Origin of the sequence: Streptomyces sp. NPDC090741 (assembly GCF_044769045.1) — a bacterium.
Lineage (GTDB): Bacteria > Actinomycetota > Actinomycetes > Streptomycetales > Streptomycetaceae > Streptomyces.
On sequence record NZ_JBIVXF010000012.1, the window covers coordinates 1 to 57,671 of the forward strand.

At 72.2% G+C, this 57,671-nt stretch carries 44 protein-coding genes and 1 pseudogene (1 of these 45 running past the window's edge); 26 read left to right on the forward strand and 19 right to left on the reverse strand.

The window, feature by feature from the left end; translation table 11 throughout:
- The first annotated feature begins 204 nt into the window (after positions 1 to 204).
- Complete coding sequence (locus ACIQU4_RS28705) at positions 205 to 1,245, forward strand: WxL protein peptidoglycan domain-containing protein (RefSeq protein ID WP_403736591.1); 1,041 nt, start codon at positions 205 to 207, stop codon at positions 1,243 to 1,245.
- An 85-nt stretch (positions 1,246 to 1,330) separates the two neighbouring features.
- Here the strand turns inward: ACIQU4_RS28705 and ACIQU4_RS28710 are convergent, their stop codons facing one another.
- From ACIQU4_RS28710 to iolC, 4 genes are read right to left on the reverse strand one after another with little or no spacing between them, the layout of a single operon-like run.
- Positions 1,331 to 2,830 (reverse strand): CoA-acylating methylmalonate-semialdehyde dehydrogenase, encoded by a 1,500-nt coding sequence (locus tag ACIQU4_RS28710; RefSeq protein WP_403736594.1) that lies wholly within the window; start codon positions 2,828 to 2,830, stop codon positions 1,331 to 1,333.
- Positions 2,831 to 2,842: 12 nt separating this feature from the next.
- Positions 2,843 to 4,735, reverse strand: a complete 1,893-nt coding sequence (gene iolD / locus ACIQU4_RS28715) for a 3D-(3,5/4)-trihydroxycyclohexane-1,2-dione acylhydrolase (decyclizing) (protein ID WP_403736596.1) — start codon at positions 4,733 to 4,735, stop codon at positions 2,843 to 2,845.
- Complete coding sequence (iolB, locus tag ACIQU4_RS28720) at positions 4,732 to 5,586, reverse strand: 5-deoxy-glucuronate isomerase (RefSeq protein WP_403737108.1); 855 nt, start codon at positions 5,584 to 5,586, stop codon at positions 4,732 to 4,734. The genes iolD and iolB overlap by 4 nt, the downstream gene beginning before the upstream one ends.
- A gap of 20 nt (positions 5,587 to 5,606) precedes the next feature.
- Complete coding sequence (gene iolC, locus ACIQU4_RS28725; RefSeq protein WP_403737111.1) at positions 5,607 to 6,527, reverse strand: 5-dehydro-2-deoxygluconokinase; 921 nt, start codon at positions 6,525 to 6,527, stop codon at positions 5,607 to 5,609.
- 80 nt (positions 6,528 to 6,607) lie between these two features.
- Here iolC and ACIQU4_RS28730 point away from each other — a divergent pair, with 80 nt between their 5' ends.
- The 3 genes from ACIQU4_RS28730 to ACIQU4_RS28740 all read left to right on the forward strand — a co-directional run bounded on the left by ACIQU4_RS28730 (position 6,608) and on the right by ACIQU4_RS28740 (position 9,000).
- A complete protein-coding gene (locus tag ACIQU4_RS28730) occupies positions 6,608 to 7,522 on the forward strand; it encodes a sugar phosphate isomerase/epimerase family protein (RefSeq protein ID WP_403736599.1) in 915 nt (304 codons plus the stop codon).
- A 20-nt stretch (positions 7,523 to 7,542) separates the two neighbouring features.
- Positions 7,543 to 8,553, forward strand: a complete 1,011-nt coding sequence (locus tag ACIQU4_RS28735; RefSeq protein WP_403736602.1) for a Gfo/Idh/MocA family protein — start codon at positions 7,543 to 7,545, stop codon at positions 8,551 to 8,553.
- Positions 8,554 to 8,799: 246 nt separating this feature from the next.
- Entirely contained in the window at positions 8,800 to 9,000 is a 201-nt protein-coding gene (locus ACIQU4_RS28740; RefSeq protein ID WP_403736604.1) for a helix-turn-helix transcriptional regulator, read from the forward strand.
- Positions 9,001 to 9,070: 70 nt separating this feature from the next.
- Here the strand turns inward: ACIQU4_RS28740 and ACIQU4_RS28745 are convergent, their stop codons facing one another.
- Positions 9,071 to 11,356, reverse strand: coding sequence for an MMPL family transporter (locus ACIQU4_RS28745; protein ID WP_403736607.1), 2,286 nt, complete (start codon positions 11,354 to 11,356; stop codon positions 9,071 to 9,073).
- 131 nt (positions 11,357 to 11,487) lie between these two features.
- On the opposite strand from ACIQU4_RS28745, the gene ACIQU4_RS28750 reads away from it, so the two are divergent.
- The 3 genes from ACIQU4_RS28750 to ACIQU4_RS28760 all read left to right on the forward strand — a co-directional run bounded on the left by ACIQU4_RS28750 (position 11,488) and on the right by ACIQU4_RS28760 (position 14,998).
- A complete protein-coding gene (locus tag ACIQU4_RS28750) occupies positions 11,488 to 12,204 on the forward strand; it encodes a TetR family transcriptional regulator (RefSeq protein WP_403736610.1) in 717 nt (238 codons plus the stop codon).
- Between the two features lie 165 nt (positions 12,205 to 12,369).
- Positions 12,370 to 12,606, forward strand: a complete 237-nt coding sequence (locus ACIQU4_RS28755) for a heavy-metal-associated domain-containing protein (RefSeq protein WP_030868575.1) — start codon at positions 12,370 to 12,372, stop codon at positions 12,604 to 12,606.
- A gap of 94 nt (positions 12,607 to 12,700) precedes the next feature.
- Positions 12,701 to 14,998 (forward strand): heavy metal translocating P-type ATPase, encoded by a 2,298-nt coding sequence (locus ACIQU4_RS28760; protein ID WP_403736613.1) that lies wholly within the window; start codon positions 12,701 to 12,703, stop codon positions 14,996 to 14,998.
- 382 nt (positions 14,999 to 15,380) lie between these two features.
- On the opposite strand, the gene ACIQU4_RS28765 is transcribed toward ACIQU4_RS28760, so the two are convergent.
- Entirely contained in the window at positions 15,381 to 16,670 is a 1,290-nt protein-coding gene (locus ACIQU4_RS28765; protein ID WP_030229520.1) for a citrate synthase, read from the reverse strand.
- Between the two features lie 182 nt (positions 16,671 to 16,852).
- Positions 16,853 to 19,096 (reverse strand): ATP-dependent RecD-like DNA helicase, encoded by a 2,244-nt coding sequence (locus ACIQU4_RS28770; RefSeq protein ID WP_403736615.1) that lies wholly within the window; start codon positions 19,094 to 19,096, stop codon positions 16,853 to 16,855.
- Between the two features lie 307 nt (positions 19,097 to 19,403).
- Between ACIQU4_RS28770 and ACIQU4_RS28775 the strand changes: the two genes are divergently transcribed.
- Positions 19,404 to 19,937, forward strand: coding sequence for a DUF937 domain-containing protein (locus ACIQU4_RS28775; protein WP_403736618.1), 534 nt, complete (start codon positions 19,404 to 19,406; stop codon positions 19,935 to 19,937).
- A 52-nt stretch (positions 19,938 to 19,989) separates the two neighbouring features.
- Positions 19,990 to 20,487, forward strand: a pseudogene (locus tag ACIQU4_RS28780) (GNAT family N-acetyltransferase); the annotation flags it as partial.
- Here the strand turns inward: ACIQU4_RS28780 and ACIQU4_RS28785 are convergent.
- The gene (locus ACIQU4_RS28785) at positions 20,438 to 21,418 is read right to left on the reverse strand and encodes an EamA family transporter (protein WP_403736621.1); all 981 of its coding nucleotides are present in this window, start codon (positions 21,416 to 21,418) and stop codon (positions 20,438 to 20,440) included. The pseudogene ACIQU4_RS28780 and the gene ACIQU4_RS28785 sit on opposite strands and share 50 nt — an antisense overlap.
- Positions 21,419 to 21,529: 111 nt before the next feature.
- On the opposite strand from ACIQU4_RS28785, the gene ACIQU4_RS28790 reads away from it, so the two are divergent.
- Both ACIQU4_RS28790 and ACIQU4_RS28795 read left to right on the forward strand, forming a co-directional pair.
- Complete coding sequence (locus ACIQU4_RS28790) at positions 21,530 to 22,486, forward strand: LysR substrate-binding domain-containing protein (protein ID WP_403736623.1); 957 nt, start codon at positions 21,530 to 21,532, stop codon at positions 22,484 to 22,486.
- A 10-nt stretch (positions 22,487 to 22,496) separates the two neighbouring features.
- Positions 22,497 to 24,407, forward strand: coding sequence for a glycoside hydrolase family 3 protein (locus tag ACIQU4_RS28795; RefSeq protein WP_403736626.1), 1,911 nt, complete (start codon positions 22,497 to 22,499; stop codon positions 24,405 to 24,407).
- A 78-nt stretch (positions 24,408 to 24,485) separates the two neighbouring features.
- Here the strand turns inward: ACIQU4_RS28795 and ACIQU4_RS28800 are convergent, their stop codons facing one another.
- The 5 genes from ACIQU4_RS28800 to speB form a co-directional block, all read right to left on the reverse strand.
- Entirely contained in the window at positions 24,486 to 25,919 is a 1,434-nt protein-coding gene (locus ACIQU4_RS28800; RefSeq protein ID WP_403736628.1) for a S28 family serine protease, read from the reverse strand.
- An 84-nt stretch (positions 25,920 to 26,003) separates the two neighbouring features.
- Entirely contained in the window at positions 26,004 to 26,405 is a 402-nt protein-coding gene (locus tag ACIQU4_RS28805) for a hypothetical protein (RefSeq protein ID WP_403736631.1), read from the reverse strand.
- A 119-nt stretch (positions 26,406 to 26,524) separates the two neighbouring features.
- Positions 26,525 to 30,430, reverse strand: a complete 3,906-nt coding sequence (locus ACIQU4_RS28810) for an ABC transporter ATP-binding protein (RefSeq protein WP_403736634.1) — start codon at positions 30,428 to 30,430, stop codon at positions 26,525 to 26,527.
- Between the two features lie 189 nt (positions 30,431 to 30,619).
- Positions 30,620 to 32,305, reverse strand: a complete 1,686-nt coding sequence (locus ACIQU4_RS28815; protein WP_403736637.1) for a thiamine pyrophosphate-binding protein — start codon at positions 32,303 to 32,305, stop codon at positions 30,620 to 30,622.
- A gap of 54 nt (positions 32,306 to 32,359) precedes the next feature.
- Positions 32,360 to 33,340, reverse strand: a complete 981-nt coding sequence (gene speB, locus ACIQU4_RS28820; protein ID WP_403736639.1) for an agmatinase — start codon at positions 33,338 to 33,340, stop codon at positions 32,360 to 32,362.
- Between the two features lie 116 nt (positions 33,341 to 33,456).
- On the opposite strand from speB, the gene ACIQU4_RS28825 reads away from it, so the two are divergent.
- The 4 genes from ACIQU4_RS28825 (at position 33,457) to ACIQU4_RS28840 (ending at position 37,859) form a co-directional block, all read left to right on the forward strand.
- Positions 33,457 to 34,980, forward strand: coding sequence for a PucR family transcriptional regulator (locus tag ACIQU4_RS28825; RefSeq protein WP_403736641.1), 1,524 nt, complete (start codon positions 33,457 to 33,459; stop codon positions 34,978 to 34,980).
- Between the two features lie 318 nt (positions 34,981 to 35,298).
- Positions 35,299 to 35,622: a hypothetical protein gene (locus tag ACIQU4_RS28830; RefSeq protein WP_403736643.1), complete on the forward strand. Its 324-nt coding sequence runs from the start codon at positions 35,299 to 35,301 to the stop codon at positions 35,620 to 35,622.
- A 181-nt stretch (positions 35,623 to 35,803) separates the two neighbouring features.
- Positions 35,804 to 36,961, forward strand: a complete 1,158-nt coding sequence (locus tag ACIQU4_RS28835; RefSeq protein ID WP_403736645.1) for an acyl-CoA dehydrogenase family protein — start codon at positions 35,804 to 35,806, stop codon at positions 36,959 to 36,961.
- 19 nt (positions 36,962 to 36,980) lie between these two features.
- A complete protein-coding gene (locus tag ACIQU4_RS28840) occupies positions 36,981 to 37,859 on the forward strand; it encodes an acyl-CoA thioesterase (protein WP_385577790.1) in 879 nt (292 codons plus the stop codon).
- A gap of 12 nt (positions 37,860 to 37,871) precedes the next feature.
- Here ACIQU4_RS28840 and ACIQU4_RS28845 read toward each other — a convergent pair whose 3' ends face one another.
- Both ACIQU4_RS28845 and ACIQU4_RS28850 read right to left on the reverse strand, forming a co-directional pair.
- A complete protein-coding gene (locus ACIQU4_RS28845; protein WP_403736648.1) occupies positions 37,872 to 38,744 on the reverse strand; it encodes a DUF4253 domain-containing protein in 873 nt (290 codons plus the stop codon).
- A 66-nt stretch (positions 38,745 to 38,810) separates the two neighbouring features.
- Positions 38,811 to 39,272, reverse strand: coding sequence for a MarR family winged helix-turn-helix transcriptional regulator (locus tag ACIQU4_RS28850; RefSeq protein ID WP_403736651.1), 462 nt, complete (start codon positions 39,270 to 39,272; stop codon positions 38,811 to 38,813).
- Between the two features lie 80 nt (positions 39,273 to 39,352).
- Here ACIQU4_RS28850 and ACIQU4_RS28855 point away from each other — a divergent pair, with 80 nt between their 5' ends.
- Positions 39,353 to 40,213, forward strand: coding sequence for an SDR family NAD(P)-dependent oxidoreductase (locus ACIQU4_RS28855; protein ID WP_403736653.1), 861 nt, complete (start codon positions 39,353 to 39,355; stop codon positions 40,211 to 40,213).
- Positions 40,214 to 40,265: 52 nt separating this feature from the next.
- Here ACIQU4_RS28855 and ACIQU4_RS28860 read toward each other — a convergent pair whose 3' ends face one another.
- Both ACIQU4_RS28860 and ACIQU4_RS28865 read right to left on the reverse strand, forming a co-directional pair.
- On the reverse strand, positions 40,266 to 41,072 hold the full coding sequence (locus ACIQU4_RS28860; protein WP_403736656.1) for a phosphatase: 807 nt from the start codon (positions 41,070 to 41,072) through the stop codon (positions 40,266 to 40,268).
- A 67-nt stretch (positions 41,073 to 41,139) separates the two neighbouring features.
- The gene (locus ACIQU4_RS28865; protein WP_403736659.1) at positions 41,140 to 41,718 is read right to left on the reverse strand and encodes a TetR/AcrR family transcriptional regulator; all 579 of its coding nucleotides are present in this window, start codon (positions 41,716 to 41,718) and stop codon (positions 41,140 to 41,142) included.
- A 99-nt stretch (positions 41,719 to 41,817) separates the two neighbouring features.
- Between ACIQU4_RS28865 and ACIQU4_RS28870 the strand changes: the two genes are divergently transcribed.
- From ACIQU4_RS28870 to ACIQU4_RS28885, 4 genes are read left to right on the forward strand one after another with little or no spacing between them, the layout of a single operon-like run.
- Entirely contained in the window at positions 41,818 to 43,434 is a 1,617-nt protein-coding gene (locus tag ACIQU4_RS28870) for a carboxyl transferase domain-containing protein (protein WP_403736662.1), read from the forward strand.
- Positions 43,435 to 43,450: 16 nt separating this feature from the next.
- Positions 43,451 to 45,505, forward strand: a complete 2,055-nt coding sequence (locus ACIQU4_RS28875; protein WP_403736664.1) for an acetyl/propionyl/methylcrotonyl-CoA carboxylase subunit alpha — start codon at positions 43,451 to 43,453, stop codon at positions 45,503 to 45,505.
- An 11-nt stretch (positions 45,506 to 45,516) separates the two neighbouring features.
- Complete coding sequence (locus tag ACIQU4_RS28880) at positions 45,517 to 46,437, forward strand: hydroxymethylglutaryl-CoA lyase (RefSeq protein WP_403737113.1); 921 nt, start codon at positions 45,517 to 45,519, stop codon at positions 46,435 to 46,437.
- Positions 46,438 to 46,445: 8 nt separating this feature from the next.
- Positions 46,446 to 47,606 (forward strand): acyl-CoA dehydrogenase family protein, encoded by a 1,161-nt coding sequence (locus ACIQU4_RS28885; RefSeq protein WP_385577813.1) that lies wholly within the window; start codon positions 46,446 to 46,448, stop codon positions 47,604 to 47,606.
- Between the two features lie 80 nt (positions 47,607 to 47,686).
- On the opposite strand, the gene ACIQU4_RS28890 is transcribed toward ACIQU4_RS28885, so the two are convergent.
- Together ACIQU4_RS28890 and ACIQU4_RS28895 are read right to left on the reverse strand one after the other, a co-directional pair.
- Entirely contained in the window at positions 47,687 to 49,768 is a 2,082-nt protein-coding gene (locus tag ACIQU4_RS28890) for a dynamin family protein (RefSeq protein ID WP_403736666.1), read from the reverse strand.
- Positions 49,768 to 51,528 (reverse strand): GTPase, encoded by a 1,761-nt coding sequence (locus ACIQU4_RS28895; RefSeq protein ID WP_403736669.1) that lies wholly within the window; start codon positions 51,526 to 51,528, stop codon positions 49,768 to 49,770. Before ACIQU4_RS28895 ends, ACIQU4_RS28890 begins: the two co-directional genes overlap by 1 nt.
- 221 nt (positions 51,529 to 51,749) lie before the next feature.
- Between ACIQU4_RS28895 and ACIQU4_RS28900 the strand changes: the two genes are divergently transcribed.
- The 6 genes from ACIQU4_RS28900 to ACIQU4_RS28925 all read left to right on the forward strand — a co-directional run.
- Positions 51,750 to 52,790, forward strand: a complete 1,041-nt coding sequence (locus ACIQU4_RS28900) for an ABC transporter substrate-binding protein (protein ID WP_403736671.1) — start codon at positions 51,750 to 51,752, stop codon at positions 52,788 to 52,790.
- A 70-nt stretch (positions 52,791 to 52,860) separates the two neighbouring features.
- Positions 52,861 to 53,781, forward strand: coding sequence for a siderophore-interacting protein (locus ACIQU4_RS28905; protein WP_403736674.1), 921 nt, complete (start codon positions 52,861 to 52,863; stop codon positions 53,779 to 53,781).
- A 146-nt stretch (positions 53,782 to 53,927) separates the two neighbouring features.
- Positions 53,928 to 55,409: a pyridoxal phosphate-dependent decarboxylase family protein gene (locus ACIQU4_RS28910; RefSeq protein ID WP_403736676.1), complete on the forward strand. Its 1,482-nt coding sequence runs from the start codon at positions 53,928 to 53,930 to the stop codon at positions 55,407 to 55,409.
- Positions 55,393 to 56,694, forward strand: coding sequence for a lysine N(6)-hydroxylase/L-ornithine N(5)-oxygenase family protein (locus ACIQU4_RS28915; protein WP_403736678.1), 1,302 nt, complete (start codon positions 55,393 to 55,395; stop codon positions 56,692 to 56,694). The genes ACIQU4_RS28910 and ACIQU4_RS28915 overlap by 17 nt, the downstream gene beginning before the upstream one ends.
- Positions 56,691 to 57,278 (forward strand): GNAT family N-acetyltransferase, encoded by a 588-nt coding sequence (locus tag ACIQU4_RS28920; RefSeq protein ID WP_403736681.1) that lies wholly within the window; start codon positions 56,691 to 56,693, stop codon positions 57,276 to 57,278. The genes ACIQU4_RS28915 and ACIQU4_RS28920 overlap by 4 nt, the downstream gene beginning before the upstream one ends.
- Positions 57,275 to 57,671, forward strand: partial view of an IucA/IucC family protein gene (locus ACIQU4_RS28925; protein WP_403736684.1) — the 5' portion only. Its footprint extends 1,406 nt past the window's final position; 397 of the gene's 1,803 nt are visible here — the first part of the coding sequence; the start codon lies at positions 57,275 to 57,277; the stop codon falls past the right edge of the window. Before ACIQU4_RS28920 ends, ACIQU4_RS28925 begins: the two co-directional genes overlap by 4 nt.

Here is a 57,671-nt window from a genome sequence, read left to right on the forward strand (position 1 = left end):
TGGGGTGTGGGGGGGGGGGGGCGGGGGTTTAACCCAGCCCCCGGGTTTCTTGTGCGCCCACACCCACCTGCGCCCCCACACCCCCCCCCCCCCCCCCCCCCCGGGCACCCCCCCCCGGGGGGGGGGGCGGCCCCCCGCCCCCCCACCACCCCTTCGCCTTCCCGCCCCCGCCCCCGCCTCCCCGCGCCGACTGGAGAACCGCCCATGCGCCCCCGCCCCCGCATCGCTCCGCACGGCTTGCTCCTCACCCTGTTGCTGCTGGTCGCGGGCCTGCTCCTGCCGCCGGCCACGACGGCGACGGCCGCGGACAACGGCACCTGGGGGGTGTTCCCGACGCCCCCGGCCGGCGCCGCGATGACCGACCGCGCGTACTTCTTCCACCAGGGCGCCGCCGGGACCACGGTCAGCGACAGCGTGACCGTCCTGAACGCCTCCGACCGGGAGCTGACCTTCCAGATCTTCGCCACCGACGCCGTGAACACCCCGGCCGGCGGCGCCTTCGCGCTCCTGCCGGTGGATCAGAAGCCCAGGGACGTGGGCGCGTGGACAGCGCTGGCGCCCGAGGCGGCGACCACGGTGACCGTCCCGCCCAAGGGCCGCAAGGACATCCCGTTCACGGTGAAGGTCCCGCAGGACGCGACGCCCGGCGACCACGTCGGCGGGATCGTCGCCCTCAACACCGCCGTGGAGGGCATCCGGCAGGAGGGCAAGGTCCAGGTCGGGGTGAAGCGGCAGGTCGGCTCGCGGCTGTACTTCCGGGTGCCGGGGCCGGTGACACCGGGACTGAGCGTGGAGGACGTGAAGGTCAGCCGGTCCGCGCCACTGCTGCCGTGGGTCAAGAACGCCCGCGCCACGGTCGCGTACACGCTGGTCAACCGGGGCAACGTGGTCGTCGAGCCCAATGTGGCGGTGTCCGCCGAGGGGCTGTTCGGCCGTACGGTGCTGGACCGGCCGGCCCGCGAGCTGAAGCTGGTGCTGCTGCCCGGCCAGCGGATCGAGCTGACCGAACCCTGGCCCGACGCACCGCAGTCGGACTGGGTGACCGTACGGATCTCGGCCGGGGCGACGGCCTATCCGGACCTCACCTCGGCATCCGAGGCGGAGTTCATCGCCGTGCCGTGGCCCGCCCTCGGCGCGCTGCTGGTGCTGGCGGGCGCCGCCCTCACCTTCCTGGTCCTGCGCCGCCGGCGCCGGTCCCCCGTGGAGCAGGCCGAACCCGCACCGGACTTGGCCGCGACGCATTGACGGGCAAGAACGGAGCTCGCCCCCCGCGTGAGGGGTGCGGGGGGCGAGCCGGTCTGCGGTCCTGCGGTCCTGCGGTCCTACGCGGTCAGTGGTTGCGGGGGAAGCCCAGGTCCACGCCCACCGGGGCCTCGGACGGGTCCGGCCAGCGGGTCGTGACGACCTTGCCGCGGGTGTAGAAGTGGATGCCGTCGTTCCCGTAGATGTGGTGGTCGCCGAAGAGCGAGTCCTTCCAGCCTCCGAAGGAGTGGTAACCCACCGGCACCGGGATCGGCACGTTGACGCCGACCATGCCGGCCTCGATCTCCAGCTGGAAGCGGCGGGCCGCGCCACCGTCCCGGGTGAAGATCGCGGTGCCGTTGCCGAACGGCGAGGCGTTGATGAGCGCCACGCCCTCCTCGTAGGTCTCGGCGCGCAGCACGCACAGCACCGGCCCGAAGATCTCGTCGCGGTACGCGTCGGAGTCGGTCTTGACGTTGTCCAGCAGCGACAGGCCGATCCAGTGGCCGTTCTCGAACCCGCCGACCGTGTAACCCGTACCGTCCAGGACCACGTCCGCGCCCTGGTCGGCCGCGCCCTTCACGTACGAGGCGACCTTGTCGCGGTGGGCGGCCGTGATCAGCGGGCCCATCTCGGAGGCCGGGTCGTTGCCGGGGCCGATCTTGATCTTCTCGGCGCGCTCGCGGATCTTCTCCACCAGCTCGTCGCCGATCGATCCGACGGCCACGACCGCCGAGATCGCCATGCAGCGCTCGCCGGCCGAGCCGTACGCGGCCGAGACCGCCGCGTCGGCGGCCGCGTCCAGGTCGGCGTCCGGCAGCACCAGCATGTGGTTCTTGGCGCCGCCCAGCGCCTGGACCCGCTTGCCGTTCGCCGAAGCCGTGGTGTGGATGTGGCGGGCGATGGGCGTCGAGCCGACGAAGGAGACGGCCGCGATGCCCGGGTGGGCGAGCAGCGCGTCGACGGCGGCCTTGTCACCGTGGACGACGTTGAGCACACCGGCCGGCAGACCGGCCTCGGAGGCCAGCTCGGCCAGCTTGTTGGCGGCCGACGGGTCCTTCTCGCTCGGCTTGAGGATGAAGGTGTTTCCGCAGGCCACGGCCAGCGGGAACATCCACATCGGCACCATGGCCGGGAAGTTGAACGGGGTGATGCCCGCGACCACGCCCAGCGGCTGGCGGATGGAGGCCACGTCCACCCGGTTCGAGACGGAGGTCGACAGCTCGCCCTTGAGCTGCGTGGTGATCCCGCAGGCCAGCTCGACGATCTCCAGGCCGCGCGCCACCTCGCCCAGCGCGTCCGAGTGGACCTTGCCGTGCTCGGCGGTGATCAGCTCGGCGATGGCGTCGCGGTTGGCGTCCAGCAGGGCGCGGTAGGCGAAGAGCACCTTGGTGCGGGCGGCCAGCGAGGACCGGCCCCAGCTCTGGTAGGCCTCCTGGGCGACCCGTACGGCCGCGTCGACCTCGTCGGCGGACGCGAGCGCGACCTGCGTGGTGACCTCGCCGGTCGCCGGGTCGGTGACCGGGCCGTAGTTGCCCGACGCGCCCTCGACGGTCTTGCCACCGATCCAGTGGTTGACGGTCTTCATTGCCTTGCTCCTTCACAGATGGCGACGTCGCTGCGCGGCTTGCCGGTCGTACTCCTCGCGGGCCGCGGTCGCGGACTTGCGTGTCGCGGTCTCGGCCACAGGAACATCCCACCACGCCTGTGCCGGGGGCGGGCCCGACACAGTGTCGGGTGTTCGGGTCTGTGCGTAGACACATGTGGGACGGTCCGCCGCACGCGCCTCTGCGAGGGCTTTCCGCAGGTCACCGATGGTGCGGGTGCGGATCACCGCCATCCCGAGGGAGGCCGCGTTGGCCGCGAGGTCCAGCGGCAGCGGCGCGCCGGTGTACGAACCGTCGTCCGCCCGGAAGCGGTACGCGGTCCCGAAGCCCTCCGCGCCCACGGCCCCGGAGAGGCCGCCGATGGAGGCGTAGCCGTGGTTGTCGAGGATCACCACCTTGATCGGGACGCCCTCCTGTACGGCCGTGACCAGCTCGGTCGGATTCATCAGGTACGTCCCGTCGCCGACCAGCGCCCACACCGGGCGCCCGGGGGCGGCGAGCGCGACCCCGATCGCGGCCGGGATCTCGTAGCCCATGCAGGAGTACCCGTACTCCACGTGGTACTGGTCGGCCGAGCGGGCCCGCCACAGCTTGTGCAGGTCCCCAGGGAGGGAGCCGGCGGCGTTGATCAGGATGTCCTCGGCGCCGACGACCGCGTCGAGCAGCCCGAGCACCTGTGCCTGCGTCGGGGCGGCGTCCTCGTCGGGGGCGGTGTAGGCCCGGTCGACCAGCCTCTCCCAGTCGCGTTTCTTTTCTTTGTACGCCGTCTCGTACCCGGGGTCCACGCGGTACCCGGAAACCGCGGCCCGGAGTTCTTCCAGGCCCGCTCGCGCATCGCACACCACCGGCTGACCGGCGAGTTTGTGGGCGTCGTACGGGTCGAGGTTGAGCCCGAGGAAGCGGACGGCGGGGTTCTGGAACAGGGTCCCCGAGGCGGTGGTGAAGTCCGTCAGCCGGGTCCCGGCGGCGAGGACCAGGTCGGCGCCGCGGGCCAGCCCGTCGGCGGTGGCCGTGCCGGTGTGCCCGATACCGCCGACATCGGCGGGGTGGTCGTACGGGAGCGCCCCCTTGCCCGCCTGCGTGCAGGCGACCGGGATCCCGGTCGCCTCGGCGAACTCCGCCAGCGCGGCCTGGGCCGCGCTGTGCCGGATCCCGCCGCCGGCGACGATCAGCGGGCGCGCGGAGCCCCGTACGGCTTCGGCGGCCCGCGAGAGCTCGTCCCGGTCGGGCCGGGGCCGGCGTACGGCCCACACGCGCTCGGCGAAGAACTCGGGCGGCCACTCGTACGCCTCGGCCTGCACGTCCTGGGGCAGCGCCAGGGTCACCGCGCCGGTCTGCACGGGGTCGGTGAGGACCCGCACCGCCTGGAGGGCGGCCGGGATCAGGGCCTCGGGCCGGGTGATCCGGTCGAAGTGGCGGGAGACGGGCCGGAGCGTGTCGTTGACGGAGACGTCGCCCGCGTAGGGCACCTCCAGCTGCTGGAGGACGGGATCGGCGGGCCGGGTGGCGAAGGTGTCGCCGGGCAGGAGGAGTACGGGAATCCGGTTGATGGTGGCGAGGGCGGCCCCGGTGACGAGGTTGGTGGCGCCGGGCCCGATCGAGGTGGTGACGGCGTGGGCCGAGAGCCGCCCGCACTGGCGGGCGTACCCGACGGCGGCGTGCACCATGGCCTGCTCGTTGCGCCCCTGGAGGAACGGCATTGCGCCCGGCGTCCCGCCCGGCCTCCCGCCCGGCCCGCTCTCCAGGAGGGCCTGCCCGATTCCGGCCACGTTCCCATGCCCGAAGATCCCCCAGGTGGCGGCGATCAGCCGCTGCCTGCGCCCGTCGCGCTCGGTGTACTGGGCGGCCAGGAACCGTACGAGGGCCTGGGCCACGGTGAGCCTCATGGGGTCTCGTCCTCCGCGCGGTAGAAGGGCAGCCGGGGGTCGGCGTCCTGGCTCGACCAGGTGTCCCGGACCCAGGCGTGATCGGGGTGGTCCCGGATCAGCCATTCACGGGGCTGGCCCGGGGGCCCGGCCATGACGTTGAGGTAGTACATGTCGTGCCCGGGGGCGGCGATGGACGGCCCGTGCCAGCCGTCCGGGATGAGCACCGCGTCCCCGGTCCTCACCTCGGTGAGGATGTCGGTCTTCCCGGCGGGGGACGGGGTGACACGCTGGTAGCCGAGGCCGGGGGTGTCGCCGCCGCCTCGGACGGTGTGCGGGGCGATCTCGAAGTAGTAGACCTCTTCGAGGCGGGACTCGTGGCCGGGGTGGAACTCGTCGTGCTTGTGGGGCGGGTACGAGGACCAGTTCCCGCCGGGGGTGAGCACCTCGACGGCGATGAGGCGGTCGCAGTCGAAGACGCCGGCGGCGGCGAAGTTGTTGACCTGGCGCGTGCAGTGGCCGGCGCCGCGGATCTCCACGGGGACGCCCCGGCCGGGCCCGTAACGGGCGGGCAGGATCCGTTCACACCGCGCCCCGACGAGCGCGAACCGCCCTCCGGCGGCGGACCCGATCACGGCCCGCCCGTCCCGGGGCAGGTACGCGAAGTCGCTCACCCCGCTGAACACGCTCTCGCGCCCCCGCAGTTCGAACACCTCCGGCCCCGTCGGCGCTTGGGGGCGGGGAACCGGCTCGGCGCAGCGGACCACGCACGCCCCGGCCAGCGGGAGAACGATCCACTCCCGGTCCCCGCACTCGTGCGGGTACGTCTCCCCCGGCGCAAGCTCCAGCACCCGCAGCGCCGCGAACTCCATCTCGTGCGACCCGGTCACCGTCACGGCTCCAACACCTCCTCCACCTCCTTGGCGTACGGCATCGCCGCCGAGCACGCCAGCCTCGAAGCCACGATCGCCCCCGCCGCGTTGGCGAAGCGCAGCACCCGCTCCAGGTCCCATCCCGCCAGCAGCCCATGGCACAGGGCGCCCCCGAACGCGTCCCCGGCCCCCAGCCCGTTCACCACGTCCACCGGGACGGCCGCGGCCTCCACCACCGTTCCGTCCCGCCGCATCGCCAGTACCCCTTCGGGCCCCCGCTTCACCACCGCCAGCTCCACGCCGGCCGCCAGCAGCGCCCGCGCCGCGGCCCGCGGTTCGGACTCGCCGGTCGCGATCGCGCACTCCTGCACGTTGCCGACCGCCACCGTGGCGAGACCCAGCGCCTGTGCGTACGCCTCGTCCGGCTCGCCCGGCTCCCCCTCCCACAGCATCGGCCTCCAGTCGAGGTCGAAGACCGTGATCCCGGACTTCGAGCGGGCCTCCAGCGCGGCGAGGGTCGCGGACCGGCTCGGCTGTGCGCTCAGGCCCGTCCCCGTCATCCAGAACACCCGCGCGGCCCGTACCGCCGCCAGGTCCAGCTCCTCCGGCTCGATCTCCAGATCGGGGGCCTTCGGCAGCCGGTAGAAGTACAGCGGGAAATCGTCCGGCGGGAAGATCTCGCAGAACGTCAGCGGGGTCGGATACCCCGCCACCTCCCCCGCCCACCGGTCGTCCACCCCGAATCCCCGCAGCTCAGCCCGTAGATAGGCGCCGAACGGGTCCGCTCCGGTCCGGGTGATCACCGCCACCCGGCGGCCCAGCCTGGCCGCCGCGACGGCGACATTGGTGGGCGAGCCGCCCAGGAACTTCCCGAAGGTGTCCGCTTCCGCCAGCGGTACACCCGTTGTCAGCGGGTAGAGATCCACCCCGATCCGCCCCATGGTGATCACGTCGAACGCGACATCGTCCGCGGTCGTCACAGGCAGTCCTCCCACTCGTCTCGCACCCTAAGGTGGCCGTCATGACGTCCTCCCCACCCGCGTTGACCCGTATCCGCATCGGTTCGGCTCCGGACTCCTGGGGTGTCTGGTTCCCCGACGATCCGCTCCAGACCCCGTGGGAGCGGTTCCTCGACGAGGTCGCCGACTCCGGGTACGAGTGGATCGAGCTCGGCCCGTACGGCTACCTCCCCACCGACCCCGCCCGCCTCGCGGAGGAGACCGCCGAACGGGGCCTGCGCGTCAGCGCGGGCACCGTCTTCACCGGACTCCATCACGGGCCCGCCGTCTGGGCGCAGACCTGGGAGCACGTGTCGCGGATCGCGGCGCTCACCCAGGCCATGGGCGCGGGCCACCTCGTCGTCATCCCGTCCTTCTGGCGCGACGACAAGACCGGCAAGGTGCTGGAGGACCGCACCCTCGCCCCCGCGCAATGGCGTGAACTGACCACGCAGACCGAGCGCCTGGGCCGCGAGGTGCGGGACCGGTACGGGCTGCGGATCGTCGTCCACCCGCACGCCGACACGCACATCGACACCCCCGAGAACGTGGCCCGCTTCCTGGACGCCACCGATCCGGACCTGGTCTCCCTGTGCCTGGACACCGGCCACTACGCCTACTGCGGCGGCGACAGCGTCCAGGCCATCGAGACGTTCGCCGAGCGGATCGGCTACCTCCACCTCAAGCAGGTCGACCCGCGGATCCTCGCCGAAGTCCTCGCGGAGCAGCTGCCCTTCGGGCCGGCCGTCGGCCGCGGGGTGATGTGCGAACCTCCGTCGGGGGTGCCCGCGCTGGAGCCCGTCCTCGCGGCCGCCCAGCGGCTCGGCGTGGACCTCTTCGCCATCGTGGAGCAGGACATGTACCCGTGCCCGCCCGACCGGCCGCTGCCGATCGCCCGCCGCACCCGCGCCTACCTGCGCTCCTGCGGCGCCCGCTGACTCCCCGGAGGGAACACGACATGAGCACGCTGGGCATCGCCGTCATCGGGACGGGGAAGATGGGCGCCGACCATGTCCACCGGATCGGGCGGACGGTGGGCGGGGCCCGGGTGGTGGCCGTGGCCGATCCGGACGGGGACCGGGTGAAGGCGGTCGCGGCGGGTCTGGACGGCGCGAGCGCGCACACGGATCCGGCGGCGGCGATAGCGGCTCCCGGAGTCCAGGCCGTACTGATCGCCTCCCCCGGGCCCGCGCACGAGGAGGCGATCCTGCACGCCCTGGGGCGGGAGTTGCCGGTGCTGTGCGAGAAGCCGCTGACCCCGGATCCGGCCGGGGCGGTGCGGGTGATGGAGGCGGAGCGGCGGCTGGGCCGGCGGCTGGTGCAGGTGGGGTTCATGCGACGGTTCGACGCCGAGTACGAGCGGCTGAAGGAGCTGCTGGACGCGGGCGGAATCGGCCGGCCGCTGTTCCTGCACTGCCGGCACCGCAATGCCTCCTCGCCCGCCTTCTTCACCAGCGACATGCTGATCACCGACTCCGTCGTGCACGAGGTCGACGCGGCACGCTGGCTGCTCGGGCAGGAGATCACGGCGGTGTCCGTACTCTCCCCGACGCCCAGCTCGGCGGCCCCCGAAGGGCTGCGTGATCCCCGGCTGGTCCTGCTGGAGACCGCGGGCGGGGCCATCGTCGACGTGGAGATCTTCGTCAACTGCGGCTTCGGCTACGAGGTCCGGTGCGAGGCGGTCGGCGAGTCCGGCAGCGCCCAGATCGGTGAGGGGCAGGGGATGGTCGTCCGGTCCGCGGGCCGCAGCTCCGGCGAGATCGTGCAGGACTTCACCGTGCGCTTCGCCGACGCGTACGACCGCCAGCTGCGGCGCTGGGTGGCCGCGGCCGCGCAGGGCCGGGTGGCCGGGCCCGACGCCTGGGACGGCTACGCGGCGGCCGCCGTCTCCGCTGCGGGGCTCGCCGCCGCGCACAGCGGCGTACGGACCCCGGTGGAGCTGGTGGAGCGCCCCGCCCTCTACCGCTGAACCTTTCTACCGCTGAACCTCTCTCCCACTCCTCCCCGTTGTGTCACATGTGTCACAGGCGTCGCCCTTGTGTCACGCATATCCCCATTACGCGGGTATTTCGTCACAGCCGGTCGACAAGGCCTCCCGCGCCCCCACCCTCTGCCGTTCTCCGGGCACAACCCGAGTGATCGTCACTGTCCACGCGTCGGCTCCCCCGACGGCCTTCCCGGCCGGCCCCGCCCCGTGGACAAGGAGGTGTCGTGGATGAGCGACCGACAGCTGTGGTCGTACAAGGAGATCGCCGCCCATATCCGGGTCCAGCCGGACACGGTGCGCTCGTACCGCAAGCACGGGCTTCTCCCCGCTCCCGACCACGTGGAAGGCGGCAAGTCCTACTGGTACGCCGACACGATCCGCACCTGGGTGGCCCGCCGCCCCGGCAACCGGGGCCGCCGCGAGGACTGACCCCGGCCGGGCCCCGGCGGCCCCGGCCGCGGCCGCCGGGGCCCGGCTCTGATCCCGCCCCGCCAACCCCCTAGCGGCTGCCCGCCGGTACGCGGTCCGGCTCCGGGGCCTCCCCCGGCGCCTCCCCTGCCGCCCGCGGCTCCGCCGCCGGCGCGGACTCCCCCTCGCTCAGCCCGAACCTCTCGTGCAGCCGCCGCAGCGGGCCCGGCGCCCACCAGGTGGCCCTGCCCGTCAGCTTCATGACCGCCGGTACCAGCAGGCTCCGTACGACCAGCGCGTCCATCAGCACGGCCAGCGCGATCCCGAGCCCCAGCATCTTGGTGTTGGTCACCCGGGAGCTGCCGATGGCCACCATCACCACCGCCAGGATCACGGCCGCCGCGGTGATCAGCCCGCCCGTGCGGACCAGTCCGGTGCGCACCGCCCCCTCGTGGTCCCCGGTCCGCTCGTACTCCTCCTTGATGCGGGATATGAGGAACACCCCGTAGTCCATGGAGAGCCCGAAGGCGATGCAGAACATCAGCACGGGCAGGGTGGTCTCGATGTCCCCGGTGGAGGTGAAGGAAAGCGGTCCGGAGAGGTGGCCGTCCTGGAAGACCCACACCACCGCCCCGAACATCGCCGTCAGGCTCAGCGCGTTGAGCAGGACCGCCTGGACGGGTATCAGCACGCTTCCGGTGAGCAGGAAGACCAGCAGGAGCGTGGCCAGGACCACCAGGGCCAGTGCGGCCGGCAGTTTCTCCGCTATCGCCTTCTGGGCGTCGACGAGGACGGCCGCCTGTCCGGTCACCGCGGTGTCGAACGGGGCGTCCACCTTCCGCACCTCGCCGACGAGGTCCTGGGCCTGGCGCCCCACCGGCTCGCCGTCCGTGACCACCGATATGTACGCGTATCCCGGCCGGGACCCGGAGCTCACCGGCCCGTCCACCCTCACGCCGGGCAGGGCGGCCAGCCGGTCGCGGTAGGCGGCGAGGTCGGCGGGACCGGCCGCGCCCTCGGTCAGCACGGTCAGCCCGGCGCCGGGGCTGCCCGGGAAGCCGTCGCGGATCTGCTGCTGGACCAGGTGGGAGGCGGCCGTCTCCGGCAGCTGCCGGTCGTCCACGGTGCCGAACTTCACCCCCAGGAAGGGCAGTCCCAGGAGCAGCAGCCCGGCCGTGGTGGCGATGGCGAACACCGGGGCCCGGCGCATCACCAGCGCGGTCGTCCGCGCCCAGCCCCGCCCGCTCTCGGCCCCGGCGTCCGCGCCCGGCGTCCCGGTGCCCGCCCCGGGCCGCTTACGCCGCCACAGCCGCCGCAGGTCGAGGGAGTTGACCCGCTCCCCGAGGAGCACCAGCGCCGCCGGCAGCAGGACGAGGGCGGCGGCCGCCGCGAGCAGGACCACCGCGACCCCGGCATAGGCGAAGGAGCGCAGGAAGTACATCGGGAAGAACAGCATCGCCGAGAGCGAGACGGCCACGGTCAGCGCCGAGAACAGCACCGTGCGCCCGGCGGTGCGCAAGGTGGCCCCCACGGCCGCCACCGGATCCCGCCCGGCGGCGAGCTCCTCGCGGAACCTCCGCACGATGAACAGGGCGTAGTCGATGGCGAGTCCGAGGCCGAGCGCGGTGGTCAGGTTCTGGGCGAAGACGGAGACGTCGGTGAACTCGGTGAGGCCGCGCAGCACGGCATTGGTGCCGAGGATGGCGACGATGCCCACGCCCAGCGGCAGCAGCGCGGCCACGGCGCTGCCGAAGACGATGACGAGCAGGACGAGGGTCACCGGCAGGGCGATCACCTCGGCGCGCAGCAGGTCCTCCTGGATGGTGGTGGTCACCTCGCGCTGGACGGCGACCGGCCCCCCGAGGGAGACCTTCACCGGCCCGTGCCCGCCCCGGTAGCGCGGGGCGATCCGCTCCAGCACGGCGGCGCGGGTCTTCTCGTCTCCGAGCACCCGGGCGGCGATCAGGGCCTGCCGGCCGTCCTCGGAGCGCAGCGCGGGCAGGTGCGTGCGCCAGTACGAGCCGACCCCGGCCACCCCCTGTTCGGAGGCGAGTTGCGCGGTCAGCCGCTCGGCCTCGGCGGCGACGGCGGGATCGTCCACCCCGGCCGCCCCCGACCCGGCGGCGTCCACCAGCAGGAGGAGGTTGGGCTGGGAGCCCGGGAACTCGCGCTCCAGCACCTTGGCGGCGTAGGTGGACCGGGCATCCGGGTCCTCCCAGCCGCCGCTGCCCATCCGGTCGGCGACGCCACCGCCCGCGAGGACGGCCAGGGCCGTGACCACGAGGGCGAGCAGCAGTGAGAGCCGCGGCCGGGCCGTGACGAACCGGGTCCACCGTCCGCTCTCCCCTGACGACGGCGGTTTTTTGACTTCGGACATGACTCGGTGTCCCCTTCACCGTGATTGCCAGACAACTTAAGCTGGCAAACACGAGCAGTCGCTCGCGTTTCCCAAGAATGCGAGCGATCTCTCGCGTTTGTCAATCACCCACGGGAAGCAAGGGACGGGACATGCCCGAGAGGCCCCAGGCCGAAAACGCCGCGAAGGCCCCAAAGGCCGCCAAGAAGACAGCCGGGAAGACGGCCGGGAAGACCGCGAAGAAGACCGCCACGAAGGCGGCCGCCCCGCGCCGCCAGGCCCGCGGCGAGCGCCGGATCGCCCAGCTCCTGGATGCCGCCGCCAGCGTGTTCTGCCGCACCGGCTACGCCGCGGCCAGCACCAACGCCATCGCCCGCGAGGCGGAGGTCTCACCGGGAACGCTCTACCAGTTCTTCCCGAACAAGGAGGCCATCGCCATCCACCTGGGCGACGAGCTGCTCCGGCGCGCCCGCGACATGCACGGCCAGGCCTTCCTTCCCGAGAACCTGGACAAGCCCCTGCCCGAACTGCTCGACGCCGTCCTGGACCCGGTCATCGCCTTCAACTGCGAGAACCCGGCCTTCTGGGCCCTCATGCACGGCTCCGGCATCCCCGGCATCACCCAGGAGCGCGAGGAGCTGCACTCCGGCCTGCTGACCCAGGTCCAGGACGTCCTGCGCACCTTCTGCCCGGACGGCTCACCCGAGGAGCTCACCCGCGTCTCCGGCATGGTCCTGGGCATCTTCAAGGCGGCGCTCGACCTGATCCTGGCGAGCGAGGGCGCGGAGCGCGCCGCGTACGTCGCCGAGCTGAAGACCGTACTGCTGCGCTACGTCGAGCCGATGGTCGCCACCCCCCACCTTCACTGACCCGGCCGCTCCACATACCGGCACGTCACCCCGGCTGCCGCTTCGCACACTCGCCTTGATACCCCCTAGGGGTATAGTCTTCGAGTGTCGGGAGGACGGTGGGGGTGACACCACCTGGCACCGCCGCCCCCGGCGACCGGATACGCCCTTGAAGAGGAGAACGACATGACCGCCGAGACGGACACCCAGACCACCACCGTCTACCGGGTGACCGGCATGACCTGCGGCCACTGCGAGGGCGCGGTGACCACCGAGATCTCCGCCCTGCCCGGCGTCAGCTCGGTCAAGGCCGTCGCCGCGACCGGCGAGGTCACCGTGGTCTCCGCCGCCCCGCTCGCCGAGGAGGACGTGCGCGCCGCCGTGGACGAGGCCGGGTACGAGTTCGCCGGCCAGGCCGGCTGAGCTCCTCTCCTCCCTCCTCCGCAGTACCCCGCCGGGTCGTGCCGGCCAGCTCATACTGGTTCCGTACGACCCGGCCCTCCCCCTGGAGCCGGACATGAGCAGCAGCACAGTGCACGACGGACCCATAGCGGCGGCCGAGGCCGCCGAGGTCGAGCTGACCATCGGCGGGATGACCTGCGCCTCCTGCGCCGCCCGCATCGAGAAGAAGCTGAACCGGATGGACGGGGTCACCGCCACGGTGAACTACGCCACCGAGAAGGCCCGCGTCTCCTACGGGGGCGGCGTCCAGGTCGCCGACCTGATCGCGACCGTCGTCAAGACCGGCTACACCGCCGAGGAGCCCCCGCCGCCGGAACCGGAACCGGAGACCGCGCACCCCGAGACCGGTGCGGGGGCCTCAGCCGCGGCCGAGAGCGCCCGCGACCCCGAACTGGCCGCGCTGCGCCAGCGGCTGCTGGTCTCCGCCGCCCTGGCCCTCCCCGTCGTCCTGATGTCGATGATCCCGGCCCTCCAGTTCGACAACTGGCAGTGGCTCTCGCTGACCCTGGCCGCCCCCGTGGTCGTCTGGGGCGCCCTCCCCTTCCACAAGGCCGCCTGGACCAACGCCCGGCACGGCGCCGCAACCATGGACACCCTGGTCTCGGTCGGCACGCTCGCCGCCTTCGCCTGGTCGCTGTGGGCCCTGTTCTTCGGCCACGCCGGGATGCCGGGCATGCGGCACGACTTCGACTTCTCGATCTCCCGTAATGACGGCTCCTCCGCGATCTACCTGGAGGTCGCCGCCGGCGTCGTCAGCTTCATCCTGCTCGGCCGCTACCTGGAGGCCCGCTCCAAGCGGAAGGCCGGCGCCGCCCTCAAGGCCCTGCTGGAGCTCGGCGCGAAGGACGTCGCCGTCCTGCGCGGCGGCACCGAGGTACGGATCCCGGTGGCGCAGCTCGCGATCGGCGACCGGTTCGTCGTCCGCCCCGGCGAGAAGATCGCCACCGACGGCACGGTCGTCGAGGGCGCCTCCGCCGTGGACGCCTCGATGCTGACCGGCGAGTCCGTCCCGGTCGAAGCCGGCGTGGGCGACTCCGTCACCGGCGCCACCGTCAACGCCTCGGGCCGCCTCGTCGTCGAGGCCACCCGGATCGGCGCCGACACCCAGCTCGCCCGGATGGCCCGGCTCGTCGAGGAGGCGCAGAACGGCAAGGCCGAGGTGCAGCGCCTCGCCGACCGGATCTCCGGGGTCTTCGTACCGGTCGTACTGGTACTCGCGCTCGGCACCTGGGTCACCTGGCTGCTGATCACCGACAACCCCACCGCCGCCTTCACCGCCGCCGTGGCCGTCCTGATCATCGCCTGCCCCTGCGCCCTGGGCCTGGCCACGCCGACCGCGCTGATGGTCGGTACGGGGCGGGGCGCGCAGCTCGGCATCCTGATCAAGGGCCCCGAGGTGCTGGAGTCCACCCGCCGCGTGGACACGGTCGTGCTCGACAAGACCGGCACGGTCACCACCGGCCGGATGACCCTGACCGGCGTGCACGCCGCCGAAGGCGTGGACGAGCACGAACTGCTCCGGCTCGCGGGCGCGCTGGAGCACGCTTCCGAGCACCCGATCGCCCGGGCCGTCGCCACCGGTGCGGCCGAGGCGGCGGGCGTCCTGCCGGTGCCGGAGTCCTTCGACAACCTCGCCGGACTCGGCGTCCAGGGCGTCGTCGACGGACATGCCGTCCTGGTCGGCCGCGAGCAGCTGCTGGCCGACTGGTCGATCTCCCTGACCGCCGGCCTCGCAGGCACCAAGGCGGCCGCCGAGGCCGAGGGCGCCACCGCCGTCCTGGTGGCCTGGGACGGGGCGGCCCGCGGGGTCCTGACCGTGGCCGACGCGGTCAAGGAGACCAGCGCCGAGGCGGTGTCGCAGCTGCGGGCGCTGGGCCTGACCCCGGTGCTGCTGACCGGTGACAACAAGGCGGTCGCCGAGACGGTCGCCCGCGCGGTCGGCATCGAAGAGGTGATCGCCGAGGTCCTCCCGCAGGACAAGGTGGACGTCGTACGCCGGCTGCAGGCGCAGGGCCGTACGGTCGCCATGGTGGGCGACGGGGTCAACGACGCGGCCGCGCTGGCCCAGGCGGACCTGGGCCTGGCCATGGGCACCGGCACCGACGCGGCGATCGAGGCGAGCGACCTGACCCTCGTACGAGGGGACCTGCGGGTGGCGGCGGACGCGATCCGGCTCTCCCGCCGGACCCTGGCCACCATCAAGGGCAACCTGTTCTGGGCCTTCGGCTACAACGTGGCGGCCTTGCCGCTGGCGGCCGCAGGCCTGCTCAATCCGATGATTGCGGGGGCCGCGATGGCGTTCTCCTCCGTTTTCGTGGTGAGCAACAGCCTCCGCTTGCGAAGCTTCCGCTAGTGGATCTTCTCCCCAGTCTGCGCACACTTCCTTCACGGGAGACGCAGATCACAGTGATTGCAACGTAACCATCCGGCACTGCAGTGGGTCTAATGGGGCGATGCCGGGAACGTCTTGGGGGACGTTCACGGGGGTCTTGGGGGACGTCCGAGGCATCAGCCGGCCGGGACGCGTGCCCAACGGGGTGCTTTGAGCGGCCCTCCCGACCCGTGCGGGTCCCGGCAGACACCCACTGGAGCGCACCGCGCGTGCGCTCCTCGCCGACGCCCCGGCTCGGATCCCGTGGGGGGAATCCGTTCCGGGGAAAGGAAAGCGCCCCGACCGTCGACCCGTGGGGGGATCGACGGCGGGGCGCTTTTCGCTTGCTTCGAGGTACCTCGGGTCAGCGGGCCTCGACCGGAACGAAGTCGCGCAGGACCTCGCCGGTGTAGATCTGGCGCGGGCGGCCGATGCGGGAACCCGGCTCCTTGATCATCTCGTGCCACTGGGCGATCCAGCCGGGGAGGCGGCCGAGCGCGAAGAGCACGGTGAACATCTCGGTCGGGAAGCCCATGGCCCGGTAGATCAGGCCGGTGTAAAAGTCCACGTTCGGGTAGAGGTTGCGCGAGACGAAGTACTCGTCGGCCAGCGCGTGCTCTTCCAGCTTGAGCGCGATGTCGAGCAGCTCGTCGCTCTTGCCGAGCGCCGAGAGGACGTCGTGCGCCGCCGCCTTGATGATCTTCGCCCGGGGGTCGAAGCTCTTGTAGACGCGGTGTCCGAAGCCCATGAGGCGGACGCCGTCTTCCTTGTTCTTCACCTTGCGGATGAAGGCGTCGACGTCGCCACCGTCGTTCTTGATGCCCTCGAGCATCTCCAGGACGGACTGGTTGGCGCCACCGTGCAGCGGACCCCACAGGGCCGAGATGCCGGCGGAGATCGAGGCGAACATGTTCGCCTGCGAGGAGCCGACCAGGCGCACGGTGGAGGTCGAGCAGTTCTGCTCGTGGTCCGCGTGCAGGATCAGCAGCTTGTCGAGCGCCGAGACCACGACCGGGTCGAGGTCGTACTCCTGGGCCGGCACGGAGAAGGTCATGCGCAGGAAGTTCTCGACGTAGCCGAGGTCGTTGCGCGGGTAGACGACCGGGTGGCCGACCGACTTCTTGTACGCGTAGGCCGCGATCGTCGGGAGCTTGGCCAGCAGGCGGATCGTCGAGAGGTGGCGCTGCTTCTCGTCGAACGGGTTGTGGCTGTCCTGGTAGAACGTCGACAGCGCGCTGACCACGGAGGACAGCATCGCCATCGGGTGCGCGTCGCGCGGGAAGCCGTCGTAGAAGCGCTTCACGTCCTCGTGCAGCAGCGTGTGCTGGGTGATCTCGTTGCGGAACGACGCGAGCTGGTCGACGGTCGGCAGCTCACCGTTGATCAGCAGGTACGCGACCTCGATGAAGGTCGAACGCTCGGCCAACTGCTCGATCGGGTAACCGCGGTAGCGCAGGATGCCCTGCTCACCGTCGAGGTAGGTGATCGCGGACTTGTAGGCGGCGGTGTTGCCGTAGCCGCTGTCCAAGGTGACGAGCCCGGTCTGGGCCCTCAGCTTCGAGATGTCGAAGCCCTGGTCACCGACGGTGCTTTCGACCACCGGGTAGGTGTATTCACCGTCCGCGTACCGGAGTACTACAGAGTTGTCGCTCACGTCATCCCTCACCGACGTAGTGCCTCTTCTTCGAGGTGCCCTGACTGCCTCTACCTTCCCCCATTTGGCGCAGGAGAGTGCACTCGGGGTCGGCCTTTGGTCCTTTTGACGGCACTGAGTGCCTTCAACCAGCTCATCCTGCCCCCTCCGCACCGGCGCGGGAACCCAAAATGATCGATCATCTAGGTGATGTTTCCCACCGGTATCCGGCCGGACAGCCTGGGCGCGACCGCCGTGTACCTCCTGCCTGCGGAAACGGTACGCACAGCCTGGCCGAGTGCCTTGCGGGACCCGACCAGCACGACCAGTTTCTTCGCCCTGGTCACCGCCGTGTAGAGCAAGTTGCGCTGGAGCATCATCCAAGCACCGGTGGTGACGGGGATCACCACGGCCGGATATTCACTCCCCTGGGAACGATGGATGGTGACGGCGTACGCGTGCGCCAGCTCGTCCAGCTCGGCGAACTCGTAGCCGATCTCCTCGTCCTCCTCCGTCCGCACCGTCAGCCGCTGTTCGTCCACGTCGAGGTCGGTGACCACGCCGACCGTGCCGTTGAAGACGCCGTTGGCACCCTTCTCGTAGTTGTTCCGGATCTGGGTGACCTTGTCGCCGACGCGGAAGACCCGGCCGCCGAACCGCTTCTCGGGCAGGTCCGGCCGGGCCGGCGTGATGGCCTGCTGGAGCAGCCCGTTGAGGTTTCCGGCGCCGGCCGGGCCGCGGTGCATGGGCGCGAGTACCTGGATGTCGCGGCGCGGGTCCAGCCCGAACCTGGCCGGAATCCGCCGGGCGGCCACGTCCACGGCGAGCCGCCCGGCCTCCTCGGTGTCCTCCTCCGGGAACAGGAAGAAGTCCGGCAGCCCGTCGGTGAGCGGCGGCAGGCCGGTGTTGATCCGGTGGGCATTGGTGACCACGCCCGACTGCTGGGCCTGCCGGAAGATCCGGGTCAGCCGGACCGCCGGTACGGGACCGCCCTCGGCCAGCAGGTCCCGCAGCACCTCGCCGGCGCCGACCGAGGGCAGCTGGTCCACATCCCCGACCAGCAGCAGGTGCGCACCCGGGGCCACCGCCTTGACCAGCTTGTTCGCCAGCAGCAGGTCCAGCATCGAGGCCTCGTCGACGACGACCAGGTCCGCGTCCAGCGGGCGCTCCCGGTCGTACGCCGCGTCCCCGCCCGGCTTGAGCTCCAGCAGCCGGTGCACGGTGGAGGCCTCGGCCCCGGTCAGCTCCGACAGCCGTTTCGCGGCCCGGCCGGTGGGCGCGGCGAGCACGACCTTGGCCTTCTTGGCCCGGGCCAGCTCCACGATCGAGCGGACGGTGAAGGACTTCCCGCAGCCCGGACCGCCGGTCAGGACGGCCACCCGGCGGGTCAGCGCCAGGGTGACGGCGTCCCGCTGCTCGGGGGCCAGCTTGGCCCCGGTGCGCCCGGCCAGCCAGCCGAAGGCCTTGTCCCACTCCACGTCCTGGAAGCCCGGCATCCGGTCGTCCTCGGCGCTCAGGAGCCGCCGTACCTGCCCGACCAGCGACAACTCGGCCCGGTGGAAGGGCACCAGGTACACGGCGGTCAGCGGCGGCCCGCCCTGCGGATCGGGCACGGCCTCCCGTACGACCCCCTCCGGATCGGCGGCGAGCTCGGCCAGGCATTCGATGACCAGCCCGGTGTCCACTTGGAGCAGCTTGACCCCGTCGGCGATGAGCCGCTCCTCGGGCAGGAAGCAGTGCCCCTGGTCGGTGGACTGGGACAGGGCGTACTGGAGCCCGGCCTTGACCCGCTCGGGACTGTCGTGCGGGATGCCGACGGCCTGGGCGATCCGGTCTGCGGTCAGGAAGCCGATGCCCCACACGTCGGCGGCGAGCCGGTACGGCTGGTTCTTGACCACCGAGATGGAGGCGTCGGCGTACTTCTTGTAGATCCGGACCGCGATGGAGGTGGAGACGCCGACGCCCTGGAGGAAGACCATGACCTCCTTGATCGCCTTCTGCTCCTCCCAGGCGGCACCGATCAGCTTGGTCCGCTTGGGGCCGAGTCCCGGCACCTCGATCAGCCGCTTCGGCGCCTCCTCGATCACGTCGAGGGTGTCGGTGCCGAAGTGCTCCACGATCCGGTCGGCGATCTTCGGGCCGATGCCCTTGATCAGGCCGGAGCCGAGGTAGCGGCGTATGCCCTGGATGGTTGCGGGGAGCACGGTGCGGTAGTTCTCCACCGTGAACTGCTTGCCGTACTGGGGGTGGGATCCCCAGCGGCCCTCCATGCGCAGCGATTCGCCGGGCTGGGCGCCGAGCAGGGAGCCGACGACCGTGAGCAGGTCCCCGCTGCCGCGGCCGGTGTCGACGCGGGCGACCGTGTACCCGCTCTCCTCGTTGGCGTAGGTGATGCGCTCGAGCACCCCCTCGACCACCGCCAGTTGCACCGCCCCGTTGGTTGCCATGGCACGAAGCTACCGCCCGGCGCCGACAGCCCGTCAGCCCTGTGGACAACCCGCGGCACCCTGTGACGACCCGCGACAACCCAGAAGGGGGTCCGGCCTCGCGGCCGGACCCCCTCACGGTTACCCCTCCTGTGTCGGACTTCCCGATCCCCCCAGATCCCTCCCCGGAAGTGCCGACGCACCATACGACCCGCTGCCCCGCTCCGGGGTTGCACGCGGAATCGGAACTTTACGTTTCCATTACCTCGGCGGGCTCGGGAGTCGATCCGAAGTGCCGGTGAATCACCACAGAAGTAGCGTTTCAGGCATGAGTGAATCTTCATTCCAGGATGACGTGCTCGGCGAGCTCGGCCCGGACCGGCTGAGCGAGATCGCCGGCCTGCTCGGTACCGACGCGGCGGGTGCCCGCGAGACCGTCGCGAATACGGTCGGCGCCCTGACCGGCGGCCTCCAGGAGAAGGCCGACGCCGATGACGACGACGGCAACGAGGTCCGCCAGGCCTTCGCCGAGGTCGCCGAACCCCCGCTGCAGGGCGTGGCCACGCTCGGCGGCGGGCTGCTCGGCGGCGGTCTGATGGCCGGGGTGCTCGCGAAGGTGAGCAGGCCGGTCGCCGCGGCGGTGTCCAAGAAGACCGGTATCCCCGCGGCCACCGTCACCCGCGTCATCGAGATGCTGATCCCGGTGTTGCTGGCGGTCTTCGCCAAGCGCGCGGCGGCCGGCAAGGGCGCCGCCGCAGGAGCCCCGGGCGCCGCTCCGGGAACCGCTCCCGGCGCCGCCCCGGCCGAGGGCGGCGGGCTCGGCGACCTGCTCGGCCAGATCCTGGGCGGCGGCAAGAAGTAGCCCGCTACCCTGGGGCGCCATGGAGCCCCCTGCTGACAACTCCGCCGCATCGGTGCGGCTGCGGGAACCCGAGCCCGGGGAGCTGGGCTGGATCGTCCAGCGGCACGGCGCGCTCTACGCCGCAGAGTACGGCTGGAACACCGACTTCGAGGGTCTGGTGGCCCGGATCGTCGCGGACTTCGCCGAGGATCACGACCCGTATCTGGAGCGGGTCTGGATCGCCGAGCTGGACGGCCGCCCGGTCGGCTCGGTGATGTGCGTGCGCGAGGACGGCCCGCCCGGCACGGCGCGGCTGAGACTGCTGCTCGTGGAGCCGGAGGGCCGGGGCCACGGCATCGGGTCGCTGCTCGTCGACGCGGTCGTCGCGTTCGCCCGCTCCGTCGGCTACCGCGAGCTGGTGCTGTGGACCAACGACGTGCTGACCTCGGCGCGTTCCCTCTACGAGCACGCCGGGTTCACCTTGGTGGCCGAGCGCCCGCACCGCTCGTACGGCGTCACCCTCACGGGGCAGGACTGGCGGCTGCCGCTGCGGGAGGACTCCCCGCACTGAGCTCCGCCGTACCGCCCTCCACCGGGCCGCTGCCCGCCGCCGTGCCACTGTCGGCCACCGTCGTACGGGTGCCCGCGCGGGCGGGGGCCAGTGAGGTCACGCCCACCCCGCCGACCAGCAGCAGCGCGGCCACCCACCGCAGCCCCGAGATCCCCTCGCCCAGGACCAGCGCGGCCGAGGACATCCCGAACACCGGCACCAGCAGCGAGAACGGCGCGACCGACGAGGCCGGGTAGCGCTTCAGCAGGTAGTTCCAGGCCCCGAACCCGAACACGGTGGACACCCAGGCGACGTACGCGATGACCGCGGCCCCGGACCAGTCCAGGGCGCGCAGCGCGGCCAGGTCCCGCTCGGGCCCCTCCAGCAGCAGCGAGAGCGCGAACAGCGGCAGCACCGGGACGGTGCACACCCAGACCATGAAGTTCAGCGCGTCGGGCGGGGACGCCTTGCGGGTCAGCACGTTGGACACGCCCCAGCAGGCGGCGGCCGCGACGACCAGGGTGAAGCCGAGCACCGGCCCGGAGGTGCCCCCGTCCACGGCGGCGACGGCGATCCCGGCGAGCGCCACGGCCATGCCGGCCATCCGGACCCGCCCCGGCCGCTCGCGCAGGACGAGGGAGGCGAGGACGGCGGTGAAGACGGACTGCACCTGGAGCACGAGCGAGGACAGTCCGGCCGGCATCCCGGCGGCCATGCCGGTGAAGAGGAGGCCGAACTTGGCGACGCCGAGGGCCACTCCGACCGCGATGATCCACTTCCAGGCGGTCTTGGGCCGGCCGACGAAGAACACGGCGGGCAGCGCGGCGACGAGGAAGCGCAGGGCGGACAGGAGCAGCGGCGGGAAGTGGCCGAGTCCGATCTCGATGACGACGAAATTGAAGCCCCAGACGGCGGCGACGAGTACGGCTAGTGCGGTGTGAACGGGACGCATGCTTCGAGCATCGACGCAGCGACCATGTAGCACCAGCGCGGATCTCTTCCGGGATGGATGAAGCATCGCTTACGGGTGCCCTGCGCGCCGGGGGTGCCTACGATGGGCCGCATGCTCGACCTCTCCCGGCTGCGCGCCCTGCACGCCGTCTCCGTCCACGGCTCGGTCGCGGGCGCGGCGGCCGCCCTCGGATACACCCCCTCCGCCGTGTCCCAGCAGATCGCCAAGCTGGAGCGGGAGACCCGGACCACGCTGCTGGAGCGGCGCGGACGCGGGGTCGCGCTCACCGAGGAGGCCCGGCACCTCGCCGAGACCGCCCAGGAGTTGCTGGCGATCGTGGAGCGCGCCGAGACCACCCTGGAGGAGCGGCGCGGGCAGCCGAGCGGGCTGCTGACCGTGGCCGCCTTCGCGTCGGCGGCGCGCGGGCTCATGCCAGGGGCGCTCGCCGATCTCGCGCGCCGGCACCCCGCGCTGGACGTACGCCTCACCGAGGTCGACCCCCACCTCTCGGTGGACCTGGTGGCCCGGGGGGTCACCGATCTGGCGGTGGCCCACGACTGGGACATCGCCCCGCTGCCGGCCCCGGAGGGCGTCGAGCAGGCGGTCATCGGGGACGACCGCTGCGACCTGGTGGTACCCCGGGACCACCCGTTCACCGAGCGGGCGGTCATCCGCCGGGCAGACCTCGGCGGCCAGCGCTGGGTCTGCCAGCCGCCCGGCCGGGTCTGCCACGACTGGCTGATGCGGACGCTGCGCACCGCCGGGTTCGAGCCCGACATCGCGCATGTGGCCGAGGAGAACCACACCATCGTCGCGCTGGTCGCGGCCGGGCTCGGGGTGGCCGTCGTACCCCGGCTGGGCACCGGGGCGCTGCCGCCGGGCGCGGTGGCCGTACCGCTGGAACCGGGCCCCGTACGCAGGTTGTACGCCGTGTGGCGCGCGGGGGCGGCCCGCCGGCCGGCGATCACCGAGGCCGTACGGACCCTGCAGGAGCACTGGGCGTACGCGGCACCCCTTCCGGGGGACCTCCCGAGTGTCCGCGGCGGCCTTCGCGCAGCCCGGCAGTAGGGTCCGGCCCGTGTCGTACCACGCGTCCCGCAGGTCCCTGCTCACCGCAGCCGCCATCGCCGCCGTCACGGCCGCCGGGGTGGCCTCGTACGCCGCGGTCGGCGACCCGGGCGGCGAGGGCGGCCGGCCGCGCCCCGACGACGGGCACTCCGGCGACGGGCACTCCGACGACGGGCGCCCCGGCGACCGGCCGCCGGGCCGGGCGCCCGACCGGGCCGCGCTGCGCCGCCTGGTGGCCGGGATGAGCCTGGCGGAGAAGGTCGGGCAGCTCTTCGTGTCCCGCGCGTACGGGCATTCGGCGACCGATCCGGATCCGGCGGACGCCGAGCAGAACCTGAAGCTGTTCGGGGTGCGCACGGCCGCTGAGCTGGTCTCCCGCTACCACCTCGGCGGGATCATCTACTTCTCCTGGGCCCACAACACGCGGGGCCCGCAGCAGATCGCCGAGCTGTCGGCCGCCCTCCAGCGGGCGGCGGCCGGGACCGGCTCCGGCGTCCCGCTGCTGCTCTCCACGGACCAGGAGCACGGCGCCGTGGCTCGCATCGGCAAGCCCGCGACGCTGCTGCCGGGGGCGATGGCCCTGGGGGCGCGGCACGGCGCCGACGGTACGGGTAGCAGTACGGGTAATACGGGCGATACCGCGGCCACCGCCGAGGCCCGCCGGGCGGCGCGCATCGCGGGCGCCGAGCTGGCCGCGATGGGCATCCGGCAGGACTACGCGCCGGTGGCCGACGTGAACGTCAACCCGGCGAATCCGGTGATCGGCGTACGGTCCTTCGGCTCCGACCCGCAGGCCGTGGCGGCCCTGGTCGCCGCCCAGGTCCGCGGCTACCAGGGCGCCGGAGTGGCCGCGACCGCCAAGCACTTCCCGGGCCACGGGGACACGGAGACCGACAGCCACGTCGGGCTGCCGGTGATGCGGCACAGCCGGGCCCAGTGGGAGGAGCTGGACGAGCCCCCCTTCCGGGCTGCGGTGGAGGCGGGCGTGGACGCCGTGATGACGGCGCACATCGTCTTCCCCGCGCTCGACCCTTCGGGGGACCCGGCGACCCTCTCCGGGCCGATCGTGACCGGCATCCTGCGCGAACGCCTGGGCTTTCGGGGGGTGGTGGTCACCGACGCCCTCGACATGGCCGGGGTACGCCAGAAGTACGGGGACGACCGGGTCCCGGTACTGGCCCTGAAGGCGGGCTGCGACCAGCTGCTGAACCCGCCGGACCTGGGCCTCGCGCACCGCAGCGTGCTCGCGGCCGTCGAGGCGGGCGAGCTGACGCAGGCCCGGATCGAGGAGTCGGTGCTGCGGATCCTGGAACTGAAGGCCCGCCGCGGCCTGTTCGACGCGGCGCACACCGCCGCAGGGCGGACGGACGCGCTGGTGGGGATCCCGGCGCATCTGACGGCCGCCGACGAGATCGCGGCGGGTACGACGACCCTGCTGGCCAATCCCGTCAAGCTGCTGCCGCTGGACCCGTCGGCCGCGCCCCGGGTGCTGGTCACCGGGACCGACCCCGCCTCCCCCAGCGGTACGACGGGGCCCCCTACCGCGGTACTGGCCCGGGAGCTGGCCGCCCTGGGCTGCCGGGCGACGGCCGCACCGCCCGCCCGGGCGGTTGCCGCGGCTCCCGGCAACGCGGCGGTACTGGTGTGCACGTACAACGTCGCCGAGGGGGACGATCCGCAGCGCACGCTGGTCACGGAGCTGCTGGCCACCGGGGTGCCGGTGGTCGTGGTGGCGATCCGCAATCCGTACGACCCCGCCCGGCTGCCCACCTGCGCGGCGGAGCTGGCGACGTACACCTGGACGGACGTGGAGATGCGGGCGGCGGCCCGGGTGGTCACCGGGGCGGTACGGCCCTCGGGCCGCCTCCCGGTCCCGGTGCCGGGCCGCTACCCGCTGGGCCACGGGCTGTCGTACGACTGAGTACGACCTAGTACGACTGAGTACGCCTGGTACTGGCCGTACTACCTCTCCCGTGGCCCCTCGGGCCCTACCGGGGAGCTACGGCCGCAGCTGCGGCTCGCGCTCCACGTCCTTCTGGTCGAGCACCGCGTCGGGCTTCGCCAGCGGCGTCGCCCGGCCCGCGTCGGCGAGCGCGGCGGCCGGGGCGACCCCGGCCCACTGCAGGATCTTCTGCGTGGCCAGCGCCTTCTCGCCGTCCAGGAGCTTGGCGACGTTGGCCCCGTGGTTGGCGCCCGGCGCGATCATCACGTAGCTGTCGCGCACCCCGTAGCCGAGGTGGAACGGTTCGGCACCCCACGGGTCGTTCTGCCCGTACACGAACAGCATCTGGTTCGCGTTGTTCTTCACCCAGTTGTCGACGTCCGCCATGACCCCCGGCTGGAAGGTCATCGGGATGTCACGGGGCACGAAGTTGCGCGGCGGCTGGTAGCCGTAGCGGCTCAGGCCCCCCAGGTGCGGCTGCTTGATGTCGGGCGAACCGAGCTGCGTACCCGCCTGGTAGTAGTACGGCGTGTACGTCTCCACGCCCTGGTCGGCGTAGGCCGAGAACCCGGAGATCGTGTCGATCGAGTCCCAGATCTCCTGGTCGCTCGCGGTCGCCGCGGCCGGGATGGAGGCGCAGTCGGCCAGCAGGCTGTACTGCCAGAAGGCCCACACGTAGTCGAGCACGACGGCCTCGTAGGCCTTGTCGAGGTTGCCGACGGTGGTGAAGGTCCAGCCGTTCTCGGCGGCGGCGGCCGCGTACTTGGCCTCCAGCGGCTCACGGCGTACGAGCGCCTCGCGCTGCACCGCGTTCAGCTTGTCGCGGCACTCCTTGGTGCCCACCTTGTTGAAGAACCGGTCGTACGCCGAGTCCTCCTTGTTGACGACGTCGTTGGGCGCGACGTACGCGACGACACCGTCCATGTCGCGCGGGTAGTAGCGCTCGTAGTAGGTCGCCGTCATACCGCCCTTGCTGCCGCCCGTGGCCAGCCAGTTCTTCTTGTAGACCTTCTTCAGGGCGGTGTAGATGCGGTGCTGGTCGCTGGCGGCCTGCCAGATGTCCAGGTTCGCCCAGTTGGCCGGATCGGGCCGGGAGGGCGTGAAGAACCGGTACTCCAGCGACACCTGGTTGCCGTCGACGATGGTCGTCGGCTCGCTGCGGCGCGGGCTGGTGTTGACGTTGTAGCCGGAGGTGTAGAAGACCGTGGGCCGGGAGACGTCCTTGTGCAGCAGGGTGAGGCGCTGCTTGAAGGTGCCCTTCGACGGGTTCCGGTGGTCGACCGGCTGCTCGTAGTTCAGTATGAAGAAGCGGTACCCGGGGTACTCCTTCTCCTCGATCAGACTCATCCCCGCAATGGCGAGGATCTCGTCCTTGATGTCCGTCGCGGCGGACGGCCCCGCGGCGGTGGCCGCCTGGGCCGTGAAGCCGGCTGCGCCCATGGTGCCGATCAGCACCACGAGCGACAGCAGCCAGCCGAGCGTCTTGCGCATTCACCCTCCCCTGAGTTCACTTCGGTCGCCCGTGAACCTAGCGGGGTCAATGCGCCGCTGACCAGACCTAGTTGGGACGCTTGATCAGCACAGAATCCAGCCGGAATCGACAGATCCGGCCTCGATGCTCCCCTTTACATACACGCAGCGGCTGATCGCACCGACGGTGACAGCTCCGGCATATCGGGTGAATTGCCCGGCGTCGCGGACCGGAACCCCGCCGCGCGGCTGGATGCTGACCGCCATCGCCCGGCGCCGGCCCGGGTCGTGGGCGACGGTCACCGCGCAGGCCTGCGTACGGCTCTTGTAGACGCGCACCTCGCCCGTCGGCAGCGACAGCGTCCTGACCAGGTCGCCCCCGCAGCCACCGGTCGCCGCGTGCGCCGAAGGCGCCGCGAGCAGCCCGCCGACGCACAGCATCAGCCCCGCCGCGAACACCCTCGCCGACGCGGCCCCCCGGCCGCGCCCCTTCCGCCCGTGCTCCACCCTGTCCCCCGATCGGTCGTACGTGACACGTACGCACGTACGACGCACAGAACCCCCGGAAGGTTGCTCGCAGCAAGAGCCGGGGGGTCTGCGGGCCGGGTCGGGCCGGCGGCGCGGGGTCAGGCGGCGGCGCGTTCGTCCTCGCCCACGAAGGTGCGCCACAGTTCGGCGTAGCGGCCGCCGCGGGCCACGAGTTCGGCGTGGGTGCCGTCCTCCACGACCCGGCCGCGGTCCATGACCACGACGCGGTCGGCGCGCGCGGCCGTGGTCAGCCGGTGCGCCACCACGAGGGTGGTGCGCTTGCCGGCGAGCCGGTCGGTGGCCTGGTTGACCTGGGCCTCGGTGGCCAGGTCGAGTGCGGCGGTGGCCTCGTCGAGCAGCAGCACGTCCGGGTCGACGAGTTCGGCGCGGGCCAGCGCGATCAGCTGGCGCTGGCCGGCCGAGAGGTTGCGGCCCCGCTCGGCGACGGTGTGCAGGTAGCCGCCTTCGAGGGTGGCGATCATGTCGTGGGCGCCGACCGCGCGGGCGGCGGCCTCCACCTCGGCGTCGCCCGCCTCGGGCCGCCCGTAGGCGATGGCGTCGCGGACCGTCCCCGGGAAGAGGTACGGCTCCTGGGGGACGACCCCGAGCCGGTGGCGGTACGCCGTCAGGTCGAGCTCCCGCAGGTCGGCGCCGTCGGCGGTGACCCGGCCCGAGGTCGGGTCGTAGAACCGGGCCACGAGCTTGACCAGCGTGGACTTGCCGGCGCCGGTCTCGCCGACGAAGGCGACGGTCTGGCCGGCGGGTATCCGCAGGCTGATTCCGGCCAGCGCCTCGCCCTTCTCGCCGCGCTCCTCGGCGGTGCCGTAGGCGAACCGCACGTCCTCGAAGGCGATCTCGCCGCGCAGCTCCTCGACCGCACGCGGGTCGGCCGGGCGGGGGGTGCTGGTGGGTTCGCGCAGCAGCCCCTGGATCCGGCCGAGCGAGACGGTGGCCTGCTGGTAGCCGTCGAAGACCTGGGAGAGCTGCTGGACGGGGGCGAAGAACAGGTCGATGTAGAGCAGGTACGCCACCAGCGCGCCGGTGGTGAGGGTGCCGGCCTCGACCCGGCCCGCGCCGACGACCAGCACGGCGGCCGCGGCCCCGGAGGACAGCAGCTGCACGAAGGGGAAGTAGACGGATATCAGCCACTGGCCGCGCACCCGGGCCTGGCGGTACGAGTCGCTCCGCTCGGCGAACCGGGCGGCGCCGAGTCGCTGGCGGCGGAAGGCCTGGACGATGCGCAGCCCGGAGACGGACTCCTGGAGGTCGGCGTTGACCAGGCTGACCCGGTCGCGGGCGAGCTCGTACGCGGCGACCGACTTGCGGCGGAACACGATCGTGCCGATGACCAGCACGGGGAGGGTGGCGAAGACGATCAGCGCGAGCTCGACGTCGAGGACGAGCAGGGCGATCAGGATGCCGAAGAAGGTGAAGACGGAGACGACGGCGGTGACGAGCCCGGTCTGCAGGAAGGTGGACAGGGCGTCCACGTCGGTGGTCATCCGGGTCATGATCTTGCCGGTCAGCTCGCGCTCGTAGTAGTCGAGGCCGAGGCGCTGGAGCTGGGCGAAGATCTTGACGCGCAGGGCGTACAGGACGCGCTCGCCGGTGCGCCCGGTCATCCGGGTCTCGGCGAACTGGGCGGCCCACTGTGCGACGACCACGCAGAGCGCGAGGGCGGCGGCCACCCAGACGGCGCCGAGGGCGGCCTGCTCGACGCCCTTGTCGATGCCGTGCCGGATCAGGATCGGGAGCAGCAGCCCGGAGCCGGCGTCGACGGCGACGAGGCCGAGGCTGATGGCGAGGGGCGCCCAGAAGCCCTGGAGCAGGCGGCGCAGGTTGTAGCTCTTCTCGGCGGCCGCCGCGCGGTCCTCGTCCACGGCGGGCTCGTCGTCGGCGGGCGGCAGGGCGGCCACCTGCGCGAGCAGTTCGGGGGTGGCCGGCATGCCGGCGACGGCGCCGGCCACGGAGGCGCCGGGGGCTCCGGTCCCAGGGGCTCCGGTCCCAGGGGCTCCGGTCCCAGGGGCTCCGGTCCCAGGGGCTCCGGTTCCGGCGGTGTTCGCGGCGGCGGACTCCGCGTCCTCTTCCTCTTGTTCCTCCTGGCGGCGCCAGAGCTCGGGGGTCACCCCGTCCGCGACCCGCCGCTTGGCGTTGACCGGCTCGGAGTCGATCTCGGCTTCGAGCTCGATGTCCCGCTCCAGTTTGCCCTCGATGTCCCGCTCGAACTCGGCCATCGCGGGCGAGTCGGCGGTGCGCGGCGAGCCGGCGCCGAGCGCGTCCGGGTCGGTGAGCAGGCGCCGGTAGAGGGGCGAGCGGCGCTCCAGTTCCTCGTGCGTACCGATGTCGGAGAGCCGCCCGCGGTCGAGTACGGCGATCCGGTCGGCCAGCGCGAGCGTGGAGCGGCGGTGGGCGATGAGCAGGGTGGTGCGGCCTGCCATGACGGCGCGCAGCGCCTCGTGGATCTCGTGCTCGACGCGGGCGTCCACGGCCGAGGTGGCGTCGTCCAGGAGCAGCAGCCGGGGGTCGGTGAGGATGGCGCGGGCGAGCGCGATGCGCTGGCGCTGGCCACCGGAGAGGGTGAGCCCCTGCTCGCCGACCTTGGTGTCGTACCCGGCGGGCAGAGCCTGGATGAACGATTCGGCCTGGGCGGCGCGGGCGGCGGCCTCGACCTGCGCGTCGGTGGCGTCCGGCTGCCCGTACGCGATGTTGGCGCGGATGGTGTCGGAGAAGAGGAACGAGTCCTCCGGTACGAGTCCGATGGCGGCGCGCAGCGAGTCGTACGTCAGCTCGCGTACGTCGTGCCCGCCGACGCGGACGGTGCCGCGGTCGGCGTCGTAGAAGCGGGGCAGGAGCAGGGAGACGGTGGACTTGCCGGAGCCGGAGGCCCCGACGACGGCGACGGTCTCGCCCTCGGCGATGGAGAGCGAGAACCCGTCCAGGACGGGCCGCTGGGGGTCGTACCCGAAGCCGACCTCGTCGAACTCGACGGTGGCGGGGGCGTCGGCGGGCAGCTCCTGCGTGCCCTCTTCGATGACCGGCTCGGTGTCGATGAGCTCGAAGACCCGCTCGACGCCGGCGCGGGCCTGCTGGCCGACGGTGAGGACCATGGCGAGCATGCGGACGGGGCCGACGAGCTGGGAGAGGTAGGTGGAGAAGGCGACGAACGTGCCGAGGGTGATGTGCCCCTGGGTGGCCATCCAGCCGCCGAGGGCCAGCATGGCGACCTGTCCCAGGGCGGGTACGGCCTGCAGGGCGGGGGTGTAGCGCGAGTTGAGCCGGATGGTCCGCATCCGGCCGGCGAACAGCCGGCGCCCGGCGGTGCGCAGCTTGCCGGTCTCCTGCTCCTCCTGGCCGAAGCCCTTGACGACGCGGACGCCGGTGACGGCCCCCTCGACGACGGTGGCGACGGCGGCCGCCTGGCCCTGGGCCCACCAGGTGGCGGGGAAGAGCTTCTTGCGGCTGCGCTTGGCGATGAACCAGAGGGCGGGGGCCATGAGCAGCGCGACGAGGGTCAGCAGCGGGGACAGCGCCAGCATGATCCCGAGGGATATCCCGAAGAGGAGGAAGTTCCCGATGGTCATGGGCAGCATGAAGAGCAGCCCTTGGATCAGCTGGAGGTCGCTGGTGGCGCGCCCGATGACCTGGCCGGTGGACAGCTCGTCCTGGCGGCGCCCGTCGAGGCGGGCGATGGTGTCGTACATGTCGGTGCGCAGGTCGTGCTGGACGTCGAGCGCGAGGCGGCCGCCGTAGTACCTGCGTATGTAGGTCAGTACGTACACGAGGGCCGCGGCGCCTATGAGGAGCCCGGCCCAGACGCCCATGGGCTTGGTGTGGTCGCCGATGACGTCATCGATGATGACCTTGGTGACCAGGGGTACGAGTGCCATGACGGCCATGCCGGCCAGTGAGGACCCGAGGGCGAGCAGCACATTGGTCCGGTACCGCCAGGTGTAGGCGGTGAGCCGCCTCGCCCAGCCCTGTTTCTCGCCCGCTGCCTTCGCCACGTGGTCCTCCCCGTTCGTCAGTCCTGCCGCCTCCCCCAACGCCCCGACCGGCTGATTTCATCCCGCCGCAACAATCGCACTGCCGCCCGAACGCCGCACGCAGGCTTCACCCCTCCGGGGGACTCCGACTGCGCCGGCTGGGCCGCGCCCGGCGGGGCCGCCCGTGCAGGGGCAGAGGCGGCAGCGGAACTAGAGGTGCGTCGGGGCGAACATTTTCAGGGTGGCCGGGAGGACGAGGAGGGTGGGGCCCGGGGTGGCCAGGGACTTCTTCAGGTCCTCGCGGAGGGTTTCCGGAGTCGTCGTCGATGCCGGGACGCCGAAGGATTCGGCCAGGGCCACGAAGTCCGGGCGGGTCAGTTCCGTGCCCGTCGTGCGGCCCTCGAAAGCGTCCGTCATGTATTCGCGCAGGATGCCGTAGCCGCCGTCGTCCACGATCAGCCAGGTCACGTCCAGGTCGTGCTGCTTCGCCGTCGCCAGGTCCGCGATCGAGTACATCGCGCCGCCGTCGCCCGAGACCGCCAGGACCGGGGTGCCCGGTTCCGCGACGCAGGCGCCGAGGGCCGCCGGGAAGGCGTAGCCGAGGCCGCCGGCGCCCTGCGCCGAGTGCATCGTGTTGGGGTGCTTCGCGTCGAACGCCGACCAGGCCCAGTACGACAGGATCGTCATGTCCCAGAAGGACGGGGAGCGGGCGGGGAGCGCCGCGCGGATCGACGTGAGGAGCCCGCGCTCCAGCGTCACGTCCTGCGTCGACAGGCGACCCTCGATCTCCGACAGGAGCAGGCGCACGCGTTCCGGTGCCTGTACGTCCTCACGTTCCGAGACCGTCTCCAGGAGGGCCTGGAGGGCCAGGCGGGCGTCCGCGTGGATGCCGAGGGCCGCGTGGTTGGACTCCAGCTTGCCGAGGTCCGCGTCGATCTGGACGACCCGGCCCGTCGGGAAGAAGGTGTGGTAGTTCGAACTCAGTTCACCCAGGCCGGAGCCCACGACCAGGAGAACGTCCGCGTCCTCCAGGAAGTCCGTCATGTGGCGGTCCTCCAGCCAGGACTGGAGGGACAGCGGGTGGGTCCACGGGAAGGCGCCCTTGCCGCCGAACGTGGTGACCACCGGGGCGTTCAGCCGCTCGGCCAGCTGACGCAGCTTGCCCGCCGCGTCCGAGCGGATCACCCCGCCGCCCGCGATGATCACGGGGCGGGAGGCCCGCTCCAGCCAGTGCGCCGCGAGCGCGGTGAGCTCGGGCCGCGGGACCAGCTCGTGCGGGGTCGCGTCCACACCCGTGACCTGCGGGATCACCGTCTCCGCGCGCAGTACGTCCTCCGGGATCTCCACCCAGACGGGGCCGTGCGGAGCCGTCAGCGCCGATTCCCAGGCCTCCGCGATCACGGAGGGGATCTGCGAAGGCGTGCGGGCCGTGTGGACCGACTTCACCACGTCCCGGAACGACGCCGACTGGTCCCGCAGTTCGTGCAGGTGCCCGCGCCGGCCGCCGCCCAGGCCCGCCACCGGGACCTGCGAGGCGATGGCGAGGACGGGGGCCGAGGCGGCGGCCGCCTCCGCCAGGGCCGGCAGGGCCATCAGCGCGCCCGGGCCGGTCGAGAGCAGCAGGGGAACCGCCTCGCCCGTGATGCGGCCGTACGCATCCGCCGCGAAGGCGGCGTTGTTCTCCGTCCGCAGCCCGACCAGCCGAAGGTCGGAGCGCCCCACCGCGTCGAAGAGGCCGAGCGCGTGCTGCCCCGGCAGCCCGAACACGGTGGTGGCGCCGAGCGAGCGCAGCGTCTCCACGACCAGGTCCCCGCCCGTCCGCCCCGGCGGCGGCGCGAGGGCGGCCGCCCGCTGGGCCTCGGTGGGACGGAGTACCAGGTCGTGGTCGTGCGTCACGTGCGCTTACTCGCCCTTCTCAGGTGCTGCTTCGTCCTCGAAGCCGCACTGTGCTTATCGGCCCTGCCTGGCGGCAGCGATCTGGCGGCTCATGATCGTCGTCAGCTCGTACGCGGTGTGCGAGGCCGCGACCGAGGTGATCTCGGCGTGATCGTACGCCGGGGCGACCTCGACGACGTCCGCCGAGACCAGGTTGCAGGAGGACAGCCCGCGGATGATTTCCAGCAGCTCGCGGGAGGTCATGCCGCCCGCCTCCGGCGTACCGGTGCCGGGCGCGTGCGCCGGGTCCAGCACGTCGATGTCGATCGAGATGTACAGCGGGCGGTCGCCGATGCGCTGGCGCAGCTGGTCCGCGACCTCGTCGGCGCCGCGCCGGTAGACGTCGGCCGAGGTCACGATGCCGAAGCCCATCTTGGCGTCGTCATCCAGGTCCTGCTTGCCGTACAGCGGACCGCGCGTGCCGACGTGGGACAGCGCCTCGGTGTCGAGGATGCCCTCCTCCACGGCGCGGCGGAACGGCGTGCCGTGCGTGTACTCGGCGCCGAAGTACGTGTCCCAGGTGTCCAGGTGCGCGTCGAAGTGCAGCAGCGCGACCGGGCCGTGCTTCTTCGCGACGGAGCGGAGCAGCGGGAGGGCGATGGTGTGGTCACCGCCGAGGGTCATCAGGCGGGAGCCGGCGCCGAGGAGCTCGTCCGCGGCCGCCTCGACCGTCTCGACGGCCTCGTTGATGTTGAAGGGGTTCACGGCGATGTCGCCGGCGTCCGCCACCTGGGCGAGCGCGAACGGGGAGGCGTCCTGCGCCGGGTTGTACGGGCGCAGCAGACGGGAGGCCTCGCGGATGGCGTTGCCGCCGAAGCGGGCACCGGGACGGTACGAGACACCGGAGTCGAACGGGACACCGACGACGGCGACGTCCGCCGAGCCGACCTCGTCCAGGCGGGGCAGCCGGGCGAAGGTCGCGGGGCCCGCGTAGCGCGGGATGCGGGAGGAGTCGACCGGTCCGCGCGGCGTCTGCTCGGTGCGCTCGTTGCTCATCGGGGTGTGCCCTTCTGGATGTCCTACGGTGCGGTCCTTCGAGCGTAAGCGGCGGGTGCCTGGGCGCGAAGTGTACGTTTTATCCACCGAGCGACCTCGAACTGTACGGAGCATCCATGCCGAAGCCTGCCGGGGCCGACAGCCCGCCCACGCCCGCGGTCGGGCTCGGCGCGCTGCTCGCCGACCAGGCACTGGAGCTGCGGCTGGTCGCCGGGCCGGATCGGGCGGAGGTGCACGGGGTGCACGCCTCGGAGATGGCGGACCCGTCCCCCTACCTCCTGGGCGGCGAGCTGCTCCTCACGGCGGGGGCGGGCGACGCGGCCGATGCGGCCGATGCCGCCGACGCGTACGTGCGGCGACTGGTCGGCTCGGGAGTGGCCGCGCTCGGGTTCGGGGTGGCGCCGCTGCACGCGCAGGTGCCGCCCGCCCTGGCCGAGGCCTGCGTCCGGCACGGGCTGCCGCTGCTGGAGGTCCCGCCGCGGACCCGGTTCACGGCCGTGGCCCGCGCCGTCTGGCGCCTCATGGCCGAGGCGCGGACCCGCGAGCTGCGCCGGGTCACCGAAGCCCAGCAGGCCCTCGCCGCCGCGGCCGCCCGCCCCGACCCGGTCCCGGCGGTACTGCGCCGCCTGGCGGCGGGCGTGGGCGGCTGGGCCGCGCTGCTGGCCCCGCCGAGTCCCGCAGGAGCCACCCGGTCCGCAGGGGCCACCGGGGGTGCCAGGGGTGCCGGGCCCGCCGAGGGTGCCGAGCGGTATGCGCCGCCCGCCGCCGACGGCGGACGGACGGCCTCCAGGGCCGTATCCGCCTCCGCCGGACCCGCACCCTCCGCCGAGGCGATGGCCGCACTGGCCGCACTGGCCGGCCGGGTGGCCCCCGACGCCGCCGCCACGGCCACCGCCACCGCGGACGGAGTCCAGCTCGCCGCCTATGCCCTCGGCGGCGGCCAGGCCCTGGGCGTTGCCACGGCCGAGCGGGCGCCCGGCGACCACACGATCGCGTCCGTGGCCGCCGTCCTGCTGGCCCTGCTCACCGCCGACCGGCCGGCCGGGGCCGAGGCCGCCGCGCTGGCCCGGCTGCTGCTGGGCGGCTCCCCCGCCGGGGCGCTGGGCGGGCCCGGGCCCTGGTACGCGGTCCACGCCCGCGGCGGCGCCGATCCGCAGGCCCTCGCGGCCGCGCTGGGCACCGTACTGCTGGACCCGGACGGTCCGGCCGTACGGCTCCTCACCGACCGGGAGCCGTCCCCGCAGCCCGGGTGGCGGCTCGGGGTCAGCGCCCCGGCCGGGCCCGACGCGCTGGCCGGCGCCGACGCGCAGGCCCGCCGGGCCCTGGACCGCGCCGAGGCGGCCCGGACCCCGCTGGCCCGGCACACCGACTCCGGCTTCGCGGGGCTCGTCGGCGAAGCCGAGGCCCGCGCCCACGCCGAGGCCCTGCTCGGCCCGCTCTCCCCCGCCCTGCGGGACACCCTGCGCGTCTGGCTGGCCCACCACGGCAGCTGGGACCGCAGCGCCGCGGCCCTCGGCCTGCACCGCAACACCGTCCGCCAGCGCATCGCCCGCGCCGCGAGCCTCCTCGGCCGCAACCTCGACGACCCGGACACCCGGATGGAGCTGTGGTTCGCCCTGCGCCGGGCGCCGGAGGCCTGACCGGCCCGGCACCCCGGGCCGTGTCTCTTGGATGATGCCGGTCCGCGGCGTCCGGCACCGCACCTCGCCGCGTTCTCGTCGGTCGCCGACGTCCCCCAGCCACCGCTGGGAGGTGCCCCCACCGCGTCGAGCCCTCCTCGGCCTTGCGATGCACGGCGCCAGACGCCGCGGGCTGATCCGGCCTGATCCAAAAAAACACGGCCCAGCTCCGCCGTACGGATGGACTCGGGCCGTACGGCAGCGGGTGCGCCGCCTCGCGGCGCGTGGCGGCCTACGTTCGCACTGCATCCCCCCAACCCACCTCGAAAGGCAGTACTCGTGCGATCGATCCGCCCCGCCCTGACCGCTCTCGCCGTCGGCGGCATCATCCTGGCCGGCGCGTCCGCCGCCTCCGCCGACGACACCTTCACCGTGTACGCACCGATCGACAACACGTACTCGATCGTCTTCGGCGACCTGACCCAGGTGGCCGGCGACGACGTGTTCAACGCCGGCCGCGACAACACGGTCGGCTCCCACAACGGCGCGGCGCCGGCCGGCGACATCGGCATGGCTGCGCTGCCCGGGACCCAGATCATGAGCAACGAGTCCGTGATGCAGGGCGCCGCCGGCCAGTGGACCGGCAAGATCCTCGGCAGGTAGCCCCACCGCCCCACCACGATGTCCGGCGCCGGCCCGCCCTCTCGGGAGGCGCCGGACATCACACCCGGTCCCGCTCCCCGACTCTGGACAGCCCGCCCGACTCACCGGTAACTTAGTAGTCTGAGCAAGCGCTTAGACACGGCGCGACAGCGCGACGGGCGACAGGATCGAGGAGGCGGCTGTGCGCCGTACCGTTTTCAACGAGGACCACGAAGCGTTCCGCGAGACCATCCGCGCCTTCATAGAGGCCGAGGTCGTCCCCGTCTACGACGAGTGGTTCGCGGCCGGCCAGGCGCCGCGCGACTTCTACTACAAGCTCGGCGAGCTGGGCATCTTCGGCATCAACGTCCCCGAGGAGTTCGGCGGCGCGGGCCTGGACACCCACAAGTTCGAGGCCGTCCTGTACGAGGAGACCTCCCGCGCGGGCGTGAACTTCGGCGGCTCCGGCGTGCACGTGCTCCTCGCCCTCCCCTACATCAAGATGCTGGCCGACGACGAGCAGAAGAAGCGCTACCTGCCGAAGTTCGTCTCCGGTGAGGAGATGTGGGCCCTCGCCATGACCGAGCCGGGCACCGGCTCCGACGTCGCGGGCATGAAGACCACCGCCAAGCTCTCCGAGGACGGCACGCACTACGTCCTCAACGGCTCCAAGACCTTCATCACCGGCGGCGTGCACGCCGACCGCGTGATCGTCTGCGCCCGTACCTCCGCCCCGCGCGAGGACGACCGCCGCTTCGGCATCTCGCTGTTCGCCGTGGACACCAAGTCCGAGGGCTACTCCATCGGCCGCAAGCTCGACAAGCTCGGCCTGCGCACCTCCGACACCGCCGAGCTGGCGTTCGTCGACGTCAAGGTCCCGGTCGAGGACCTGCTCGGCGAGGAGGGCAAGGGCTTCTACTACCTCGGCCACAACCTGGCCTCCGAGCGCTGGGGCATCGCGTTCGGCGCGTACGCCCAGGCCGCCGCGGCCGTCCGGTTCGCCCAGCAGTACGTCACCGACCGCACCGTCTTCGGCAAGCCGGTCGCGCACTTCCAGAACACCAAGTTCGAGCTGGCCGCCTGCCAGGCCGAGGTGGACGCCGCCCAGGCCGTCGCGGACCGCGCCCTGGAGGCCCTGGACGCCGGCGAGCTGACCCCCGCCGAGGCCGCCTCCGCGAAGCTGTTCTGCACCGAGGTCGCGCACCGCGTGATCGACCGCTGCCTCCAGCTGCACGGCGGCTACGGCTACATGAACGAGTACCCGATCGCCCGCCTGTACGCCGACAACCGCGTCAACCGCATCTACGGCGGCACCAGCGAGATCATGAAGTCCATCATCGCCAAGTCGATGGGCCTGTAAGGGACTTACCCTTCCCCCCATGAACGAGGCACTGACGACGCTCCTCGAACTGCTCGACCTGGAGCAGATCGAGGAGAACATCTTCCGCGGTACCAGCCGTTCGGCGCTGGTACCGCGCGTCTTCGGCGGCCAGGTCGCGGCCCAGGCCATGGTCGCGGCCGGGCGCACCGTGCCCGAGGACCGCACCGCGCACTCGCTGCACTCGTACTTCCTGCGCGCCGGCGATCCCGGCGCGCCGATCGTCTACGCGGTCGACCGGATCCGCGACGGGCGCTCCTTCACCACCCGCCGGGTCGTCGCCGTCCAGCACGGCCAGCCGATCTTCCACCTCTCGGCGTCCTTCCAGACGTACGAGGAGGGCCTCGACCACCAGGCCGCGATGCCGGACGCGCCCGATCCGGAGACCCTGCCGACGGCCGCCGAGGCACTGCCGGCGTACCGGGAGATCTTCCGCGACCCGGGCACGGTGGAGCGGCTGATCGAAGCGCGCGGCGCCGTGGACCTGCGGTACGCGACGGTCCCGCCCTGGGGCAGCGTCGGCAAGCCGGTCGAGCCGCGCTCGCAGGTGTGGTTCCGTACGGCCGGGAAGCTGGAGAGCGACGACGCGCTCCTGCACACCTGCCTGGCCACGTACGTCTCGGACATGACCCTGCTCGACTCGGTGCTCCTCGCGCACGGCCGGGGCGGCTGGGCGGTCGGCGACGTGGTGGGCGCCTCGCTGGACCACGCGATGTGGTTCCACCGGCCGTTCCGCGCCGACGAGTGGCTGCTGTACGACCAGGAGTCCCCGACCGCGGCCGCCGGGCGCGGCCTCGGCCAGGCCCGGATCTGGACCCAGGACGGTCGCCTCGCCGTGACCGTCATCCAGGAGGGCGTCGTACGCGTCCCGCGCGCGTAACGCCCCCTGCGGTCAGTCCCACCAGAACCCCCAGCACCCGGAATCGGTCACGGCCTCGTCGGCGTACGCGCGGAGGCTGCCCGAACCCTGCCAGACGTTGTCGGGACAGAACGCGAAGTGCTCGGCGGCGACCGGCAGCGCCGCGGCCGTCGTCGGAAGCGGGGCGGCCACCGACAGGTGGAGCTCGTCGAAGCCGAGGGCTATGACGCGGGCGCCGAAGCGGTCCTCCCACGAGCGCAGGACGGTGCTGATGAGGGCCATGTCGTTCTCGTGGTTCACCGGTCCCCGCCAGCCCATCGCGGTGGGTACGTCGGCTCCCCGGCCGGCGGGTACCAGCGCGAGGCGCGGATTGGGCAGGACCCCGTCCCGGATCAGCTCGTCGGCGAGGGCGAGGGCCACCGCCTCCGGGTCCTCCTGCGGGGTCCGGTGCTCCGCCAGGCCCGGCCAGTCACGGCCGAAGGGGGCTATGAGCCCGGCGCCGTCGGGGCCCTCGCCCTCCTCGGGGTCGGGGACGACCCCGGCCCAGAACTCGCGCAGGACCGGCTCGACGTGGTGGTCGTCGGGGTCGGACATCGAGGCGGGGCTCAGCTCGTCGCGCAGCCACCAGCTCTCCAGGCCGCGCCGCTCCTGGAACAGCACCGCCTGAAGGCCCGCGGCGGCCAGGGCGGGACCGCGGCAGGCGGCGAGCGCGCCGACGCCCACGGGCGCGTCGGAGACCCACAGCAGCGGCTCGGGCCGCGACTTGGGCCGCAGCCGCGACCGCCCACCGGGCCGGTCGATCAGCGTGCCCGGCGGCAACTCCAGCCCCAGGGCACGGCCTTGCGGCTCGTCGGCCAGCACGGACAGCGGGTTCTGCGTCTTCGGCGGATTCGGCGAATTCGTCACGCCTTCGACGCTAACCGCCGCCACTGACAACGCCCTTCACCGGAAGGGCCGGCGACGCGTGAAGGGCTACGCCTCGGGCTGGGCCTTGAGTTTGGCCCAGATCGCCTCCAGCGCGGCTATGTCCGCTTCGTCGAGGCGGTCGTCGAAGACCTCGGCGAGGGCCTCGCGGCGGGTGGCGTCGGCCTCCGCGAAGGCGCGGCGGCCCGCCTCGGTGAGGGTGATGCCCACGGACCGGGCGTCCGTCGGGGACGGGACCCGTTCGATCAGGCCGCGGGCCCGGAGCGAATCGGCGACGCGGGAGACCTGGCTGCGGCTGAGCAGGGTCCTGGTGCCCAGCTCGGAGGGGGCGACCGGCTCTTGCTGGACGCTCAGCCACAGCATGACCTCGAACCACGACAACGGCAGGTCGTGCCGGCGCGTGAGCGCCTGGTCGACCTGGGCCGTGAGGGTGGTTCCGGCCCAGACCAGGCCGTAGAAGGCGTGGTCGCGGGCGGTGAGACCGTTCAAGTTGAGATTCGCGTGCGCCATGGAGGAAGGATACCGGGTTGCGTGCACGCGCACACATCGTTAATGTGTGTGTGCACGCACAAATCTAAGGAGCCCCCCCCATGAGCACCAAGACCACCGCCAAGACCGTCCTCATCACCGGCACCTCCTCCGGCATCGGCCTGGCCACCGCGGTCGCCTCCGCCCGGGCGGGCTGGCACACCATCGCCACCATGCGGGACACCACCCGCGCCGACGCCCTGAACAAGGCCGCCGCCGAAGCCGGCGTCGCCGACCTCGTCCAGGTCAAGCGGCTCGACGTGACCGACGCGGAGTCCGTGGCCGCGTGCGTGGCCGAGGTCGTGGCCGAGCACGGGCACCTCGACGCCGTCGTGAACAACGCGGGCGCCGGCTTCGTGGGCACGATCGAGCAGCACGGCATGGAGCAGCTGCGGAACGTCATGGAGGTCAACTTCTTCGGCGTGGCCGAGCTCACCCGGACCGCGCTCCCGCACCTGCGCGCCTCGGGCGGCCGGGTCATCACCGTGACGAGCGTCGGCGGCGTGATCGGCCAGCCGTTCAACGAGTCCTACTGCGCCGCCAAGTTCGCCGTCGAGGGCTTCATGGAGTCGCTGGCTCCGGTCGCCGCGTCCGCGGGCGTCCAGGTGTCCGTCGTCGAACCGGGTGCCGTCGCCAGCGAGTTCGTGAACAACGTCGGGCTCGACATCCCGGCGCTGACCGCGCAGGCGGGTCCGTACGCCCCGGCGCTGCAGGGCTACATCAACCATGCCCTGGAGGTCTTCGGCAGCGACACCGCCCAGACCCCGGAGCAGGCGGCGGCGCCGGTCATCGAGGCGCTGACCGCCGAGAAGATGCCGTTCCGGATCCAGACGTCCGACTGGGCGCGCAACTTCGTCGGCATGAAGCTCGCGGACCTCGACGGCTCGGCCGTCCAGACCGAGATGACGAACTGGCTCGGCTAGTCCGCGCCGCACACGCCGGCGGGGCCCGAGGACGAGGCCCCGCCGCGCCCCTCTACAGCAGGCCGGCCGCCGACAGCAGGTAGGCCACCATCGGGTCGTAGAAGCGCGGGTCGCGGACGTGGTCGTCGAGGGGGACTGCCACCTGGAGGGTGCCCTCCGCCTCGCCGAGGAACAGCGCCGGGTCGTTGCAGTCGGCGTACCCCACCGCGTCCAGCCCGCGCTGCGCCGCGCACCCCGCCCAGCCGTGGTCGGCGACGACCAGGTCCGGCTGGGGGCGGTCCGCCGCCGCCAGGCCGTCCAGGATCGCGGCCATCGGCTCCGGGGAGTGGGTGTGCCACAGCGTGGCACCCCGCTCCAGCACCGCGACGTCCGCGAACTGCCACACCGAGCCCTCGTCCGCCACCAGCCCGGACGGGATCACCACGATCTCGCAGCCCGCCGCGCGCAGCGCCGCCGCCGTCGCCCGGTGGACGTCCAGCAGCCCGCCCGGGTGCCCCGTCGCGAGCAGCACGCTCTGCCGGTCCAGGGCCGCCTTCCGCAGCCGCGCCGCCATCCGGTCCAGGCCGGAGACGGTCAGCTCCGGGTCGATCGTGTCCTGGCCGAAGCGGTACGCGGCGTCGTCGACGACCCCGACCCGCTCCGCCATCACGGCGAGCACGTCCTGCTCGTCCGCCCAGCGGTCGCCCAGCTCCAGACCCAGCCAGTAGTGCCGGTCGCCGTTGGCGAGCTTGCGGTAGTGCGACAGGTTGTTCTCACGGGGCGTCGCGACCTGACCCGAGATCCGGGTGCGGACCAGGTGGTCGACGAGTTCGGCGCGGCTCGGTACATGCGTCTCTATCGGCTTCGGCATGCGGCCCATTCTGCCGCCGCCGGGCCCCCGGCGCCGGTGCCATTTCGACCAGCGGACGCGTCGCCTCACCCTCGCCTCACCCCGACAGCGCCCCGAACGCCCCGTGCGCCAGGCGCCGCAGCAGCGATTCCATCGCCTCCCGGCCGAGCGCCGCCAGGTGCGGGGTGGAGTTGAGCAGGCCGAACACGGCGTGCACGGACACCCGTACCTCCCCCTCGCCGACCTCCGGGTGTAGTTCCCCTACGACCTCCACCCACAGCTCGACGTACTGCCGCTGCAGCTGCCGTACGAGCTTGCGGTCGGCCTCCCGCAGCCGGTCCAGCTCCCGGTCGTGGAGCGTGATCAGCGCCCGGTCGTCGAGGGCGAAGTCGATGTGCCCGTCGATCAGGGAGGCCAGAACGCCCTCCGGATCGCCCGCGGCCTCGGCCACCCGGTGGCGGCCGCCCGTCAGCAGCCGCTCGCTGATCCCGACGAGCAGCTCGGCGAGCATGGCGTCCTTGCCCGCGAAATGGCGGTAGAGCCCGGGGCCGCTGATGCCCACGGCGGCCCCTATCTCGTCCACGCCGACGCCGTGGAATCCGCGCGCGGCGAAGAGGCGGGCGGCCTCGCTGAGGATCTGCTCGCGACGGGTCGGGGCGGCGGCTCTGGAGCTCATGGGAATCCATTCTAGACAGGGCCGTTAGCGCTCGTTAACCTAGGCGGTACATGCGTTAACGCTCATTAACAGCGTGCACCGAGCAAGGGAGCTCGACCGATGCAGCAGGCACCAGTGCTGACGAGCGCCGCGGACCCGGCGTCCGAGGCCTGGCGGACCAACGAGGCCGCCCACCGCGAGCTGACCGAGGGGCTGCGCGCCCGGCTCGACGCGGCCCGGCTCGGCGGCGGCGAGAAGGCCCGCGCCCGCCACACCGCCCGCGGGAAGCTGCTCCCCCGCGACCGCGTGGACACCCTCCTCGACCCCGGCTCGCCCTTCCTGGAGCTGGCCCCGCTGGCCGCCGAGGGCATGTACGGGGGCGCGGCCCCGGCCGCCGGGGTCATCGCCGGCATCGGCCGGGTCAGCGGCCGCGAGTGCGTGATCGTCGCGAACGACGCCACCGTCAAGGGCGGCACGTACTACCCGATGACCGTCAAGAAGCACCTCCGCGCGCAGGAAGTGGCCCTGGAGAATCGTCTCCCCTGCCTCTACCTGGTCGACTCGGGCGGCGCCTTCCTCCCCATGCAGGACGAGGTCTTCCCCGACCGGGAGCACTTCGGCCGCATCTTCTACAACCAGGCGCGCATGTCCGGCGCCGGCATCCCGCAGATCGCCGCCGTCCTCGGCTCCTGCACGGCGGGCGGCGCGTACGTCCCGGCGATGAGCGACGAGGCCGTCATCGTCCGCGGCCAGGGCACGATCTTCCTCGGCGGCCCGCCGCTGGTGAAGGCCGCCACCGGCGAGGTGGTCACGGCCGAGGAGCTCGGCGGCGGGGAGGTCCACTCCCGGGTCTCCGGCGTCACCGACCACCTCGCGGAGGACGACGCGCACGCGCTGCGGATCGTACGGAACATCGTGGCGACCCTGCCCGAGCGCGGGGCCATGCCCTGGTCGGTCGAGGCGCCCGAAGAGCCGAAGGTGGACCCGTACGGGCTGTACGGCGCGGTGCCGGTCGACTCGCGCACCCCGTACGACGCCCGCGAGATCATCGCCCGGATCGTGGACGGCTCCCGTTTCCAGGAGTTCAAGGCCGAGTTCGGCACGACGCTGGTCACCGGCTTCGCGCGGATCCACGGCCACCCGGTCGGGATCGTCGCCAACAACGGCATCCTGTTCTCCGAATCCGCCCAGAAGGGCGCGCACTTCATCGAGCTGTGCGACCAGCGCGGGATCCCGCTCCTCTTCCTCCAGAACATCTCGGGCTTCATGGTCGGCCGCGACTACGAGGCCGGCGGCATCGCCAAGCACGGCGCCAAGATGGTCACGGCCGTGGCGTGCACGCGGGTCCCAAAGCTGACGGTGGTCGTCGGCGGCTCGTACGGAGCCGGCAACTACTCGATGTGCGGGCGGGCGTACTCGCCGCGGTTCATGTGGATGTGGCCCAACGCCAAGATCTCCGTGATGGGCGGGGAGCAGGCGGCCTCGGTGCTCGCGACGGTCAAGCGCGACCAGATCGAGGGCGCGGGCCAGGAATGGCCCGCCGAGGACGAGGAGGCCTTCAAGGCCCCGGTCCGGGCGCAGTACGAGGAGCAGGGCAACGCCTACTACGCCACCGCGCGGCTGTGGGACGACGGGGTCATCGACCCGATGGAGACCCGGCAGGTGCTGGGACTGGCCCTGACCGCGTGCGCGAACGCCCCGCTGGGCGACTCCGCTTTCGGCATCTTCCGCATGTGACGTGAGGACCTCTTCGATGTTCAGCACTGTTCTGGTCGCGAACCGGGGCGAGATCGCGGTACGCGTCATCCGCACGCTGCGGGAGCTCGGCATCCGCTCCGTGGCCGTCTTCAGCGACGCCGACGCGGACGCGCGGCACGTGCGGGAGGCCGACACGGCCGTCCGGATCGGCCCGGCGGCGGCCGCCGAGAGCTACCTGTCGGTGGAGCGGCTGCTCGACGCCGCCCGGCGGACAGGCGCCGAGGCGGTTCACCCCGGGTACGGGTTCCTCGCCGAGAACGCGGCCTTCGCGCAGGCGTGCGCGGAGGCGGGACTGGCCTTCATCGGGCCGCCGGCCTCGGCGATCTCCCTGATGGGCGACAAGATCCGCGCCAAGGAGACGGTGAAGGCGGCGGGCGTGCCCGTGGTGCCGGGCTCTTCGGGCAGCGGGCTGTCGGACGCCGAACTCGTCGCGGCGGCCGAGGCGATCGGCATGCCGGTGCTGCTGAAGCCCTCGGCGGGCGGCGGCGGCAAGGGCATGCGGCTGGTCCGCGAAGCCGGTCTGCTGGGCGAGGAGATCGCGGCGGCGCGCCGCGAGGCACGGTCCTCGTTCGGCGACGACACCCTGCTCGTGGAGCGGTGGGTGGACCGGCCGCGGCACATCGAGATCCAGGTGCTGGCGGACGCGCACGGGAACGTGGTGCACCTGGGTGAGCGCGAGTGCTCGCTCCAGCGGCGCCACCAGAAGGTGATCGAGGAGGCCCCGTCGGTCCTGCTCACGCCGGAGCTGCGGGCCTCGATGGGCGCGGCGGCGGTGGAGTCGGCGCGGTCGTGCGGGTACGTCGGCGCGGGGACGGTGGAGTTCATCGTCCCCGGCGGGGACCCGTCCTCGTACTACTTCATGGAGATGAACACCCGGCTCCAGGTGGAGCACCCGGTGACGGAGCTGATCACCGGGCTGGACCTGGTGGAACAGCAGCTGAGGGTCGCGTCGGGAGCCCCTCTCGGGTTCGCGCAGTCCGACGTCCGCCTGACCGGGCACGCGATCGAGGCCCGCGTCTGCGCGGAGGACCCGGCGCGCGGGTTCCTGCCGTCGGGCGGTACGGTCCTGGCGCTGTCGGAGCCGTCGGGCGGGTCCGTACGGACGGACTCCGGGCTGGTGGCGGGCGTCGACACGGGGTCGACGTACGACCCGATGCTGTCGAAGGTGATCGCGTACGGGCCGGACCGGGCGGCTGCCCTCCGGGTGCTGCGGGGTGCGCTCGCGGACACCGTGATCCTGGGTGTCCAGACCAACGCCGGCTTCCTGCGGCGGCTGCTGGCCCACCCGGACGTGGTCTCGGGCAACCTCGACACCGGCCTGGTCGAGCGGGACCTCCCCTCTCTCCTCCCGGAGGGCGTCCCGGACGAGGTGTACGCGGCCGCGGCACTGCTGTCCGTCCCCCACCCCGCCCCTTCCCGAAACCCTGCCGGGGGCTCGGGGAACCCGGGCTGGGTGAACCCCTTCGGGGCGGCCGACGGCTGGCGCCTCGGCGGGACCCCGGCCTGGACGGTCCGCCACTTCCGCCTCCCGGGCCAGGACCCGGTCCGGGTCCACACCCGTCCGGCCCGGCCGGGCTCCGGCTCCGGCCTTGCCACGGAGCTCCTCGTGGCCGCCGGCGCACCGGCCCGCGGCCGGATCGTCGCCCTCACCGCCGACCACCTCACGGTCGAACTGGACGGCGTCACACACCGCTTCGCCTACGCCGCGTCCCCGGAGGGGGTCTGGCTCGGCCGCGACGCGGACAGCTGGCACGTCCAGAACCACGACCCCGTCACCGCATCCCTCGGCGGGAGCGCAAGGGCCGGCGCCGACACCCTCGCCGCCCCCATGCCCGGCACGGTCACCGTCGTCAAGGTGGCCGTCGGGGACAAGGTCGTCGCGGGCCAGAGCCTGCTCGTCGTCGAGGCGATGAAGATGGAGCACGTCATCTCCGCCCCCCACTCCGGCACGGTCACCGAGCTGGACGTCTCCCCCGGTACCACCGTCGCCATGGACCAGGTCCTGGCCGTCGTCACCCCGGACGAGGAAGAGAAGGAGGAGGGCGCGTGAACGGGCTGCCCATGACCGTCCCGGCCCCCGAACTGCCGGCCCGCGTCCGCATCCACGAGGTCGGCGCCCGCGACGGGCTGCAGAACGAGAAGACGGCCGTACCCACCGCGGTCAAGGCCGAGTTCATCCACCGGCTGGCCGCCGCCGGCCTCACCACCATCGAGGCCACCAGCTTCGTGCACCCCAAGTGGGTGCCCCAGCTGGCCGACGCCGAGCAGTTGTTCCCGGAGCTGCACGACCTCGCCGGGGTGCACCTGCCCGTCCTCGTCCCCAACGAGCGCGGCCTCGACCGCGCGCTCGCCCTCGGGGCCACCCGTATCGCCGTCTTCGGCTCGGCCACCGAGACCTTCGCCTCCCGCAACCTCAACCGGACCGTCGCCGAGTCCCTCGCCATGTTCGAGCCCGTCGTGGCCCGCGCCAAGGAGGGCAAGGCGCACGTCCGCGGCTACCTCTCCATGTGCTTCGGCGACCCGTGGGAGGGGCCGGTCCCGGTCCACCAGGTGGTCCGGGTGGCCAAGGCCCTGCTCGACCTCGGCTGCGACGAGCTCAGCCTCGGCGACACCATCGGCGTCGCCACCCCGGGCCACGTCCAGACCCTCCTCAGCGAGCTCAACGAGGAGGGCGTGCCGACCGACCGGATCGGCGTGCACTTCCACGACACCTACGGCCAGGCCCTGTCCAACACCCTCGCCGCGCTCCAGCACGGGGTGAGCACCGTCGACGCCTCCGCAGGCGGCCTCGGCGGATGCCCGTACGCGAAGAGCGCCACCGGCAACCTCGCCACCGAGGACCTGGTGTGGATGCTCGACGGCCTCGGCATCGAGACCGGCGTCGACCTGGCCGCCCTCACCGCCACGAGCGTGTGGATGGCCGAACAGCTGGGACGCCCCAGCCCCTCCCGTACCGTCCGCGCGCTCTCCCACAAGGAGTAACGAAGACCATGTCCCTCGACCACCGGCTCACCCCCGAGCACGAGGAACTCCGCCGTACCGTCGAGGCGTTCGCGCACGACGTCGTCGCCCCCAAGATCGGCGACCTGTACGAGCGGCACGAGTTCCCGTACGAGATCGTCCGCGAGATGGGCCGCATGGGCCTGTTCGGCCTGCCCTTCCCGGAGGAGTACGGCGGCATGGGCGGCGACTACCTCGCCCTCGGCATCGCCCTGGAGGAGCTGGCCCGCGTCGACTCCTCGGTCGCGATCACGCTGGAGGCGGGCGTCTCGCTCGGCGCCATGCCCATCCACCTCTTCGGCACCGAGGAGCAGAAGAGGCAGTGGCTGCCGAAGATGTGCTCCGGCGAGGTGCTCGGCGCCTTCGGCCTGACCGAGCCGGACGGCGGCTCCGACGCCGGCGGCACCCGCACCACGGCCGTCAAGGACGGCGACGAGTGGGTGATCAACGGCTCGAAGTGCTTCATCACCAACTCCGGTACGGACATCACCGGCCTGGTCACCGTCACCGCCGTGACGGGCCGCAAGGCGGACGGCCGCCCGGAGATCTCCTCGATCATCGTCCCGTCCGGCACCCCGGGCTTCACGGTGGCCGCGCCGTACTCCAAGGTCGGCTGGAACTCCTCGGACACCCGGGAGCTGGCCTTCGACAACGTACGGGTGCCCCTGGCCAACCTGGTCGGCCAGGAGGGCCGCGGCTACGCCCAGTTCCTGCGCATCCTCGACGAGGGCCGTATCGCGATCTCGGCGCTGGCCACCGGCCTGGCCCAGGGCTGCGTGGACGAGTCGGTGAAGTACGCGAAGGAGCGCAAGGCCTTCGGCCGGGCCATCGGCGACAACCAGGCCATCCAGTTCAAGCTGGCGGACATGGAGATGCGCGCCCACATGGCCCGCATCGGCTGGCGTGACGCGGCCTCCCGCCTGGTGGCCGGGGAGCCGTTCAAGAAGGAGGCGGCGATCGCGAAGCTGTACTCCTCCACGGTCGCGGTGGACAACGCCCGGGACGCCACGCAGATCCACGGCGGCTACGGGTTCATGAACGAGTACCCCGTGGCGCGCATGTGGCGGGACTCCAAGATCCTGGAGATCGGCGAGGGCACCAGCGAGGTGCAGCGCATGCTGATCGCCCGCGAGCTGGGCTTCGCCGGGTAATACGCAGTACGGAGTACGCCTCGCCGCGCAGGCGGACGTGGACCGCCGGGCCGGGATCGGTCCGGCGGTCCGTCCCGTTCCTACACCTGCTCCACCTGCTCCCGCTCCGCCTCGGAGACGAAGGGCTGCAGGAAGTTCGCGATGTGCTGCTCCACATCGGTGATCCGCTGCTCGAAGGCGTAGAGCTGGTCCCGCATGCCCGCCTTGGCCTGCTCGTCCTGCCGGGACTCCTCTATGTTGCGCTGGACGATGCCGATGAGGTCCTGGAGCTGGAGGTGGAGCGTTCCGCTGATTCCGCCCCACATCTCGCGCAGATCGGCGGCGCGGCTGCCCGCGTACTGACGGGCGGTCTGGGCCGCCGAGTCCTTCACGTGGGCCGCGAACTCCTCCGCCGCGCGCGTCTGCAGCTTGCCGTCGGCGAAGAAGATCGCCCCGGAGGCCAGGAGCGGTCCGACGGCCGCGCCGATGGCCACCGCCACGCCGACCGGTGGAACGGCCAGGCCCAGGCTGATCAGACCGGCCGCCGCGGCGGCGGTCGTCCCGCCGGCGACCACCGCACCGCCGCCCGCGCCGAGCGCCATGAGCGAGCTGGGGCGGAACATCAGCGGCACGTCGTCACGGTGGCGGCGCCCGTCGCGCCTGTTGCCCTTGCCCGCCGCGATGGCCAGCGTGTAGATCAGGTAGTTCTGGTCCCGTTCCGACTGTGATCCGGTGAGTTCCGCGCGGAGCTTGTCGAGGAGGGACGCGTGCGCCCGGATCAGCGGTTCGAGCTGGCGCACGAGGTCGGCCTGCCGCTGCTCGATGACCTGGTCGAGTTCCTGGGCGCAGAAGACCTGCATGCGTTCCTGGAGCTGGACCGTGTACGCGTCCATCAGCTCGTGCTGGGCGGCGACGCGGCCGCCCTTGGTGAAGGACCGGACGGCTCGGCTCAGGCGCCCCGGGCCGGTCGTGACGTGCCACTCGCCGATCTCGCGGCTGATCTCGGTCAGGAACGCGGAGAATCTCAGCTGCAGTTCGTTCTCGATGCCCTGGATCTTGCCGCCGACGATGTCGCGGATCGCGTCGGCGCTGGCGCGCAGCTGGTCCTGGGTGGACTGGCTGCGGTCGAGGAGCTCACGCAGCTCCGCCGTCGACTTCATCAGGACCGCGCCCTCGTCGTGCAGGCGCACGCGCAGGTTGACGGCGTTGTGGCGCAGGAACTCGGCGAGCCGCACGAACTTCACCCGGGCCGCGTCGCGCATGCAGAAGACCTCCAGGGCGGACTCCAACTGCCCGATCCCCGAGGCCGTCAGCTTCTCTTCGTCGCCGTCGATCCGTGAGCGCAGGGCCTGCAGGGCGCTGACGAAGAAGACGTCGGGGGCGGCGGAACCGGATTCCCCGCTGAGCTCGGCGACCGCGTTGCGGCAGCGGCTCATCACCTCCGCCCGTTCCTCCTCCTCGATCCGGTCGAACTGGTTCACCACGAAGAAGATGTCGCGGTGCCCCAGCTTCCGGACCCGGGTGAGGTAGTTCTCGGTCTCGTGGAGGGTGAACGGCCGTCCCGCGTCGGTGACGAACACGACGGCGTCCACCTCCTCCAGGTACCGCAGGGTCACCAGCTCGCGGTCGGAACTCTCGTTGATCCCGGCCGAGTCCACGATCTCGACGGATCTGCGCAGCAGCTCCAGTGGCTGCTCGACGACGGCCAGCGCGAAGGACGGCTTCCGGGGTGCGCCGTGCGCGTCGATCTGGAGGGCGACCTCCCGCTTGAACTCCTCCGTCGTGACGGCCGTCTCGGCGCCCCGCCGGTCCCCGTCCCGGTAAAGCCAGGCCCGCTCCGTCTCGCCCCAGCGCAGGACGGTGGTGAAAGCGGTGGCCGGATTGGCCTTGGTGGGCAGCAGGCGCTTGCCCAACAGGGCGTTGATCAGGGTGCTCTTGCCGCTGCTGAACTCGCCGAGCACCATGATGCGGAAGGTCTCGCGTTCGAAGACCGCCCCGTTGATGCCGAGATCCAGTGGCCCGCCCGGGGTGCCGGGCGGGGCGATGACGGCCGCGGCCTCGCCGGCCACCTGCTGGAGGCGCTGGTAGTACGAGCGCAGCGTTCCGATGTTCTCGCTCCAGCCGCGGAACTGCACGGCCGGTGATTCCTGGCCGGCCGTTAACCGCCGGTTCTCGTGCGTCATCAGGCCCCTTCCAGGGGAGAGAGGTGAGCGTGCACGGAGCGGCTCAGCGTCCGCGCCGTGTTCTGCAGTGAACGCCAGTGGTCGAGTGACTCCGGCTGGGCGGCGACGGCCGTCGTGTGCAGCCGCCACCACTGCTCGTCGCGCTCCCGCGCCCGGCTCAGCAGGTGGTCGTAGGCCTGGCCGATGCGCGCCTCGGTCCGCGCCACCTGCTCCGTGAACGCCGCCTCGACGATCCGCTCCAGGTCGTCGATGGCGCGTTCACGGCGCTCCGCCTGGCCGTGTTCGAGCGCCTCCGTCACCAGCGCCGTACCGGCCGCGCCCGCGATCTGCCCCACGGCCTCGGCGGACAGGGGCGTCAGCACGCTCTCGATGGCGGTGCCGACGAACTCCGGCAGCCAGGACGCGTCCCAGCCGGTGGCGTTCTGCGATTCCGCGGCGGCGGCCTCCTCGGCGACTCCGGGCAGGGCCGCGGCCGGTACGACCCGCCCGGCGCCGGGGGCGGCCAGTCCCTGGAACAGTTCCTCGCCGGGCCGGTTGCGGAGCAGGACGGCGCGCAGCCGGCGGGTGTCCTCTTCCAGCGCCCGGTCGACGGCCCCGGTGATCCACGCCTCGAAGTGCTGGAGGGCCTCGGCGGTGTACGGGATCGCGTGGAGGCGGATGAAGTGCTGCTCCTGCGGCGTGTCCAGCATCCGGGAGAAGCGCGCGGCGAGTTCGCGCGCCGCGGCGGTCCGCCGCTTGCGCGCCTCGGCGGCGATCGTCTGGACGAGGGTGGCGCGCCAGTCCCCCGCGTCGGCGCTGAGCACGATCCAGTGGAAGCGGGCGCTCTCGTGGGCCGTGTGCCAGATCTGGGCGGCGCGCGTCCGGACCGGGTCGGGCCGGTGCACGTCCGCGAGCGCCCGTTCCGCGGCTTCCTCCACGAGGGCGCAGGTGGCGGCGAGGAGGTGCAGCCTGCGGATGGTCCGCAGCGCTCGGCGCAGCCGGATTCCGGCCAGGTGGCCCAGGACCGCGCGGAGCGGGTCGACGCCGTCGGGCTCCGCGGCCCCGGGTGCCGTGCCGGGTGCGGGGACCGGGCCGGACAGCACCAGCGCCTCGGGGGCCAGGACCGAGACGAGGTGGTTGACGCGGCGCAGGATGTCGGCCGCCTCGTCCTCGACTTCGGCGAGCTTGGTGACGACGACGGCGAGCGGAGGGCTGTGCGGTGCTGCCGCGAGCGCCTTGATCCGGGCCTGTTCGGTGGCGAGCATCGCGCGGCGCGCCTCGGTGACGACGACCACCACGTCGCAGTCGCCGACGATCCGGGCGAGGGCGGCGGTGTCGGGCCGGCGTACTCCGGACCAGCCCTCCCAGCCGGGGGTGTCGACGAGCTCCACACCGGTACGGGCCGGCCAGGACCCGGTCGGCACCTCGACCCGTACGGTACGCAGGCCGGTCGGCCCGGGGCTCTCGGGACCCGGGGGCCCCGACTCCCCCGACTCCCCCGACTCCACGGCGAACGGGCGTACGACCACGGGCGGCCCGTCCGTCGCGTGCACGGACACCGGCACGCACACCGTGCCGATCAGCTCGTTGACGAGGCGGGACTTCCCGACGTTGCTGCCACCGATGACGCAGATCCGGGCCCGCGGGGATTCCGCGCGGCGGGCCGTGCGGCGGATCAGCGAGGCGGCGGAGTCCGCCCCGGCCCGGTCCGCGAGCAGGGCCACCTGTTCGGCGAGTTCAGCCTGCCGCAGCTCACGTTCGTGCTCCTCCGTACCGGCCACCGCGCCGCCACCCCACCCCGTCAGGACCTCCCGGCAGGGCCATGATGCCAACGGATGGAGCCGGGCGCCGCCGGTTCGACGGGAAGACCCCCGCGTACGAACGGGGAAGAAGGCACCCGGGAAAAACTTAGGCCCCCCTTACCAATTCCAGCCAAGGTTAGGCTAACCTTCCCTCCGAACGGCCCCGTGGCCGCCCGGCACGCACGAAAGCGGACATAGACATGCCCAAGTCCCGTACCACCCACCTCTCCCGCCGCGGTCTCATCGCCGCCGGCGGCGCTCTCGGCCTCGTCGCGGCCCTCACCGCGTGCGGCGGATCCGACTCGGCGAAGGGCGAGGCGGGCGACAAGGACAAGGGCGCCGCCGCCTCGGGCCCCTGGACCTTCAAGGACGACCTCGGCAAGGACATCAGCCTCAAGGCGAAGCCGAAGAACATCGTCGCGTTCACCGGCACCGCCGCCGCGCTGTACGACTACGGCATCCAGGTCAAGGGCGTCTTCGGCCCGACCAAGACCGCCGACGGCAAGCCCGACGCGCAGGCCGGCTCGATGGACATCTCCAAGGTCGAGATCCTCGGCAACGTCTACGACGAGTTCAACGTCGAGAAGTACGCGGCCCTCCAGCCCGAGCTGCTCGTCACCAACACCTGGGACGGCACCTACTGGTACGTGCCCGAGGCCTCCAAGGACAAGATCCTGAAGCTGGCCCCGCCCGCCGCCATCGGCGTCGGCGGCGACGTCTCCATGGACAAGGCCCTGGAGCGCACCGCGGACCTCGCCAAGTCCCTCGGCGCCGACCTGAACTCCAAGACCGCCGCCGACGGCAAGGCCCGCTTCGACGCCGCGGCCGCCAAGGTCCGCGAGGCCACCAAGGCCAACCCGGGCATCAAGGTCCTCGTCGGCTCCGGCTCCGCCGACCTGTTCTACGCCTCCACCCCCGACACCTCGGCCGACCTGAAGTACTTCAAGTCCCTGGGCGTCGAGTTCATCACCCCGGACAAGCTGGACGCCGGCGGCTTCTTCGAGAGCCTCAGCTGGGAGAACGCCGGCAAGTACAAGGCCGACCTGGTCCTGCTCGACAACCGCACCGGCACCCTGCAGCCGCAGGAGCTGAAGGCCAAGCCGACCTGGGCCGAGATGCCCGCCGTCAAGGCCGGCCAGGTCGCCCCGCGCGTGACCGAGCCGATCTACTCGTACGAGAAGTGCGCCAAGATCCTGGAAGACCTCGCGAAGTCCATCCAGAGCGCCAAGAAGGTCAGCTGACCCTCGGCAGGCCCACCGGCCTCCGGCGCCCCGACCAGGCGCCGCCTTCACTCCCAGGGGGACTCTCCGCATGACCGCCACCGCGTCCGACACGACTGCCCCCGAAGCCGTCCCGGCTGCCGACCACTTCCGGTTCTTCGAACTCGAAGTGCTGCGCACCCGCCGGCTCGGGCACTCGTTCCTGCGGGTCACGTTCGGCGGGGAGTCCCTCGCGGGCTTCCGCTCGGGCGGCTACGACCAGAGCCTCTCGCTCTTCCTGCCGCCCGCTCACGAGCAGCACACCGTGCTCCCGTCCACCGACGAGGACACCTGGTTCGGCGCCTGGCGCGCGATGCCCGACGCCGACCGCCCGGTGATGCGCTCGTACACCGTGCGCGAGCAGCGCCGCACGCCCGGGGGCGCTGACGAGGTCGACATCGACTTCGTCCTGCACGGTGACTCCTCGCCCGCCTCGCACTGGGCCGGACGGGCCGTCACCGGCCGCCGGATCATGGCGATCGGCCCGGCCGTCGCGGAGAACAAGTCCGTACGGTTCCGGCCACCGGCCGCCACCGACGCGCTGCTGATGTACGCGGACGAGACGGCGCTGCCGGCGGCCGCCGCGATCCTGGACCGGCTCCCCTCCGGCACCCGGGTCGCGGCCTGGTTCGAGGTCCCGCACGCCGACGACCGGATCGACCTCCCCACCCCCGCCGACGCGGACATCACCTGGATCGTGCGGGAGAGCGGCGCGGGCAAGCAGCGCACCGAGCGCGTGCTGGAGGCGCTGCGGGCAGCGGAACTCCCGGCCGCGCAGGCTCCGTACGTCTGGCTCGCGGGCGAGGCCGGCACCGTTCGGGCGGTCCGCAGGCACATCGTGCAGGAACGTTCCATCGACCGGCGCACGGTGCGTTTCACCGGCTACTGGCGTCTCGGTGCGAGCGAGGAGGAACTCCTCGCCGAGACGTACTCGGGACAGGCCGCCAGCGAGGACCCCTCCTCGGCGCTGTAGCGCCAACTCCCGCTATCCACACCCCTGTTGAGAGATGGGCCCCGGCTTTTGGCCGGGGCCCATCTCTATTTGGCGCGACACTTAGGTTAGGCTAACCTAAGGGACGCCTTCCCCACCCCCCTCTCCCCCTGCCCGGAGGAACGTTGATGCGCTCGCATCTGCTGAATGAGACGACCGCGGACCTGTACCGGCGTTCCGTCACGGAAGGCGTCGAGCGCGTCGCCGCCAAACTCGCGACCACGGAACGGCCCCACACCGGCATATCCGTCGACGAACTCGCCCCGGTCATCAACGGGATCGACCTGGACCGGCCGCTCGAAGACCCGGCCGCCGTCCTCGACGAGCTGGAAGAGGTCTACCTGCGCGACGCGGTGTACTTCCACCACCCGCGCTACCTGGGCCACCTCAACTGCCCGGTCGTCATCCCCGCCGTCCTCGGCGAGGCCATCCTGTCGGCCGTCAACTCCTCCCTGGACACCTGGGACCAGTCCATCGGCGGCACGCTCATCGAGCGCCGCCTGATCGACTGGACCGCCGAGCGCATCGGCCTCGGCCCGGACGCGGACGGCATCTTCACCTCCGGCGGCAGCCAGTCCAACTTCCACTCCCTGCTGCTGGCCCGCGACGAGGCCTGCCGCACGGTCATGCAGCGCAGCGAGCGCCCCCTGGCGAAGTCCGAAGTCCTGCCGAAGCTGCGCATCTTCACCTCCGAGGCCAGCCACTTCAGCGTCAAGAAGTCGGCCGCCATGCTCGGGCTCGGCTACGAGGCCGTCATCGCCGTCCCGGTAGACCGCAACCGCCGTATGGACACCTCCGTGCTCGCCCTGGAGCTGGAGAGCTGCGTCCGCGAGGGCCTGTTCCCGATGGCCGTCGTCGCCACCGCCGGCACCACCGACTTCGGGTCCATCGACCCGCTCCCCGAGATCGCCCGCCTCACCGCCGAGCACTCCACCTGGATGCACGTGGACGCCGCGTACGGCTGCGGACTGCTGGTCTCCCCGACCCGCCGGCACCTGCTCGACGGCATCGAGCACGCGAACTCGGTCACCGTCGACTACCACAAGTCGTTCTTCCAGCCGGTCAGCTCCAGCGCGATGCTCGTGCGCGACCGCGAAACCCTCAAGCACGCCACGTACCACGCCGACTACCTCAACCCCCGCCGCATGGCGGAGGAACAGATCCCCAACCAGGTCGACAAGTCCATCCAGACCACGCGCCGCTTCGACGCGCTCAAGCTCTGGATGACCCTGCGCACCATGGGCGCGGACGGCGTCGGCTCGCTCTTCGACGAGGTCATCGATCTGGCCGCCGCGGGCTGGGACATCATCGACGCCGATCCCCGCTTCGAGGTCGTCGTCCGCCCGCAGATCTCCACCCTGGTCTTCCGCTACGTGCCCGACGGTGAGGTCCGTGCGGACCTCGTCGACGAGGCCAACCTGCACGCCCGCAAGGCGCTGTTCGCCTCCGGCGAGGCCGTCGTCGCCGGCACCAAGGTGGACGGGGACCAGTACCTGAAGTTCACCCTCCTCAACCCGCAGACCACGACGGCCGACATCGCGGCCGTCCTCGACCTCCTCGCCGCACACGCCGAGCAGTTCCTGGGAGAATCCCTTGCCGTCCACCACTGAGCCCCACGACTTCATCGGTATCGGCCTCGGTCCCTTCAACCTGGGACTCGCCTGCCTGACCGCGCCGATCTCCGAGCTCGACGGCCTCTTCATCGAGTCGAAGCCGCACTTCGAGTGGCACGCCGGGATGTTCCTGGACGGCGCCCACCTGCAGACGCCGTTCATGTCGGACCTGGTCACCCTGGCCGACCCGACCTCGCCCTTCTCCTTCCTGAACTACCTGAAGGACAAGGACCGGCTGTACTCCTTCTACATCCGGGAGAACTTCTACCCGCTGCGGACCGAGTACAACGACTACTGCCGCTGGGCCGCCGACCGCCTCGACAACGTGCAGTACTCCACCTCCGTCACGGAGGTCACGTACGACGAGCGGGCCGAGGTGTACGAGGTCCACACCGACCGCGGCGAGACCCACCGCGCGCGCCGCCTGGTCCTGGGCACCGGCACCCCGGCGTTCGTCCCGCAGGCCTGCGCCGGCCTGGGCGGCGACTTCACGCACAACTCCGCGTACATGCAGAACAAGGCGGAGCTCCAGCGGAAGAAGTCGATCACGCTCATCGGCTCCGGCCAGAGCGCGGCCGAGATCTACCACGACCTGCTGTCCGAGATCGACGTGTACGGCTACCAGCTCAACTGGGTCACCCGCTCCCCGCGGTTCTTCCCGCTGGAGTACACGAAGCTGACGCTGGAGATGACCTCGCCGGAGTACGTGGACTACTTCCACGCGCTCCCCGAGGAGACCCGCTACCGGCTCGAAACCCAGCAGAAGAACCTCTTCAAGGGCATCGACGGCGAGCTCATCAACGCCATCTTCGACCTGCTCTACCAGAAGAAGGTCACCTCGCCGGGCCCGGTCCCGACCACCCTGCTGACCAACACCTCGCTGAACTCCGCGGCGTACGACACCACCACGGGCACCTACACCCTGGGGCTGCGTCAGGAGGAGCAGGAGCGCGACTTCTCCCTCGCCACCGAGGGCCTGATCCTCGCGACGGGGTACAAGTACACGCTGCCGGAGTTCCTGAACCCGGTGCGCGAGCGCCTCGCCTTCGACGGCCACGGCCGCCCCGACGCGGCCCGCAACTACAGCATCGACGTGACCGGCCGCGGGGTCTTCCTCCAGAACGGCACGGTGCACAACCACTCCATCACCTCGCCCGACCTGGGCATGGCCGCGTACCGCAACGCGTACATCGTCGGAGAACTCCTCGGCCGCGAGTACTACAAGGTCGAGAAGTCCATCGCGTTCCAGCAGTTCGCGGCCCCGGAAGGCACCCACGCATGAGCACCACCACCGAAAACCTCTACACGCGCAACGACGCCGTCCTCGGCAGCTTCGCGATCCGCCCGCTGGACCCCTTCGCCGACGCGGAACTGCTCCACGGCTGGGTCACGCACCCCAAGGCCTCGTTCTGGATGATGCAGGACGCCTCGCTGCCGGACGTCGAGCGCGAGTACATGCGCATCGCCGCCCACGAGCACCACGACGCCTTCATCGGCCTCCACGAGGGCCGCCCGGCCTTCCTGATGGAGAAGTACGACCCGAGCCGGCTGGAGCTGGTCGGCCTGTACGAGGCGCAGCCCGGCGACGTGGGCATGCACTTCCTCGTCGCGCCGGGCGAGCGGCCGCTGCACGGGTTCACCCGCGCCGTGATCACCACGGTGATGGCCGCGCTGTTCGCCGACCCGAAGACCGAGCGCGTCGTGGTGGAGCCGGACGTGGAGAACACGGCGGTGCACGCCCTGAACGAGGCGGTCGGCTTCGTCCCCGACGGTCCGGTCCAGAAGCCCGAGAAAACGGCCCTGCTGAGCTTCTGCACCCGCGCGCAGTTCGAGGCGGCCACCGGCCTGACGGGAGCCTCCATATGAGCCTCGCCGACGCGATCTCGCACCTCTCCCCCGAGCTGTGGGCCCGCGCGAACCGCGCGCTGGTCCGCAAGGCCCTGGCGGAGTTCTCGCACGAGCGCCTGCTGACCCCGGAGCCGCTCGACGGCGCCGCCTCCGCCACCGGCACCGCGTACTCGGTCCTGAGCGACGACGGCTCGGTCGAGTACCGCTTCACCGCGGCCCGCCACGCCCTGGACCACTGGGCGGTGGACGAGGCCTCGATCATCCGCCTCAAGGACGGCGCCGAGCTCCCGCCGGACGCCCTCGACTTCCACATCGAGATGCGCGAAGCCCTGGGCCTGAGCGCGGAGGTCCTGCCGGTCTACCTGGAGGAGATCTCCTCCACGCTGGCGGGCTCGGGGTTCAAGTACACGA

Coding starts and splice junctions, on each gene's coding strand:
- ACIQU4_RS28705 (WP_403736591.1), top strand. CDS start 205: ATGCGCCCCCGCCCCCGCATCGCTCCGCACGGCTTGCTCCTCACCCTG.
- ACIQU4_RS28710 (WP_403736594.1), bottom strand. CDS start 2,830: ATGAAGACCGTCAACCACTGGATCGGTGGCAAGACCGTCGAGGGCGCG.
- iolD (WP_403736596.1), bottom strand. CDS start 4,735: ATGAGGCTCACCGTGGCCCAGGCCCTCGTACGGTTCCTGGCCGCCCAG.
- iolB (WP_403737108.1), bottom strand. CDS start 5,586: ATGGAGTTCGCGGCGCTGCGGGTGCTGGAGCTTGCGCCGGGGGAGACG.
- iolC (WP_403737111.1), bottom strand. CDS start 6,527: ATGGGGCGGATCGGGGTGGATCTCTACCCGCTGACAACGGGTGTACCG.
- ACIQU4_RS28730 (WP_403736599.1), top strand. CDS start 6,608: ATGACGTCCTCCCCACCCGCGTTGACCCGTATCCGCATCGGTTCGGCT.
- ACIQU4_RS28735 (WP_403736602.1), top strand. CDS start 7,543: ATGAGCACGCTGGGCATCGCCGTCATCGGGACGGGGAAGATGGGCGCC.
- ACIQU4_RS28740 (WP_403736604.1), top strand. CDS start 8,800: ATGAGCGACCGACAGCTGTGGTCGTACAAGGAGATCGCCGCCCATATC.
- ACIQU4_RS28745 (WP_403736607.1), bottom strand. CDS start 11,356: ATGTCCGAAGTCAAAAAACCGCCGTCGTCAGGGGAGAGCGGACGGTGG.
- ACIQU4_RS28750 (WP_403736610.1), top strand. CDS start 11,488: ATGCCCGAGAGGCCCCAGGCCGAAAACGCCGCGAAGGCCCCAAAGGCC.
- ACIQU4_RS28755 (WP_030868575.1), top strand. CDS start 12,370: ATGACCGCCGAGACGGACACCCAGACCACCACCGTCTACCGGGTGACC.
- ACIQU4_RS28760 (WP_403736613.1), top strand. CDS start 12,701: ATGAGCAGCAGCACAGTGCACGACGGACCCATAGCGGCGGCCGAGGCC.
- ACIQU4_RS28770 (WP_403736615.1), bottom strand. CDS start 19,096: ATGGCAACCAACGGGGCGGTGCAACTGGCGGTGGTCGAGGGGGTGCTC.
- ACIQU4_RS28775 (WP_403736618.1), top strand. CDS start 19,404: ATGAGTGAATCTTCATTCCAGGATGACGTGCTCGGCGAGCTCGGCCCG.
- ACIQU4_RS28785 (WP_403736621.1), bottom strand. CDS start 21,418: ATGCGTCCCGTTCACACCGCACTAGCCGTACTCGTCGCCGCCGTCTGG.
- ACIQU4_RS28790 (WP_403736623.1), top strand. CDS start 21,530: ATGCTCGACCTCTCCCGGCTGCGCGCCCTGCACGCCGTCTCCGTCCAC.
- ACIQU4_RS28800 (WP_403736628.1), bottom strand. CDS start 25,919: ATGCGCAAGACGCTCGGCTGGCTGCTGTCGCTCGTGGTGCTGATCGGC.
- speB (WP_403736639.1), bottom strand. CDS start 33,340: ATGAGCAACGAGCGCACCGAGCAGACGCCGCGCGGACCGGTCGACTCC.
- ACIQU4_RS28825 (WP_403736641.1), top strand. CDS start 33,457: ATGCCGAAGCCTGCCGGGGCCGACAGCCCGCCCACGCCCGCGGTCGGG.
- ACIQU4_RS28840 (WP_385577790.1), top strand. CDS start 36,981: ATGAACGAGGCACTGACGACGCTCCTCGAACTGCTCGACCTGGAGCAG.
- ACIQU4_RS28850 (WP_403736651.1), bottom strand. CDS start 39,272: ATGGCGCACGCGAATCTCAACTTGAACGGTCTCACCGCCCGCGACCAC.
- ACIQU4_RS28855 (WP_403736653.1), top strand. CDS start 39,353: ATGAGCACCAAGACCACCGCCAAGACCGTCCTCATCACCGGCACCTCC.
- ACIQU4_RS28860 (WP_403736656.1), bottom strand. CDS start 41,072: ATGGGCCGCATGCCGAAGCCGATAGAGACGCATGTACCGAGCCGCGCC.
- ACIQU4_RS28865 (WP_403736659.1), bottom strand. CDS start 41,718: ATGAGCTCCAGAGCCGCCGCCCCGACCCGTCGCGAGCAGATCCTCAGC.
- ACIQU4_RS28870 (WP_403736662.1), top strand. CDS start 41,818: ATGCAGCAGGCACCAGTGCTGACGAGCGCCGCGGACCCGGCGTCCGAG.
- ACIQU4_RS28875 (WP_403736664.1), top strand. CDS start 43,451: ATGTTCAGCACTGTTCTGGTCGCGAACCGGGGCGAGATCGCGGTACGC.
- ACIQU4_RS28880 (WP_403737113.1), top strand. CDS start 45,517: ATGACCGTCCCGGCCCCCGAACTGCCGGCCCGCGTCCGCATCCACGAG.
- ACIQU4_RS28885 (WP_385577813.1), top strand. CDS start 46,446: ATGTCCCTCGACCACCGGCTCACCCCCGAGCACGAGGAACTCCGCCGT.
- ACIQU4_RS28890 (WP_403736666.1), bottom strand. CDS start 49,768: ATGACGCACGAGAACCGGCGGTTAACGGCCGGCCAGGAATCACCGGCC.
- ACIQU4_RS28900 (WP_403736671.1), top strand. CDS start 51,750: ATGCCCAAGTCCCGTACCACCCACCTCTCCCGCCGCGGTCTCATCGCC.
- ACIQU4_RS28905 (WP_403736674.1), top strand. CDS start 52,861: ATGACCGCCACCGCGTCCGACACGACTGCCCCCGAAGCCGTCCCGGCT.
- ACIQU4_RS28910 (WP_403736676.1), top strand. CDS start 53,928: ATGCGCTCGCATCTGCTGAATGAGACGACCGCGGACCTGTACCGGCGT.
- ACIQU4_RS28920 (WP_403736681.1), top strand. CDS start 56,691: ATGAGCACCACCACCGAAAACCTCTACACGCGCAACGACGCCGTCCTC.